This window comes from Flavobacterium aquidurense (assembly GCF_001404985.1).
GTDB lineage: Bacteria > Bacteroidota > Bacteroidia > Flavobacteriales > Flavobacteriaceae > Flavobacterium > Flavobacterium aquidurense_B.
The window spans coordinates 403,700-461,370 of sequence record NZ_JRLF01000009.1 but is presented as its reverse complement, the minus strand read 5'-3'; the positions used below and the strand labels follow the sequence as shown (position 1 = coordinate 461,370).

Annotated in this window: 60 protein-coding genes (2 of these 60 running past the window's edge); 25 read left to right on the top strand and 35 right to left on the bottom strand. The window is 33.6% G+C overall.

All coding sequences use genetic code 11. The features are described 5' to 3' along the window. Both dinB and RC62_RS08025 read left to right on the top strand, forming a co-directional pair. Positions 1–452, top strand: the final stretch of a protein-coding gene (dinB, locus tag RC62_RS08030; RefSeq protein ID WP_055094310.1) for a DNA polymerase IV. It extends 631 nt beyond the left edge of the window; only the last 452 of its 1,083 coding nucleotides appear in the window; the start codon falls outside the window, past its left edge; it ends in the stop codon at positions 450–452. Positions 453–552: 100 nt separating this feature from the next. Then, positions 553–1,047 carry a PAS domain-containing protein gene (locus tag RC62_RS08025; RefSeq protein ID WP_055094308.1) on the top strand — a complete coding sequence of 165 codons (495 nt, stop codon included), beginning with the start codon at positions 553–555 and terminating at the stop codon, positions 1,045–1,047. Between the two features lie 133 nt (positions 1,048–1,180). Here the strand turns inward: RC62_RS08025 and RC62_RS08020 are convergent, their stop codons facing one another. The 10 genes from RC62_RS08020 to RC62_RS07975 form a co-directional block, all read right to left on the bottom strand. Then, positions 1,181–2,785: a fumarate hydratase gene (locus tag RC62_RS08020; RefSeq protein ID WP_055094306.1), complete on the bottom strand. Its 1,605-nt coding sequence runs from the start codon at positions 2,783–2,785 to the stop codon at positions 1,181–1,183. 72 nt (positions 2,786–2,857) lie between these two features. Next, positions 2,858–3,586, bottom strand: a complete 729-nt coding sequence (locus tag RC62_RS08015; protein ID WP_055094304.1) for a hypothetical protein — start codon at positions 3,584–3,586, stop codon at positions 2,858–2,860. A gap of 19 nt (positions 3,587–3,605) precedes the next feature. Then, the gene (locus tag RC62_RS08010) at positions 3,606–4,322 is read right to left on the bottom strand and encodes a hypothetical protein (RefSeq protein WP_055094303.1); all 717 of its coding nucleotides are present in this window, start codon (positions 4,320–4,322) and stop codon (positions 3,606–3,608) included. Between the two features lie 49 nt (positions 4,323–4,371). Further along, positions 4,372–5,811: a nucleoside recognition domain-containing protein gene (locus tag RC62_RS08005; RefSeq protein ID WP_055094301.1), complete on the bottom strand. Its 1,440-nt coding sequence runs from the start codon at positions 5,809–5,811 to the stop codon at positions 4,372–4,374. A 290-nt stretch (positions 5,812–6,101) separates the two neighbouring features. Further along, complete coding sequence (locus RC62_RS08000) at positions 6,102–7,175, bottom strand: winged helix DNA-binding domain-containing protein (protein WP_055094298.1); 1,074 nt, start codon at positions 7,173–7,175, stop codon at positions 6,102–6,104. 86 nt (positions 7,176–7,261) lie between these two features. After that, positions 7,262–7,975: a 3'-5' exonuclease gene (locus RC62_RS07995; protein WP_055094296.1), complete on the bottom strand. Its 714-nt coding sequence runs from the start codon at positions 7,973–7,975 to the stop codon at positions 7,262–7,264. Between the two features lie 122 nt (positions 7,976–8,097). Beyond that, positions 8,098–8,574, bottom strand: a complete 477-nt coding sequence (locus tag RC62_RS07990; protein ID WP_055094294.1) for a methylated-DNA--[protein]-cysteine S-methyltransferase — start codon at positions 8,572–8,574, stop codon at positions 8,098–8,100. A 144-nt stretch (positions 8,575–8,718) separates the two neighbouring features. Continuing rightward, on the bottom strand, positions 8,719–9,543 hold the full coding sequence (locus RC62_RS07985; RefSeq protein WP_055094292.1) for an SDR family oxidoreductase: 825 nt from the start codon (positions 9,541–9,543) through the stop codon (positions 8,719–8,721). Positions 9,544–9,750: 207 nt separating this feature from the next. After that, on the bottom strand, positions 9,751–10,200 hold the full coding sequence (locus tag RC62_RS07980; RefSeq protein ID WP_055094289.1) for a GNAT family N-acetyltransferase: 450 nt from the start codon (positions 10,198–10,200) through the stop codon (positions 9,751–9,753). Then, on the bottom strand, positions 10,185–11,087 hold the full coding sequence (locus RC62_RS07975; protein ID WP_055094288.1) for a LysR family transcriptional regulator: 903 nt from the start codon (positions 11,085–11,087) through the stop codon (positions 10,185–10,187). Before RC62_RS07975 ends, RC62_RS07980 begins: the two co-directional genes overlap by 16 nt. Positions 11,088–11,231: 144 nt before the next feature. On the opposite strand from RC62_RS07975, the gene RC62_RS07970 reads away from it, so the two are divergent. Further along, positions 11,232–11,627: a rhodanese-like domain-containing protein gene (locus RC62_RS07970; RefSeq protein ID WP_055094286.1), complete on the top strand. Its 396-nt coding sequence runs from the start codon at positions 11,232–11,234 to the stop codon at positions 11,625–11,627. A gap of 135 nt (positions 11,628–11,762) precedes the next feature. Here the strand turns inward: RC62_RS07970 and RC62_RS07965 are convergent, their stop codons facing one another. From RC62_RS07965 to RC62_RS07950, 4 genes are read right to left on the bottom strand one after another with little or no spacing between them, the layout of a single operon-like run. Next, positions 11,763–12,182 carry an SRPBCC family protein gene (locus tag RC62_RS07965; protein WP_055094284.1) on the bottom strand — a complete coding sequence of 140 codons (420 nt, stop codon included), beginning with the start codon at positions 12,180–12,182 and terminating at the stop codon, positions 11,763–11,765. A 9-nt stretch (positions 12,183–12,191) separates the two neighbouring features. Beyond that, positions 12,192–14,585 carry a M28 family peptidase gene (locus tag RC62_RS07960; protein ID WP_082421241.1) on the bottom strand — a complete coding sequence of 798 codons (2,394 nt, stop codon included), beginning with the start codon at positions 14,583–14,585 and terminating at the stop codon, positions 12,192–12,194. Between the two features lie 6 nt (positions 14,586–14,591). Next, positions 14,592–14,939, bottom strand: a complete 348-nt coding sequence (locus RC62_RS07955) for a hypothetical protein (RefSeq protein WP_055094280.1) — start codon at positions 14,937–14,939, stop codon at positions 14,592–14,594. Then, entirely contained in the window at positions 14,936–16,465 is a 1,530-nt protein-coding gene (locus tag RC62_RS07950; RefSeq protein ID WP_055094542.1) for a carbon-nitrogen hydrolase family protein, read from the bottom strand. The genes RC62_RS07955 and RC62_RS07950 overlap by 4 nt, the downstream gene beginning before the upstream one ends. Positions 16,466–16,641: 176 nt before the next feature. On the opposite strand from RC62_RS07950, the gene RC62_RS07945 reads away from it, so the two are divergent. Further along, complete coding sequence (locus tag RC62_RS07945) at positions 16,642–16,974, top strand: single-stranded DNA-binding protein (protein WP_055094278.1); 333 nt, start codon at positions 16,642–16,644, stop codon at positions 16,972–16,974. Positions 16,975–17,062: 88 nt separating this feature from the next. On the opposite strand, the gene RC62_RS07940 is transcribed toward RC62_RS07945, so the two are convergent. The 12 genes from RC62_RS07940 to metG all read right to left on the bottom strand — a co-directional run bounded on the left by RC62_RS07940 (position 17,063) and on the right by metG (position 27,693). Further along, entirely contained in the window at positions 17,063–17,755 is a 693-nt protein-coding gene (locus RC62_RS07940; protein WP_055094276.1) for a DUF2461 domain-containing protein, read from the bottom strand. A gap of 84 nt (positions 17,756–17,839) precedes the next feature. Further along, positions 17,840–18,025, bottom strand: coding sequence for a hypothetical protein (locus tag RC62_RS07935; RefSeq protein WP_055094275.1), 186 nt, complete (start codon positions 18,023–18,025; stop codon positions 17,840–17,842). A gap of 81 nt (positions 18,026–18,106) precedes the next feature. After that, positions 18,107–18,625, bottom strand: a complete 519-nt coding sequence (locus RC62_RS07930) for a ferritin (protein WP_055094273.1) — start codon at positions 18,623–18,625, stop codon at positions 18,107–18,109. 92 nt (positions 18,626–18,717) lie between these two features. Further along, positions 18,718–20,193 (bottom strand): hypothetical protein, encoded by a 1,476-nt coding sequence (locus RC62_RS07925; RefSeq protein ID WP_055094272.1) that lies wholly within the window; start codon positions 20,191–20,193, stop codon positions 18,718–18,720. A 221-nt stretch (positions 20,194–20,414) separates the two neighbouring features. Further along, positions 20,415–21,551, bottom strand: coding sequence for an OmpA family protein (locus tag RC62_RS07920; RefSeq protein ID WP_055094270.1), 1,137 nt, complete (start codon positions 21,549–21,551; stop codon positions 20,415–20,417). 100 nt (positions 21,552–21,651) lie between these two features. Beyond that, on the bottom strand, positions 21,652–22,281 hold the full coding sequence (locus tag RC62_RS07915; RefSeq protein WP_055094268.1) for a chloramphenicol acetyltransferase: 630 nt from the start codon (positions 22,279–22,281) through the stop codon (positions 21,652–21,654). Further along, the gene (locus RC62_RS07910; RefSeq protein ID WP_055094266.1) at positions 22,281–22,988 is read right to left on the bottom strand and encodes an HAD family hydrolase; all 708 of its coding nucleotides are present in this window, start codon (positions 22,986–22,988) and stop codon (positions 22,281–22,283) included. Before RC62_RS07910 ends, RC62_RS07915 begins: the two co-directional genes overlap by 1 nt. A 262-nt stretch (positions 22,989–23,250) precedes the next feature. Further along, entirely contained in the window at positions 23,251–24,138 is an 888-nt protein-coding gene (locus RC62_RS07905) for a DMT family transporter (RefSeq protein ID WP_055094264.1), read from the bottom strand. Positions 24,139–24,435: 297 nt separating this feature from the next. Next, complete coding sequence (locus RC62_RS07900; protein ID WP_055094262.1) at positions 24,436–24,711, bottom strand: hypothetical protein; 276 nt, start codon at positions 24,709–24,711, stop codon at positions 24,436–24,438. Positions 24,712–24,964: 253 nt separating this feature from the next. Continuing rightward, entirely contained in the window at positions 24,965–25,264 is a 300-nt protein-coding gene (locus RC62_RS07895) for a type II toxin-antitoxin system RelE/ParE family toxin (RefSeq protein ID WP_055094261.1), read from the bottom strand. After that, the gene (locus RC62_RS07890) at positions 25,246–25,482 is read right to left on the bottom strand and encodes a hypothetical protein (RefSeq protein ID WP_055094259.1); all 237 of its coding nucleotides are present in this window, start codon (positions 25,480–25,482) and stop codon (positions 25,246–25,248) included. The genes RC62_RS07895 and RC62_RS07890 overlap by 19 nt, the downstream gene beginning before the upstream one ends. Before the next feature lie 153 nt (positions 25,483–25,635). Then, entirely contained in the window at positions 25,636–27,693 is a 2,058-nt protein-coding gene (gene metG, locus RC62_RS07885; RefSeq protein ID WP_055094257.1) for a methionine--tRNA ligase, read from the bottom strand. A gap of 545 nt (positions 27,694–28,238) precedes the next feature. Here metG and RC62_RS07880 point away from each other — a divergent pair. Together RC62_RS07880 and RC62_RS07875 are read left to right on the top strand one after the other, a co-directional pair. After that, the gene (locus tag RC62_RS07880) at positions 28,239–28,466 is read left to right on the top strand and encodes a CDGSH iron-sulfur domain-containing protein (protein WP_055094255.1); all 228 of its coding nucleotides are present in this window, start codon (positions 28,239–28,241) and stop codon (positions 28,464–28,466) included. Positions 28,467–28,608: 142 nt separating this feature from the next. Beyond that, on the top strand, positions 28,609–29,739 hold the full coding sequence (locus RC62_RS07875) for a DUF664 domain-containing protein (RefSeq protein ID WP_055094253.1): 1,131 nt from the start codon (positions 28,609–28,611) through the stop codon (positions 29,737–29,739). Positions 29,740–29,857: 118 nt separating this feature from the next. Here the strand turns inward: RC62_RS07875 and RC62_RS07870 are convergent, their stop codons facing one another. Together RC62_RS07870 and RC62_RS07865 are read right to left on the bottom strand one after the other, a co-directional pair. Further along, a complete protein-coding gene (locus RC62_RS07870; protein WP_055094251.1) occupies positions 29,858–30,760 on the bottom strand; it encodes a PhzF family phenazine biosynthesis protein in 903 nt (300 codons plus the stop codon). 89 nt (positions 30,761–30,849) lie between these two features. After that, positions 30,850–31,407: a YdeI/OmpD-associated family protein gene (locus tag RC62_RS07865; RefSeq protein WP_055094249.1), complete on the bottom strand. Its 558-nt coding sequence runs from the start codon at positions 31,405–31,407 to the stop codon at positions 30,850–30,852. Positions 31,408–31,806: 399 nt separating this feature from the next. Here RC62_RS07865 and RC62_RS22985 point away from each other — a divergent pair, with 399 nt between their 5' ends. Then, positions 31,807–31,977 (top strand): hypothetical protein, encoded by a 171-nt coding sequence (locus tag RC62_RS22985; RefSeq protein WP_165689764.1) that lies wholly within the window; start codon positions 31,807–31,809, stop codon positions 31,975–31,977. Positions 31,978–31,986: 9 nt separating this feature from the next. Here the strand turns inward: RC62_RS22985 and RC62_RS07860 are convergent, their stop codons facing one another. Together RC62_RS07860 and RC62_RS07855 are read right to left on the bottom strand one after the other, a co-directional pair. Further along, positions 31,987–32,457 (bottom strand): hypothetical protein, encoded by a 471-nt coding sequence (locus RC62_RS07860; protein ID WP_055094247.1) that lies wholly within the window; start codon positions 32,455–32,457, stop codon positions 31,987–31,989. Positions 32,458–32,567: 110 nt separating this feature from the next. Then, positions 32,568–32,969 (bottom strand): helix-turn-helix domain-containing protein, encoded by a 402-nt coding sequence (locus tag RC62_RS07855; RefSeq protein WP_055094245.1) that lies wholly within the window; start codon positions 32,967–32,969, stop codon positions 32,568–32,570. Positions 32,970–33,143: 174 nt separating this feature from the next. On the opposite strand from RC62_RS07855, the gene RC62_RS07850 reads away from it, so the two are divergent. Continuing rightward, positions 33,144–33,485: a hypothetical protein gene (locus RC62_RS07850; RefSeq protein ID WP_055094243.1), complete on the top strand. Its 342-nt coding sequence runs from the start codon at positions 33,144–33,146 to the stop codon at positions 33,483–33,485. Positions 33,486–33,544: 59 nt separating this feature from the next. Here the strand turns inward: RC62_RS07850 and RC62_RS07845 are convergent, their stop codons facing one another. Beyond that, complete coding sequence (locus RC62_RS07845; protein WP_055094241.1) at positions 33,545–34,264, bottom strand: hypothetical protein; 720 nt, start codon at positions 34,262–34,264, stop codon at positions 33,545–33,547. Positions 34,265–34,503: 239 nt separating this feature from the next. Between RC62_RS07845 and RC62_RS07840 the strand changes: the two genes are divergently transcribed. The 3 genes from RC62_RS07840 (at position 34,504) to RC62_RS07830 (ending at position 38,303) form a co-directional block, all read left to right on the top strand. Further along, the gene (locus RC62_RS07840; RefSeq protein WP_055094239.1) at positions 34,504–35,046 is read left to right on the top strand and encodes a DUF4375 domain-containing protein; all 543 of its coding nucleotides are present in this window, start codon (positions 34,504–34,506) and stop codon (positions 35,044–35,046) included. Positions 35,047–35,308: 262 nt separating this feature from the next. Further along, the gene (locus tag RC62_RS07835; RefSeq protein ID WP_055094237.1) at positions 35,309–36,847 is read left to right on the top strand and encodes a patatin-like phospholipase family protein; all 1,539 of its coding nucleotides are present in this window, start codon (positions 35,309–35,311) and stop codon (positions 36,845–36,847) included. A gap of 40 nt (positions 36,848–36,887) precedes the next feature. Then, complete coding sequence (locus RC62_RS07830) at positions 36,888–38,303, top strand: tetratricopeptide repeat protein (RefSeq protein ID WP_055094540.1); 1,416 nt, start codon at positions 36,888–36,890, stop codon at positions 38,301–38,303. 240 nt (positions 38,304–38,543) lie between these two features. On the opposite strand, the gene RC62_RS07825 is transcribed toward RC62_RS07830, so the two are convergent. Beyond that, positions 38,544–39,152 carry a DapH/DapD/GlmU-related protein gene (locus RC62_RS07825; protein ID WP_055094236.1) on the bottom strand — a complete coding sequence of 203 codons (609 nt, stop codon included), beginning with the start codon at positions 39,150–39,152 and terminating at the stop codon, positions 38,544–38,546. 356 nt (positions 39,153–39,508) lie between these two features. Here RC62_RS07825 and serS point away from each other — a divergent pair, with 356 nt between their 5' ends. The 7 genes from serS to proC all read left to right on the top strand — a co-directional run bounded on the left by serS (position 39,509) and on the right by proC (position 47,167). Further along, positions 39,509–40,780, top strand: coding sequence for a serine--tRNA ligase (gene serS, locus RC62_RS07820; RefSeq protein WP_055094234.1), 1,272 nt, complete (start codon positions 39,509–39,511; stop codon positions 40,778–40,780). Positions 40,781–40,923: 143 nt separating this feature from the next. Continuing rightward, positions 40,924–41,748, top strand: coding sequence for a prolipoprotein diacylglyceryl transferase (gene lgt / locus RC62_RS07815; protein ID WP_055094232.1), 825 nt, complete (start codon positions 40,924–40,926; stop codon positions 41,746–41,748). A 144-nt stretch (positions 41,749–41,892) separates the two neighbouring features. Next, the gene (locus RC62_RS07810) at positions 41,893–43,674 is read left to right on the top strand and encodes a tetratricopeptide repeat protein (RefSeq protein WP_055094230.1); all 1,782 of its coding nucleotides are present in this window, start codon (positions 41,893–41,895) and stop codon (positions 43,672–43,674) included. Between the two features lie 86 nt (positions 43,675–43,760). Then, positions 43,761–44,072, top strand: coding sequence for a DUF4286 family protein (locus RC62_RS07805; RefSeq protein WP_055094228.1), 312 nt, complete (start codon positions 43,761–43,763; stop codon positions 44,070–44,072). 98 nt (positions 44,073–44,170) lie between these two features. Then, a complete protein-coding gene (rsmA, locus tag RC62_RS07800; RefSeq protein ID WP_055094225.1) occupies positions 44,171–44,956 on the top strand; it encodes a 16S rRNA (adenine(1518)-N(6)/adenine(1519)-N(6))-dimethyltransferase RsmA in 786 nt (261 codons plus the stop codon). Then, positions 44,940–46,289, top strand: a complete 1,350-nt coding sequence (gene mgtE / locus RC62_RS07795; protein ID WP_055094223.1) for a magnesium transporter — start codon at positions 44,940–44,942, stop codon at positions 46,287–46,289. The genes rsmA and mgtE overlap by 17 nt, the downstream gene beginning before the upstream one ends. Positions 46,290–46,390: 101 nt before the next feature. After that, entirely contained in the window at positions 46,391–47,167 is a 777-nt protein-coding gene (gene proC, locus RC62_RS07790) for a pyrroline-5-carboxylate reductase (RefSeq protein WP_055094222.1), read from the top strand. Positions 47,168–47,293: 126 nt separating this feature from the next. Here proC and RC62_RS07785 read toward each other — a convergent pair whose 3' ends face one another. Together RC62_RS07785 and nhaA are read right to left on the bottom strand one after the other, a co-directional pair. Continuing rightward, a complete protein-coding gene (locus RC62_RS07785; protein WP_055094220.1) occupies positions 47,294–47,836 on the bottom strand; it encodes a hypothetical protein in 543 nt (180 codons plus the stop codon). Between the two features lie 5 nt (positions 47,837–47,841). Further along, positions 47,842–48,987: a Na+/H+ antiporter NhaA gene (nhaA, locus tag RC62_RS07780; protein ID WP_055094218.1), complete on the bottom strand. Its 1,146-nt coding sequence runs from the start codon at positions 48,985–48,987 to the stop codon at positions 47,842–47,844. Positions 48,988–49,251: 264 nt separating this feature from the next. Here nhaA and RC62_RS07775 point away from each other — a divergent pair, with 264 nt between their 5' ends. The 4 genes from RC62_RS07775 to RC62_RS07760 all read left to right on the top strand — a co-directional run bounded on the left by RC62_RS07775 (position 49,252) and on the right by RC62_RS07760 (position 52,171). Next, complete coding sequence (locus RC62_RS07775; protein ID WP_055094216.1) at positions 49,252–50,199, top strand: 2-hydroxyacid dehydrogenase; 948 nt, start codon at positions 49,252–49,254, stop codon at positions 50,197–50,199. A 197-nt stretch (positions 50,200–50,396) separates the two neighbouring features. Beyond that, on the top strand, positions 50,397–51,044 hold the full coding sequence (locus tag RC62_RS07770; RefSeq protein ID WP_055094214.1) for an RDD family protein: 648 nt from the start codon (positions 50,397–50,399) through the stop codon (positions 51,042–51,044). Between the two features lie 304 nt (positions 51,045–51,348). Next, complete coding sequence (locus RC62_RS07765; protein ID WP_055094212.1) at positions 51,349–51,732, top strand: DUF4234 domain-containing protein; 384 nt, start codon at positions 51,349–51,351, stop codon at positions 51,730–51,732. Continuing rightward, positions 51,707–52,171 (top strand): DUF2752 domain-containing protein, encoded by a 465-nt coding sequence (locus tag RC62_RS07760; protein WP_055094210.1) that lies wholly within the window; start codon positions 51,707–51,709, stop codon positions 52,169–52,171. Before RC62_RS07765 ends, RC62_RS07760 begins: the two co-directional genes overlap by 26 nt. Positions 52,172–52,426: 255 nt before the next feature. Here the strand turns inward: RC62_RS07760 and RC62_RS07755 are convergent, their stop codons facing one another. Further along, positions 52,427–54,229, bottom strand: coding sequence for a GNAT family N-acyltransferase (locus RC62_RS07755; RefSeq protein WP_055094208.1), 1,803 nt, complete (start codon positions 54,227–54,229; stop codon positions 52,427–52,429). Positions 54,230–54,346: 117 nt separating this feature from the next. Between RC62_RS07755 and RC62_RS07750 the strand changes: the two genes are divergently transcribed. From RC62_RS07750 to RC62_RS07740, 3 genes are all read left to right on the top strand, one after another. Then, on the top strand, positions 54,347–55,108 hold the full coding sequence (locus tag RC62_RS07750; RefSeq protein ID WP_055094206.1) for an exodeoxyribonuclease III: 762 nt from the start codon (positions 54,347–54,349) through the stop codon (positions 55,106–55,108). Positions 55,109–55,322: 214 nt separating this feature from the next. Then, a complete protein-coding gene (locus RC62_RS07745; RefSeq protein ID WP_055094204.1) occupies positions 55,323–56,267 on the top strand; it encodes an OmpA family protein in 945 nt (314 codons plus the stop codon). Between the two features lie 532 nt (positions 56,268–56,799). Beyond that, on the top strand, positions 56,800–57,671 hold the 5' portion of the coding sequence (locus RC62_RS07740) for an aldo/keto reductase (protein ID WP_055094202.1). 166 nt of this gene lie beyond the right edge of the window; only the first 872 of its 1,038 coding nucleotides appear in the window; it begins with the start codon at positions 56,800–56,802; its stop codon lies beyond the right edge, outside the window.

Here is a 57,671-nt window from a genome sequence, read left to right as displayed (position 1 = left end):
AATCAGTTGAATTTCTGGAGAAACATTTCGGAAAATCGGGCGCTTTCTATTATAATGTAGTCCGCGGAATTCATAACAGTGAAGTAAAGCCACATCGCATAACCAAATCAGTTGCGGCAGAACATACTTTTGATGTAAATCTGTCATCTGAAATTTTCATGTTAGAACAACTTGATAAAATTGCTACATCTCTTGAAAGACGATTGCAAAAGCATAAAATTTCAGGAAAAACGGTTACCCTTAAAATTAAATACAGTGATTTTTCGCAACAAACCCGTAGTAAAACACTGCCTTATTTTATATCAGATAAAAGTCTGATTCTCGAAACAGTAGAAGAATTATTATATCAGGAGCGCATGAAAGATTCTGTTCGATTACTTGGGATTTCTCTTAATAATCTAAATACAGAAGAAAAAAAAGCAGTAGTTGTACAATTAAAATTTTCTTTCTAATTGCGATTAAACAATCGTTAAATACCTGAAAAATTGATTTTATGATGAATTTTCGTTCTACCTTTGAGTAAAGCATTCTATTATCCTTAAATTATTTCAAATGAAAAAAGCTAATTCTGATGATGTTTTACATCGCAATTCAGTTCCTATCCTCGCATGGGATTTTCATTATGAATATTTAAATGAACTGAAAGCCATTTTCGCCGATTTAAAGCGAGTAAATAAGATTTCGAATCAATATACCTGGAATGAAAAAAATCTTGAAATAGAAGAACGTATTAAAGACGAAGTCATTTTGGTTACAGATCTTGAGTTGAAAATTGTTTTCGCCTCAAACGGAATAAAAAGAATGACCGGTTACTCTGAATGTGAAATATTAGGCAAAACACCAAAAATGTTTCAAGGACCTAAAACCTCGAAAACTGTTTTAAAAGAGATTAGAGAAGCGATCAAGCTGCAAGTTCCTTTTGAAAAAACTATCCAAAATTATAGAAAAGACGGTCGGGCATATAAATGCAAAATTAATGGTTCTCCCGTTTTCAACTTAAAAGGGCAATTAACACATTTTATTGCTTTCGAAAAAGAAGTCGCTTAAGGTTTAACCGCAAAGTTTAATGATTTGCCACGAGACACTAACACACAAAGTTTTTATTATCACACTTACTTTAATATAAAAAGGCGCAAAGATTATTTTCTTTGCGCCTTTTTGCCTTTGTGGCTATAGCTTTTTATAAGTTTTCGAAGAAATCATTTCCTTTATCATCCGTAATGATAAAAGCAGGAAAATCTTTAACGGTGATTTTACGAACCGCTTCCATTCCTAATTCTTCAAAATCAACAACTTCAACTTTTAGGATATTGTCCTGAGCTAAAATTGCTGCCGGACCTCCAATAGAACCTAAATAGAATCCGCCATATTTATTACAAGCATCCGTTACTTGTTTGGTACGATTTCCTTTTGCCAGCATAATCATACTTCCGCCATGTTTTTGAAATTCATCCACATAAACATCCATACGTCCCGCAGTTGTTGGTCCAAAACTTCCTGAAGCCATTCCTTCCGGAGTTTTTGCCGGACCTGCATAATATACGGGGTGATTTTTAAAATATTCCGGCATTGGTTTACCAGCTTCAAGTAATTCCATGATTTTTGCATGTGCAATATCTCGCGCTACAATCACAGTTCCGTTCAATTTCAAACGGGTCTTAATTGGGTATTGTGTCAACTTAGCTAATATATCAGCCATTGGCATATTCAGGTCAATTTCTACAGGTGCTTCTAAATGTGGAGCTGTTTCAGGTAAAAATTGTTTTGGATTTACTTCTAATTGTTCGACAAAAATTCCGTCTTTATTAATTTTTCCTTTTATATTTCTATCAGCAGAACATGAAACTCCTAATCCAACCGGACAAGATGCAGCATGACGAGGTAAACGAATTACACGAACGTCATGTGTAAAGTATTTTCCGCCAAACTGAGCGCCAATAGCACTTTCCTGGCAAATTTGCTGCACTTTAGCTTCCCATTCTATATCACGAAATGCCTGACCAGACATATTACCTGAAGTAGGCAGGTGATCATAATATCCGGCAGATGCTTTTTTGACAGCACTCAAATTCGCTTCTGCAGAAGTTCCTCCAATTACTAGAGCCAGGTGATAAGGAGGACAAGCCGAAGTTCCTAAATCTTTTATTTTTGCTCGAATGAAAGCATCCATGGATTTTTCATTCAATAATGATTTTGTTTGTTGGTATAAGTATGTTTTATTCGCAGATCCTCCACCTTTTGCCATAAATAAAAACTCATAAGAAGTTCCTTTTTTAGCATAAATGTCAATTTGGGCCGGAAGATTCGATCCCGAATTTTTTTCTTCAAACATCGAAATCGGAACAATTTGAGAATAACGTAAATTACGTTTTTGATAGGTATTAAAAATTCCTCTGCTCAACCATTCCGCATCATCAACACCAGTAAAAATACTCTCCCCTTTTTTTGCCATTACAATTGCTGTTCCGGTATCCTGGCAGCTTGGTAACTGACCTTCGGCAGCAACAGAAGCATTTTGTAATAAATTATAAGCCACAAAACGATCATTATCTGTAGCTTCAGGATCATCAAGAATTTTACGAAGTTTTTGTAAATGTGTCGTTCTTAACATAAAAGAAACATCTGTAAGTGCTTCTTCAGCCAATAATTCTAAACCTTTTGGGTCAACGGTTAAAACTTCACGATCTCCAAATTGTTCCACTTTTACATAATCAGAAGTAATTTTGCGGTACTGCGTATCATCCTTTAAAATAGGATAAGGGTCTTGGTATATAAAATCAATCATTGTTTTGTTTTTGACAAAGTTAGAAATTATTTACCTAAGAAAGAATTTGAATAAGCGATGTTTCTGGTGTTTTTATTCTTGTTTATGAAACTCATCAAAACTCATTTTTTTCTCAAAGTAAGTCTTGTCTTTTGCAGAAAGTAATTGACTTTTCCAGCGATTTCCGCTTAAGCGAAAGACCATCGAATCTGAGTGTTTTACCGTACCCATATTTTCATCATTATCATCAGGTTCAAAAGCAACTGTTTTGCAATAAAATGATTCAGGATTGGCTTTCGCCGAAGGATTTTCGAATTCGACCCAACTTCCCCAGCCACTATCAGACATGGTGTACCAATCGTAAACCAGTTGTATATCGTTGTTTTTTAAATGATACAAATAATGGCTTTGATTATAACCGCAAGCCGGATATCCAAAACTAACCTGAATAAAAGGCGAGCTTTTGGCACTTTCTGTCCCTAATCCGTAGATAGCAGACCATTCAGATCCTTTGTCAACTCCTTTAATGGTAATTTTTGAAGTCGTAGTTTTATTTTTATTCTGATAAAAGTCAAGTTGATATTTTGCCGTTACAATACTGTCTTTATCGGCTTTTTGCTCTAAAAGATACGCCAGAATATAATTGTCTTTTGAGGTTTCTCCATAATTAGCAATAGAAATAGTATCTGTTTTCAGGAAATTATCTTTTGCCTCAACTGCCTCCGTTTTAGTTTCAGGAAGTTTATCAACTATTTGATTTACAGGTTTTGGTTTTTGACAACCAATTACAAGGCATAGAATAAAAAGGTATTGTGGTTTCATAATTAGCAATTGGTATTATTTATTCTACAGCTAGAACGATTAGTTTCTTTTTTTGATAGAGTTCGGCTAACGAAATTTTTTCTCCATTTAAATAAAAAAGCTGATTTTGGTATTGAACTTCATTAGGATTGAACAGAAAAGCATAATTGTCGCGATCGTTCAAAATTCCCAGATTGTCATAATTTAATTCTACGATTTTGACATAATTTATGATGTTCAGCTTATGGGCTTCTTCTATTGTTATTGGAGTTTCATCGTATCGAAGACAGAATTTGTCTCCTTCTCCGGGCATTCCAAACCACGGAATTGCTTTTGCAGATACCAACGAAATATAATCCGGAACTTCATTAAAAACAAATAGCTTCTTTTCGTAGTTTTCAAAAAACTCAGGCAAAGACTTTCTCTCAAATGGTTCATTATTATTCCAGAAAAAGACACCTTGATTTTGCCACGAAGGATCCTGCAGATTTTTTTCAGTAGCGCTATCCCAATAATGCATGTACAATTCACGAGGAATAAAAGTTAGAATAGAATCGTTTATTAACCAATCAATTTTATTAGGTTCGAATTTCGTTTCTTCAGTCTCTAATTCTTTATTTTCAACTGCTTCAGTTTCTGTTGCTTCAGTTTCAACTTTTTCAATGATAACTTCTTCAACAGGTTGGTTTTTTTCCTGAGATTTGATTTCTTCCGGAATTTCAACTTCTTTTCTTTTACTAAAAAATCTCTTAAACATAGTAGGTTTTTTGATTCATTATATTATAAATCTAATCGTAATGTTTGGCTTAAAAAAACCACGTCGCCACGAAAATTGCCGTAATCACACAAATTAAATCCACCAAAAGCATTGTACCTAACGCATAACGGGTATTTTTGATATTAACAGAACCAAAATAAACTGCAATTACATAAAAAGTACTTTCGGCGCTACACTGAAAAATGCTGCTTAATCTTGCTGTCAAAGAATCTGCACCAAAAGTATTCATAGAATCAATTAAAAAACCACGAGATCCTGCAGAACTAAAAGGGCGAAGCATAGCTACAGGCAATGCATTTGTTATTTCCTTACTTACTCCCATATTTGAGAAAACAAAAGCGATTCCGTTACTGATAATTTCAAATAACCCACTATTTCTAAATAAAGAAATTGCTACTAACATTCCCAATACATAAGGAAAAATAGTAACACCAGTTTTAAGTCCATTATTGGCTCCAACTACAAATGTGTCAAAAGGCGTAGTATTAGCGTCAATAAATTTCTTTTCATTTTTAAAGGCAAAAATCAATGTAAAAGCAATAATTCCAATCAGTATTAATCCTGAAAGGTTAGAGGTAAAGTAATTTTTACCAATCAAATCCAAATGATTTACATACATCAGTAAGCCAACAATCGCAGCAATTAATCCCATTAAGACGATAAGAAGAGAAGCACTTTTAAAATTGATTTTTTGTTTGATCCCCACAATCAAAAATGCTGCAATAGTACCAATGAATGATGTAATGATACATGGCAGCATCACATCTGCAGGATTACTGGCATTTGCCGCAGCGCGATATCCAATAATCGAAGTGGCAATTAAGGTCAGACCTGAAGCATGAAGACACATAAACATGATCTGGGCATCGCTGGCTTTATCTTTATCAGGGTTTATTTCCTGTAAACTTTCCATGGCTTTAAGCCCAAATGGAGTTGCAGCGGAATCCAACCCAAGGAAATTAGCGGCAAAGTTTAACGTCATGTAGGATATTGAAGGATGATTTTCAGGAATACTAGGAAATACTTTTACAAATACCGGACTCAATACCTTAGCTAATTTGCCAGATGCCCCAGAAATGATTAAAAGCTCCATTAATCCACAGAAAAAAGCTAAATATGCAATAAGCGGTAAGATCAAGTCGACCAAAGTACTTTTACAAGTTGGCAATAAACCATCAGATTTTTGAAGACCGCTGAAAATTTTTACAGTTTTATTTTTATAAACATAAGTAGTATCGGCATTCAGAGTGTCACGATTAATAATCATGCTTTGATCCGGTGCTTTTTTAATACTGTCTTTGATGTAAGCAGGAAGTTCGTCGATGTATTTTTCAGAGACTAAAATAGGATCGTCTTTCTTCCCATTTATAACGGAGTCAATGGTATAAGTATTGGCTGTAAATAAACTTACAACAATAAAAAGAATTGAAGAAATAAAAATCGTTAACCAAAATCTACTTAATACCATAATGCTAATTTTTTTGTAAATGTAATTATTTAGGGATAAAATGCATAACGATTTTATTGTTGAAACAAGAAGTGTTTTTTAGAATCGAAATTTTGTAAAGATCAAAACTGTTCTTTGAATTAAGATGCCACCCCGATGGGCTACAAAGGTGAGATCTAATTTGTTGCTATAAACATGACACTCCTAACAGAGTTTTCTCAAGCTTTTGAAGGGCGATATATTTATAGAAATGTTTGTACGCACGTTTTTATAGCTCCATTGGAGCGACATACAAAAATTCGCAAATCAATTTAATCAATAACAATTTTGGTTTCCAGATAGTTTTCAAAAGCTTTAATTCCTTTAAACAGAATTTCTTTTTTTGAGGTTTCTGTATCGCTAAAAAAGTGTGTTTCTATTTTTGCATGATCCTTTTTAATTGTCCGTTTCCAGGTTCCTATAACTTTTGAATTTTCGAGAATTATCGGTTTAAAGATTCCATTATTGGTAAAAGCTTTAGATTGATGTTCAGTTAAAATAGATGCTTCACGAGTTTTATACGAAATTAAAATCTCATCAAAAGCGGGAAGAAAATGTACGCTTTCGCGGAAGTGGGTTTCATCAGCAAAATCTTTTTTAAACCAGTAAATTTGGTTCTCAATTTCTGCAGAACCCAGTTGCAACTCAATTGCGATAATAGCCAATTTGCAGGTAGTTGGTGGAAAACCAGACCACCACGAAAAGTCAAGTAGCGTTGCAGGACCATGACTTGTGAAATATCGAAGCGCTAATTTTGCTAAAGCCTCTTCTTTTGTAAGTTTGGTTTTTGGTTTAGAAACCCTTTCTTCGAGTAAAGAATAAGTGATTTGTTTGCCTTTCATTTTACCATTACAAACCAAACCGTCCAATTCTGCATTCATCATAATGGCGGCACTCAAAAAATCATCGCTCGAAGTTTTCTTTATGTTAAGTTCCTGCATGATTTCATCGCGGGTCAAATGATTATTTCCGCTTAACATTTTTTCGATCTCAGCATTGGTTTGATCTAATTTTTTAGCATCATAACCATATTTCTTTAATGCCGAAATTGTAAAACGTTTAACTTGCGGTGCAGAAAGATCCAACATCCAGTAAATATCATCGGCAGCAACAAAATGCCAGGTTGGTCTAAGAATATGGCTTCTTATTATTTGCGCTGAATTTATAGCCTCTTCAATTTCTTTTTCAGTCGAATCGCAACGTGAACCAATCGCCCATTTTGCCATTGCATAATCCTGAGCCTGCATTGCACCTAGATGGTGTACAATTTCTTGTGGAGAATTGGGACTTGTTTCATATAGTTTCTGCGAAACAAGACGATAATGCGATATTTCCTGATGAGTCATTCTTTAAAATATTTAAACCATATAAAGTTATATAAGTTCATTTAATTCTTTGTACCTGTGAGCCTTTGCAACTTTGTACCTTCCTCTTAAACATGAATAATCTCATCATCTATCAATAAATCTTCACGACGTAAACGCAGGAAAATCTGAGCTACAGCAATTGTATCTTTTTCGCAATACGTTACGATTCGATCAATGTCTTTTTCGACATAATAAACATGTCCAACCTGACTTCCGTCGATATCGCCTTTTGGAGAAGGGATTCCAAGGATTTTGGTTAATAGTTTTAGCGACGTAAAATGTTTATAATCACCAAACTTCCATAACTCTAAAGTATCCAAATGCGGAATTTCCCAAGGTTTTTTGCCAAATAAATTTAGTTTGTCCGGAATCGCAATTTGATTGATAATCATTCTTCTGGCAATAAACGGAATATCAAATTCTTTAGCATTATGTCCGCACAAAAGATGTTGTGGCTGATTGTAATGATTATTTAATAAATTATTGAAGTCTTTTAAAATCTTTTTTTCATCTCCAAAGAAAGATGTCACACGAAAATTTCGAATATCTCCTTTGATAGTAAAATATCCAACAGAAATACAAACGATTTTACCAAACTCTGCCCAAATTCCGGCGCGATCATAAAACTCTTCCGGCGTAAAATCATCTTTTCGCTGATATTGGGTTTTATGATCCCAAAGAGATTGCATTTCAGCATCAAGCGAATTAAAGTTTTCTTCTTCAGGAACTGTTTCTATATCGAGAAACAAAATGTTATTAAGATTTATTTTTTCAATCATTATTTTAGACGTCTTAAACTTTAGACATTAAGATTGTTAGAGTTATAAATGTACATAAATGAATTTTAAAACAAGAAAAAACTTACTTTTTTAATTCGTTAATTTGTGATCCTTTTTTTATTTTAAAACAAACTCTGCTGAGTTGTTGGGTTTTCATGATCGATTAACCATTTTTTACGGGATAATCCTCCTGCATAACCTGTTAACGAACCATTTGTGCCAATAACCCTATGACATGGAACTACAATCCATAACGGATTTTTACCATTTGCAGATGCAACGGCACGAATCGCTTTTATGTCGCCCAGTTTTTTGGTTTGATCCATGTAGGTTATCGTTTTTCCATATGGAATTTCTAATAATGATTTCCAGACTTTTTGCTGAAATTCAGTACCTTTTGGGTTTAGTTTAAAATCAAAATGGGTTCTTTTTTTGTCGAAGTATTCCTGAAGTTGTAAAACAGCAGTTTTTAAAACTTCCGGAATTTCAGCAGAAATTTCATTTGTACCAACATCAGAAACTGAAATTACAGCAACGCCATTTTCATCTCCAACAATTTTGGTGATTCCTAAAGGCGAATTGATGTAAACTGTTTCCATATATTTTACTGTAAAGTTCGTAAAGTTTTTTAAACCATATAAGCGATATAAGTAATTTAAATTTTTACCTGATTGTCACCCTCAGCGAAGTTGAAGGCTTATAAAACATGAGCTTCGACTTCTCTCAGCCTAGAATGTGGACTTTTAGTAATTTTCTAGCCTAAATTCATAGCCTAGACTATTTGTAATTTTTTCGTTTGAGATAACCTTTTTAATATTCGATTTTTCAAGGCTGAATTTCGGTAAAACCAGATTTTGTTCTTTTGCTTTTTGCGTGTAGTATTCCTCTCTTGTGGGATGAAAAGGTGCAACGGCATTAAAAACTTCATTCCATTTTGATCGATTGATGATTTCTTCAATGATTTTGATACAATCTTCCTGATGAATTAAGTTCACTGGAGCATCCGGATTTTCTAGATTTTCTTTTCCTGCTAAGAACGTAACGGGATGACGATCTATGCCAATTAATCCTCCAAAGCGTAAAATTGTAGTTTCGAAGTTTTGATTTTTTTGTAAAAGAGTTTCCGCCAAACGCAATTGTTTGCCGCTTTCTGTTTCCGGATTAGGGATTGTTTCTTCGGTAATAATTCCGTTTTCATCTCCATAAACAGAAGTTGAACTCACAAAAAGAATATTCTTTATTGTTGATTTTTCTACAAATGGAATCAGATTTTGTATTTTTTCAACAAAGATTTTTCTGGAAAGATATGAAGAATCAGCATTACTTCCTCGTAATTTAGGCGGAATATCAATTATTAAGATTTCAGATTTCGCTAAAAAATCATTGATACTTTCTGAAACACTTTCGCTTTCAAGCGCGACCAAAAACGGATTTATTCCGGCTTCTTCTAAAACAGAAAGTTTATTTTCAGAAGTTGTAGATCCGTTTACCGAAAATCCTTTTTTGATTAGTTTTTTTGCTAACGGCAAACCCAGCCATCCGCAGCCTAATATGCTTATTTGTGTCATTTTTTTGAGGTTCAGAAGAGCAAAGTTACAAAGGTTCAAAGTATTTTTGAATATCCTCCAGCTTTAGCTGGAGAAATATGATTTAAAGAGAAAAAGGGCTTTAGTCAAATTAATCTTAAAGCCTTTTTCCGTAACTATATTTTGCATCCAGCTAAAGCTGGACACTATTCAATTTATAGTATTAAATAACTTTAGCTTTCAATTACATTACAAATCTAATGTAAATCGAACTTTATCTTTTCCTTTTCCGTGAATTCTGTTGTAGAATTTTATTGCTCTTTCGTTAAATTGTGGTGTTTGCCATTGTATGTGGATACAGTTTTTTTCAATTGCGATTTGTTTTAGTTTGTCTATTAAAACTTCTCCAATGCCAAAACTTCTGGCTTCTGGCTCGAGAAATAAACAATCCATATACATAAAAGTTGCAGCATCCCAAGTCGAAAAATCAAAAGTGTAGGAAACATAACCAACAATAGTTTCTTTTGTAGCTACAACTAAACAGAATAATTTTGGATTCTCATGAAACAAAGCTTCTTTTAGTTTTTCCTCTTTTCCGTTTGAAGAAAAATCAGCTTTCTCAAATTCAGCATGTTTTTGACATAAAACAATCAGTTTTGGGATATCTGATAATTCGCAATTTCTTATTGAATATTCCATTGCAGATTTATTTCGTTTTGTAAAAAGGTGATAAAGTGATAAAAATAGTCGGGATATTGCTGGTTTTCACGAATCGCGATAAAGTGTTTTCTTTTCAAACCATTCTTCCCAATTTTAATGGCTTTTATCGGGCTGTTTTTTAAATGGGGTAATAATGCCCATTTTGCCATCGACATAACGCCCATATCGGCTTTAACCATCTCCAGAGAAGCTTCTGTTAATGGGAGCGGTGTAATCTTTTTGGGAGTTACTTTGGCTGGAGCCAGAAAAAATTGATGAATCGTAACGGTTTCCATAGGAAGGGAATGAATCAGTAAATGTTCGTTGACAAAATCTTCAGGAAGAACATACTTTTTATTTGCCCACGCATGATTTTCAGAAACAGCCATAACGACTTCATCCTGGAAAAGTTCGATATATTTAATATTATTGTCTTTGATCTGATCGCTGATAATTGCAATATCAATTACATTTTCAAGTAATTTTTGTAACGGAATATGAGTCGCTTCGGTTACAATTTTTAAATCTACATTGGGATATAAAAGGTGAAATTGTTTTAAAACCTGAGGCAACCAGTGATAACTCGAAAAACATTCAGTACTAATCCTGATTTCGCCATATTCGCCATAAACCATTTGCTTGATTTGGGATTGGGTTTGCGAGAGTTTTTCCAGAATTTCATTAGCGAGTTCATAGATTTTTTCTCCCGCATTGGTCAAAACCAGTTTTTTATTGGTTCTTAAAAATATGGCAGTTCCCAATTGATATTCAGCTTCCTTAAGTTGATGGCTCAAGGCTGATTGTGTCAAATGCAATTTGTCTATCGCTTTAGTGATGCTTCCTTCTTCAACAATTGCTTTTATTAATCGTAAATGACGTATTTCCATCTTTTGAGAGTTAGTATACAAAGGAACAAAATTTTAGAATGGGTTTTCTATGAAATAAAGTAATCAACTTGATGAATTCTTTTCGTTTTTATAAAGAATTTGCTTCGATTACTTTTGAAAAAACAAAATATAAAAGCACTAAAGATGGAAGATCAAATTAAACATTATGAAAACAAACTGGCATTCGAAATAGATCCTTCTGATTTGTTTGATGCCCTGAATAACGGAGAAAAAGTAATCGCGTTGGATGCAAGAAAAGCTTTTGGTTACGAAGCAGAGCATATTCCCGGAGCAATAAATATTCCGCATCGCGAAATGACGGTTGAAAGCACCAAACATTTAGATACAGAAGTTTTGTATGTTACATATTGCGACGGAATTGGCTGCAATGCGTCGACAAAAGGAGCCTTGAATATGGCAAAACTAGGATTTAAGGTCAAAGAATTAATAGGAGGAATCGAGTGGTGGAAGTTTGACGGATATGCCACAGCAGGTACAAAAGGAAAACAATCAGGTTTAAAAATCGAATGTGCTTGTTAATTTTCTAGGTACAAAGGCTCAAAGTTGAAAAGGTTCAAAGGTTTCTAAGGTATTCTAAAAAACTAAAAGGACTATGAAAAATAGCGCTTTTTTAAACCTTTGTGCCTCTGTGCCTTTAATTCTTTGAACCTAATTTTAAGATTCGATTAAAGCTTTTAGACCTTGAAGAATTGGATTTTCTTCGCCTTGCGGTTCTTCCTGAACTGCACCTGGACGATTGTCTTCCTGAATGATTTCAAGTTTTATTTTCTCATTTTCTTCAGATAAAATATAACTCATTATAAAGTAATTCTCCGGTTTATCTTCTAGTTCCGGTCTTGGGAAAAATAGAGAGTATTTGATTTTCTTATTCGTAACAACATCCAAAATAGTTCCCCATTGTTCAAAAACCTGACCTTCCCATTCGTTTTTAAATCTGATTTTGTTACCAATTTTCCAATCTGTAATTAAATCACTTCCATATTGCCATTGTTTGACTAATTCTGGCTTTGTCAATGTGTTCCAAACTTTTTCTATTGTTGCATCAAGATAGATTGTTGAAATATTTGTTGCCATAACAAGCGTTTATTGTGGTTTTACAATAGGTTTTAAACTGTCTTTTGCAACAACAGTGCTGTCTTTTACCGCTGTTGCAGGTGCAAGAGTAGCTGCCGGAGCCGTATATCTTTGAATTTTTTGCTGAATTAAAACCGCATCATTTAAGACAAAAGGAGTTGGCATCATCCAGTCGCTTCTTGGTTTTATCTGGAACAGCGGATTTGTCATTAAATCAAAAGAACTTTCTATTAGATCCATGTCAAAAATAGACGATTTGTTAATGTAAAAATCCATTACTAGAGGTTCGTTGCCCACTACATAATAACATATAATTTTACTTCCGTCACGATCTAACCTATTTCCTTTTTGGTCTGAAGTTGCAACTCCATTGGCTTTAAAATTATAGAAGGTCATTTTTGGGTTGGCATAAATATCATAACGGTTCACCTTTCTATTAGGCGTGATTTTAATCTTTAGATATCGGTTATTGCCTACAACGCTGTCTTTTAAGAAAGCAATTGTTGGTTTTGGAACCTCTACAACAGGTGCAATGGCACTGTATGTAAAACCAGAATTATATTTACTTGCCAGCGGAAGAGCATTTAAACCCACTGCTTTTTGATTTTTTTCTCCTAAATAAGTTTTAGTCCATTCGTCTAAATTTACGTCGTAAGTTGCCCAAACAGCAGATTTCGTGTTTGCATTATAAATATATAACAAACTGTTTGATTTTGCTTTTCCGTGTTCGTAACCGGAATGATACCCTGCGTAGATAAAAAATCCTATAGATACAGCAAAGAAAAGCATGGTCCAGACTCCTTTTTTAAAGAAAGCCCCAAAAATTGGCAACAATAATCCAAAAAGAAGAACAGTGAGAATGGCACTGCCATAAAGAATTTTAAGTCCCAAACCTATCGGGAACATTACAATAAACGGCGCTACAATGGCCAAAGCGGGTATGCTAAATAACAAATTAATACCTAAACTGTAATGTTGGGTAAGAACAAAAATTCCGAATAACAGAATTCCAAAATAAACCGGAATAATAAGGAAACCTGCTCCGGTTAAGCTATTTGCTAAAAATGCATTTATAATTATCCAGAGTAACAAAGGCGCTACAAAGTGATTCATTGTAATTTTTGCTTCTGAAAAATGATGATAAAAAGCAAAAGAGATAGCAATACTCAGCGTTACAAAAGCACCAATATAACCATGTCCGTTATAAGTAAACCCATTAAGAAGATCTGAGTATTGGGGATATATTTCTAATATAATTTTCCAGCCTAAAAAAGTAACTAATCCAGAAATTGCAATTGAACCCAAAAGCGGAACAAATCCTCTGAAAATTTCCCTGAAAGTAATGACACGTTTGGCTTTTCCTATAAAGATAAAAAGAATCAATAACCCCAAAGCTATAATGGTCATTGGAAAAACCCAGCTAAACGGGTAACTTATAAACGAGAAAGGAGCACTAAAATAAACATCGTCTTCAGTTGAATTGGTGGCATTTAAGTCTACATTCGAAAAATATTTTAACAATGGCATCAGATAAGTTCCCTGATGTGCAAGAGTTGTTTTGCTTAAATGCTGAACATCGTCTTGTTGTGTGTGGTAATTGTAGTGCCCGTCGATAAAGGCAAAATTAAATCCTTGTATATTTCCTTGTTGTCTAAAAACGGTTAGATCAGTATCATTGGGCAGCATTTTGTAGATGCTGTACATCAACGAGTTTGAAACCGGATATTTAGTTTTTGCATTAGAAAATTCTTTTACCAGTGCTTCATTGCCTTTGTTGGTTTCCATCAGCATGTAACTTGGTCCTGAAGAACCTCTTGCTTCAAAATTAATGACCAGACCAACTTCTTTTGCCCAGGGATGTTTGTTTACAAAAAGCGCAGCTCCATTTAAACCCAATTCTTCGGCATCAGAAAAAAGTATAATGATGTCATTTTTATGTGGTTGCTTCGCGTATAAAAAAGCACGAATTCCTTCTAATATTGTTGCTACTCCTGAGGCATCGTCGCTTGCGCCTTTAGAAAATGAATGCGGGGCACTGTCATAATGTGATAATAATAATAGCGCTTTTGAATTGTTTGTTCCCTTTATTCGGGCCAGTATGTTTTTAGATTTTACTAAAAGACCTTTGTCGTTAAGAGTAAAACCTTCCTGAACAGAAGTTTCTAATCCAATTCTGTTAAGTTCAAGCTTTAGATAATTTGCAACCAGTTCGTGATTGGTTGAACCAACATAGTGTGGTTTTTGAGCAATAATTTCGACTTGATTCAGCGCTCTTTCGGTAGAAAATTCAGCGAGAGCTTCTTCATCTTTCGAAATCCATTGTGGCATCATCGAGGCGTAAATGATACCAAGAATTGCTAAAACGCAGACTATGGCCAGAATTGAGGTGGGGTTTTTCTTCATTACGTACTATATTTCTTTTTTAACAAGCATAAAATAATCATTGTCCAAAGAGCGATATCCTTGATCATACAAGAAATAGTAGGTATTTCCTGTTTTGGTTTGCAAGATATTGGTAAAGAAATCGAAATCAAAACCTTTATTGATCATTTTATCTCTTGTTGCTCTAGATTTTCCATCAGTATTTAATTCAGACAAAATACGGTAATTTTTTCGTAATTTGTTGTTTACATTCCTCATGAAATTGTTACTATCTTTATTTATTTTATTGTTGTAAGCGTTTCTACAACTATCTGAACAGAATTTTTTGTCTTCACGGCCAACTATTTTTTCAGAACATTCAAGACAGGCTTTCATGGCTCGATCTTTTTGATCTCATACAAATCAGTACGACGATCTTTTAAGATTCTGACACTTCCGTGTTCGTGAAGCTGTTTAAGTAAGTTCAAATCGACATCGACTATCAAAGTCATCTCTGTATTTGGAGTTGCTTCGGCTTTTATGCCATTACTAGGAAAAGCAAAATCTGATGGAGTAAATACAGATGCCTGAGCATATTGAATATCCATATTGTTTACTTTTGGCAAGTTACCAACACAACCGGCAATAGCAACATAACATTCGTTTTCTATCGCACGCGCCTGTGAACAGTGTTTTACTCTTGTATACGCATTTTGAGTATCTGTTAAAAACGGAACAAATAAAATATTCATTCCTTCATTAGCCAAAATTCGGGAAAGTTCCGGAAACTCAACATCGTAACAAATCAGGATTCCAATTTTTCCGCAATCCGTATCAAAGGTTTTAAATTGTGATCCGCCTTTCATTCCCCAATGCTGTACTTCGTTTGGTGTAACGTGAATTTTGGTATACATTTCTGATGTTCCGTCTCTCTTGCATAAAAAGCCTACATTGTATAAGTTACCATTTTCTAAAAGCGGCATACTTCCGGTAATGATATTAATGTTGTAAGAGATTGCAAATTCCTGGAAACGTTTCCTGATTGGGTCAGAATATCTGGCAAGTTCACGAATGGCTTCGGCTTCAGATAAATGATTGTAATCTGCCATTAACGGCGCAATAAATAATTCCGGAAATAATGCGAAATCAGAACCATAGCCAGAAACTACATCGATAAAAAATTCTGATTGCTCAAAAAACTCTTCCAGATTATTCAACTGACGCATTTGCCATTGCACCAATCCTAAACGAATAACACTTTTTTCAAGATTGATTAGTTTAGGGCTTTCGTCGTAATAAACATTATTCCATTCTAAAAGCACGGCGAATTCCTTTGATTCTTCGTCACCTTCCAGGTAGTTTTTGATGATTCGTAATACGTGAAAATCATTGCTTAACTGAAATGAAAGTACAGGATCATGTAGTTCTTTATGTTTTACTTTATCGATATAAACTTTTGGAGTCATCTTTTTTGCATGTTGAGAATAATTTGGAATTCTTCCTGCAAAAACAATTGCCTTTAGATTTAGTTGCTCGCAAAGTTCTTTACGTGTATCATATAAACGACGGCCTAAACGTAAGCCACGATAATTAGGGTGGATAAAAACGTCTATACCGTACAATATTTCCCCGTCTGGGTTATGAGTTGAGAAAGTATAATCGCCAATAATTTGTCTGTAGTTGTGTCTTTTATCTACTAATTTTTCATCGACAATTAGTGATAATGCTGATCCTACTACTACACCGTCAACTAATATAACAAGCTGACCTTCAGGAAATATTGATAGTAATTTTTTTATGTCATTAGATCTCCAGTATGAATTGGCCATTTCAGGATACGATTCAACCATTGAATTTTTTAACTGCTGATAGTCGTCGAATTCTAAATTTCTTAATTCAACTTTATTGATTTTTGTTTGCATTGTAGTATGATTTCTGTTAAATATACAAAAAAAAGTTTCCATTTACAAACGCTTACAAATAGTTACAACCGAAAGTAATTAGTTTACAACCGATTAATTTTTAGAACCTGTCGCATCTTTGTCCTGTTGAATTTGATAAACGAATTCTTTACACGAACATTTAAATATTATATGCCATGAATGCAATGAAAAACAGAGTACAATTAATTGGTAACGCAGGAAATGATCCAGAAATTAAAACATTAGAAAACGGAACAAAACTGGCACATTTAACTATTGCCACAAACGAGAAATACACCAATGATAAAGGTGAAAAAGTTGAGCAAACACAGTGGCATCGTGTTACTGCATGGGGTAAAACTGCCGAAATTATCGAAAAATATGTAGTAAAAGGAAAAGAAGTTGCGATCGAAGGAAAATTAACCCACAGAAGTTACGATGACAAAAACGGAGAAAAAAAATATATGACCGAAGTTGTTGTCAATGAAATTTTGTTGCTTAGTAAATAACGTTTAACCAAATTCGATAGTCAAACCCGACAGATTTTTAATCCCGAGACTTCGGGACTGTCGGGTTTATTTTTGTGTTGAAATGTAATTATAAAATAGAAGCACCATTTATATCAGTAGTAAGAACTTCACTCATATAATCTAAAAAAGGCCGCATGTTTTTACACGTTTCTAAAGCCTTTTCTAAAAAAATCGGACTCAATACTTCTTCATCAGTAAAACGTTTCATAATCAAGAACTGTTTGTAGCGCAGCAAATCGATCGCTTTATGGTTTACATCATAACCTTTTGGTGCTGTTTTAAGCTGTTCGCCCTGCAGAGTTCCAAAAGTTTCGATAAAAGATTTTGATTTGAGTATTTTCTGCATTGGTTCAGGATCGTGTGCAAATTCGCTTCTAAGGCGTTTTAAATCTGCAGCATTTGGTCCCCAGAAAGCAGCAGCAACAAAACTATTTCCTTGTTCGAAATGAAAATAATATCCACCGCGTCTTTCCTTTGTTGCTCGTGTAAAGCTCCCGCCCCAATAGTTTTTAAAAGGAGTTTTATCTTTAGAAAAACGAATATCACGATAAATTCTATAGACACTTTTTTTACCTGAAACCGTTTCTAAAACATCAGTTTTAGACAATTCCTGAAGCAAAGCATCTGCAAAAGTTTCAATATGGTTTAATTCTTTCAGGTAGTTTGGCTTATTCGACTCAAACCAGGGTTTGTTATTGTTCTCTTTGAGTTGGGTCAAAAAATCAAGACTGGATTTGGGTATAAGAATTTTATTTTTCATAGAAATTACTCTTTTTAGTCTGAAGGCGATTATGATTAAACTAAAAACCCACCAAATTTCTTGGTGGGTTTTGTATATATTTTGTTAAGCAGTTTTTTTAAATAAATCAAACATAGGACAACGTGAGCAGCGTTTCTTTTCACTTTTTTTGTATTTCTCACAACAAGAAGATTTACAGTTTTCCAACTTCTTAATGTTCTCAAGGATAACTTTATTCTTCTTTTTCTTTTTATCCTTTTTCTTGTCCTTGTCTTTTTCTTTCTTGCCCAATTTTCCTTCGTATTTAAAAACAGAAGCAAATATAAAAGAAAAATGTTATTTGTATATATTCTAAATAAACTTTAACTTTTTTTATTTTGGGTTAATTGCAATAGAGCTTGTAACAGTTAATTGCTGAATATCACGGTCGAACAAATAAAGTCCGCCTTTATCATCCCCAATTAAGTTAATTTTGTCTAAGATAGATTTTGCTGTTGCTTCTTCTTCGATTTGTTCAGCTACGTACCATTGTAAGAAATTATGAGTTGCATAATCTTTTTCTGAAAAAGTAATGTGTACCAGTTCATTAATAGATTCTGAAACAAAAATCTCATGGTTATAAAGAGCTTCAAACATTTCTTTGAATGTAGAATATGATGTCTTTGGCGCTTTAAGATCGGTAATATGAGCATGACCTCCGCGTTCGTTGATGTACTTAACCAGTTTAAGCATATGGGCGCGCTCTTCATCTGATTGTGTGTACATAAATTGCGCAATTCCTTCTAATCCGTGTACTTCAGCCCAACAAGCCATAGAAAGGTAGGTTTGCGAAGATTCTGCCTCTATGCGTATTTGCTTATTTAATGCCGCTTCTATATTTTTCGATAACATAATGATGACTTTTTTGTAAAGTTAGAAAAATAATCCATTCCGTTTTTTGGAAATCCATAAACACAAGACATTTGGATTAATTCTAATAAAAATTAATGTGATTTAATGGTGCCAAAAGAGGCCTGTTTTGAAAATTGTGACTTGTTCATAATCGGATTTCCGTTATCTTCCCGTATTAAGCCATCCGTAAATTTACGCATTAGATACTGTTTAGATTCGGTGTCATAATAGCTCAGAATAGAGTAATCTTTTAATTTAAGAAAGTTTTGCAACGATACATTTTTAGTAATGCTTAAAAAATATATAATATTATCAATTGCCAGTGGTTCCTGTTGGTTATTGTTTACAAATTCGTAATTGGAATTTAGTGTTGAATCAAAGAAAACCATTCTGCTTCTTGAATATTCCCGGATCGAAGGATTGTCAAAATCCTGGAAAGTCATGTAATCTCGTGGTGCATAAAAGGCATCAGTATAAATATGTTCTACAAAACCTCCCAAAGTCACATAACTATTATTATTGTTTTCTAAAACAGAAACAGCTCCACTTAATGAAGATAAATTTTTTAGGAATTTAGAAACCGTTTTTAATTTTTGAGGCTTCTCGTTGTCTATTTGAAGAAACATTGGAGAGTTTGTAAAAGGGATCGTATCATTTTTTGAAATTGAATTACTTTTAATTGTCTTTCCGGAATCGAAATCTTTTATATCAAATGCTAGTTCTTCCTGATTCGCATTGATTTGAAACAGTTTGTTTTTAAGATAAAAAGAATTTGAGGTCTTAGAGGTATTTTTTAAAACCGGCTGGTCAAAATTTTTCTCTGTTACAGTTGTAGTTTCTAAGTTAAGATTGAAGACCTGTGTTTTTTTTGCATTATAGTCGAAAGTTAAGATGATATCATTTTCGAGTACATACATTTTAATCATTTTGGCGCTTTTATCTAAAGTATTAAACTCATTAGAATCTATGTTCTGGATTGGAAAATATCGAATAAGCGCACTAAAACTAAGGTTTTGTCCTTTTTCATTTTGAAAAGAAAAGGCTGAAAAATCGAACATTTTTATTTCGCATTTTCCATTACTAAATTCATAAAGAAGCAGATGTTGTTGGTTTTTTTCTTTTCCAATAATGTAAAAAACATTATCTTTTTGAAAGGTAGTAATCAAATATTCGATATCACTTGGGAAATCAAAATTTAAAGGTTTAGAAATTTTTGTTCCCAGATAATATTTTATAATACGCAGGTTTCGTAAGTTTTTTGAACTCCAGTAAAGTGTAGGATTTCCATCTTCGCTAATACTGTAGCCGGCCAGAGTTCTTTTTTCGACATATTTTATAGAATCAGTAAACTGATTGTTCAGAAAAAAGGATTTGTTGTATTTTAAAATATTGATGTTGTTATCATCTGCAGCAAAAACATAAATATCATGGGTTTTTACATCCTCAACATTTAAAGCCTGACCATTTTCTAAAGGATTATGCAGGTTTAAGGGATATGAATTCAATACCGTTTGACCCAACAGTACTGATTTATAGATCAGAAGAAAGAAGAGTAATGATTTTTTCATGTTTTTTTACCAACAATAATTATTCCAAATTCAGGCTCTTTTATTTTTGAATTATTAACATTCAGCTTATAAAACAATTAGATTAAGGATTGATAATCAAATTATTGCTTTGTTTTGCTAAAGAAAGAGTTCTCTATATTTGATTATGATTTACCTTAAAGGTATAAAAAAAGTCCTGAAGAATAATTTCTTCAGGACTTGATTTTTTAATAATGCTTAGATTATTTTACTCTAAAAGTAACTCTTCTTGCCAATCTTCTAGCTTCTTCTGAGTCTTTTTGAATAGATGTATCAGCTCCACCGGCTACAACATTTAATCTTGAAGATGCAATACCTGCTTTTTCAAAAATTGTTTTAACATTGTTGGCTCTTGTGTTTGATAATTTCTCGTTATACTCTGAACTACCAACCTGATCAGCGTAACCAATAATATCAATAGATGCTGAAGGAGTTTTTCTTAAATAAGTTAAAACTACGTCAATTGCAGCAGTAGAATTTTCGATTGGAGTCGATTTATTAAAGTCAAAATAAACGCTGTAATATTTGTCGTTAATCATTTCTTTAATAACATCTTTGTCACTTACTACAGGAGCACTAATTTGTTTTTCGATAACTACTTGTTTTTCTGGTGCTTTTCTAACTAAAGCTTCAAGATCTGCCATTTTGCTTTCTAAAGCTGATGAATCAAAATCATGTGATACAACAACCCAGTCAGCATGTTTAGTATTTTTTCCTAAATACACATTCAGACCAACAGTACCGTTAAAAAGGATACCTGTAAAACCTCTTGTGTCTCCAAAAGTTGCACCATCAAAAGTAGAATTTTGAGAAGCATTCAAAATAGTAGTAAAATCACCGGTTAAGGCAAGTCTGTCAGTTAATCTGATTTGACCTGTAACACCCGCAATAAAATTACCCATTCTGTCTTTAACATGTAAGTCTTTGTTTTCTAACTGAGCTAAACCAAAACCGGCATGCCCTAATAAACCAATTGTTTTAGTCCATGTTTCAAAATTCATGATTCTGCCTAAGTTTGCAACAGCTTGCAAATCTGCTCTGTAATATTTTGAATCAAAATCTACAGAGTTGTTTTTTCCTGTAAAACTATTGTATCCAAAATCAGCTTTTAAACCAAACTTGTTGTTAAGCATGTACCTAACTCCCAGGTCTCCAACATAAAAACTTGGAGTTGAAGTAAAATAACCTTCCGTCATTGGACGTTGAGGTTTGTTAACTCCGCCAGCTACTTCGATCGACCATCTGTTATAGTCATTTCCAGTATTTTTTTCTGTTTCTGTTTGCGCGTGAATGTTCGTTAAACCAAGCGAAAACGCTAGAACAATTACAATTTTTTTCATTGTTATTTGAGATTTTAAATTTTCATCAAACAAACAATTTATTGTAGGAATTATTCTCCAGAATAAGCCATAAGAACAACAGAATAAGGTTAAATGTTTTTTAAGTATTCATTAATTCCTGAAAATAATCTACAAATTGCCCCATATGCAAACCATCCATTAGGCCATGATGAACGTGCACTGACATTGCGATTGTTCTGGTTCCGGTTTCAGAAGTGATCATTTTGCCAAAAGAAATTTTAGGACAACTATCTGGAAACGTGTAACTGCGGGCATGAGAAAGTGAACTAAAATTAAGCCACGGAATTGCAGAGAAATGAATTACATTATCATCATCAAAAGATCTTGTAAAAAGACCTGTTGTGTTTTGAATACGTTCAATTTCTGTTAAAGCATTTTGCTCGAAAATTTTAAAATCAGGATTATATTCTATTAATGAAAATCCAAAAGTTCCGTCTTCGCGTCCAATTGTTGCTGATACATCAATACGGTCATTGATATAAATATTGTCATCAGCAATTCTATATTTGAAATTTTCAATAGAATTCACTGCAACTAACGTTTTATGCAAATAATAAATAAAGAAAGAAGCTTTAAGGTTTTTTGCAGCCTGATATGCTTTTGTACAATCAATTTGTACGGTTGCACCAAAAAAAGGTTCCTCCATTTGTCTGAAATGTTGAAAATGTTCTTTCCTGTTCCAGTTTTCTAAATCTAAAAGTGTTTTCATTATGATAAGTTCTCAAGTACTTGAGTAATTTTTTCGAATGAACTAAAGTGTTCGTGTTCTACTTTATGGCTAATTTTTTCGTGTTCCCAAGTGGTGTGAAACGGAATGTGTACGGCATAACCTCCAAGTCCTAAAACCGGCAAAACATCTGATTTTAATGAATTTCCAATCATTAGAAATTCGTTTGCCTGAATCTCTAAACGACCTAATAGTTTTTCATAATCAATTTCTTGTTTGTCTGACATTACTTCGATATGATGAAAATAATGTCCTAAACCTGAACGGTGCAATTTGCTGTGCTGGTCTTTCAAGTCGCCTTTTGTGGCGACAACCAATTTGTATTTGCCGTGTAAAGCTTGTAAAGTTTCTTCGACTCCGTCCAGAAGCTCAATTGGTTTCTCAAGTAATTCTTTTCCGTACTGAATAATTTTTGCGATAACCTCAATTGGGATTGTATTGTTCGAAATGTTCATCGCCGCTTCAATCATCGAAAGGATATAACCTTTAATTCCGTAACCATATAAAGGTAAATTTGCAATTTCGATTTTAAACAATTCCTGCGAGATTCCCTGATGCGAAAGATAATCCTCCATCAAAGCGCAAAATTTATGCTCCGTTTCTTCAAAGTAAGGTTCGTTTACAAATAAAGTATCATCGGCATCGAATGCTATTACTTTTAAATTTGGTATTTTGTTTTTATGTAACATAGAAAAAGTTGTTTCAAGTTTGTTTTGTTTCAGGTTTCAGGTTTTTTTGCCACGAATTACACCAATTGTCACGAATTTTTTTTTGCCACAGATTAAGATGATTATATAGATTTAAAAAGAATCTGCTCAATCTGCCAAATCTGCGAGAGAACTTTTTAGCCAAGAATTACACTAATTTACACTATTTTTTTACCACAGATTAAAAAGATTTTCAAAAACCAATCCGTCTAAACCCGTATTATCCGTGTGCCAATTCTAAATCCTAATTCTTAGAAAACAATCCCTTAAAAGAAATAGCTTTATCGTAAAACGTAATCCTGATTCCGAATAGCAAAATGATTCCGCCAAAAACCATTTGTAAAGTTATTTGTTCTTCTAAAAACAACCAAGCTAATACAGAAGTAATTACAGCCTGACTTAATAAACTTAGCGAAACCCTTGTTGCACGCATATGTTGTGTCGCATAACTAATAGAAAGCCAAGCGCACAATTGGCAAATAACGGCTTGAAGTACTAACACAAACCAACCCGTATCCGAAAATCCTGTAAAAGGCTGATCTAAGCAATAACATAGTATTCCCAAATAAATGCTCGATGCGAATAAACTAATGGTCATAAACGAAAGAACATCAACATCTGAAAGGACATTTTTGCTCACCAAAAGATATATCGAATATAAGATTCCGGATAAAACTGCGAATAGAAAAGCCTGATCAAAATTGAGGTCCAGAAAAAAGCTAAAACCAACCAAAGTGATCATCCCAAATAAGGAAACAACAGTCCCGATCCAGAAATTTGTAGCAGGTTTTATTTTCAAAAAAAAGAAAGAACCAATCCCAACCCAAAGCGGAGATAAATTCGTCAGCAACGAAGCCTGAGTCGCGCTTGAATCCTGAATGGCGATATTCCAGACGGCAACATCTGATGAGAATAAAATGCCGCAAAGCATTGCCAACAGAATAAATTTTGTTTTTGGAAGCTTAAAGTTTTTGGTCAAAAAAACATAAGGCAAAAGCAAAGTAAAGGCAAAAGCCATGCGATAAAAAGCCGAGATTAATCCGGGAGCTAATTTAAGTTTTACCAATATTGGGAATATAGAAATACAAAGTATTCCGCAGATTAAGGCTAATCTTGGTTTGGTGATTTTCATAGGATAACAAATATCTTATTTTTTCTCTTATTTGAAAAGAAATATAGGACAACAATAGATAAAATGTGCCGTCAGGCACTAGATATTGGTAGAAAATTAGGTTTAAAATTCGTTAGCGTGCCGTAGGTACGCAATAGATTTCGTTTGTTGCGTACCTACGGCACGCCAAATCTATTTAAATTCATGTTTTTTCTACCAATATCTAGTGCCTGACGGCACAATAAAGTCAAAGATTTAATTTTTAATCTTCGATTTTTTTATCAATAAGTTTAGGATTAAACTTGTTTTTGTGTGGTATTAGGCATTCATGATTTTCTGGCAGGCATTGTTAATTTCACTATCAGAAAAAGAGCCAAGCGCATTTGCCAGCAATTTGCTGATTCTGATAGAACTTACCATTTTGACTCTGAGATCCTGGTCATCACCCATTTCATTTAAGAGAATTGTCTCGAAAATTTCGGACAAATATTCCGGTTGATCCCTAAAATCCTCTTCATACCAAATGTCTGATAAAAATTTTGCCATTGCCGTTATTACATCTGGCTCCGATGTTTTTTCATTTTCTTTTGTCATAATCGAAAATATTAAACGCACGAAACCCTCGCTTTAGGTGTGACAAAATATCCAAAGGATAGATTAAGGGCAGTTTCCTGCTCCAGCACCATTGAGAGGGTTCGCTTATGTTAACTTTGAATAAGTTTCTATTTAAAGTCTCCAGATATTTTGTCGAGACAAACGTACGACTATAAACTCAGATAAAAAGAAAAAATATGAGAAATTTCTCATGTTTTAATATTTCACATCTAACCTTTCACTAAAAAAAGGTTTATTTTACTTTTCTGTTTTTAACATCCTGACGATTATCCCAAAAAGACACTATTTCGATTTGATTTTCGTTTATTTCGTAGAATACTAGATAGACTTTCATAGAAACAACACGAGTGATTTTATTTGAAGTAAGTCTTCCAATCAATTCTGACTTTGAAAGTGTATCTAATAAATCTTCGACTTCGTTTAACAGTTTTAAGCTGTAAGTCGGAGATTCATTTCTAATAAAATAATATTCAAGAACATTTTGTAGTTGAAGTTTAGCCAAAGAAGACCAGACTATTTCTTTTTTAGCCATTCTCTCATTTCAGAAATTACTTCTTCATTTTTATGAAAATTTCCTTTTTCAATTTCCATACGACTATTCTCAATTGCCATCTTTTGGTCATTTGACAATTCATAAAGTTCTTGCTCAGAGGCATCAAAAATAGTTTGAAGTGCATTAAGAAAATTCAAATCCTTAGAATCTTTGATTCTGGATATTAAATTCTTTTTTATTTGTGCAGTCAAGTTCATGATATTCTTTTATTTACTCAAAATTAAAGATTTATTCTCAGATTGTGTAAGTTGAGTATGATTATTTATATAAACGTATTTAAATAAAGAAAGTTATCTGCCAGATGTTTTAGGCGGATAACTTTCTCTTATTTATTATTTCACTAAAAAAAGTTAGTTTATCGTTTCACCATTTGGTGCATCAGTATCAGGATTTACGAATACCAGTTTTCCTTCGGTGTTTGTTGTCATTAAGATCATACCTTGACTTTCAACTCCGCGTAAAGCTCTTGGCGCTAAATTTGCCAAAACTGTAACACGTTTACCAATGATTTCTTCTGGCGAAAAGCTTTCGGCAATTCCAGAAACAATCGTGCGAACATCAATTCCGGTATCGATTTTAAGAACTAGAAGTTTGTTTGCTTTCGGCATTTTTTCCGCTTCAATAATAGTTCCTACGCGTAAATCCATTTTAGCGAAATCCTCATACTGAATCAAATCTTTTTGAGGTTCCGGTTGTTTGCTTTCCGCAAGATTAGCAGTTTTTGTAGCTTCCAATTTATCTATTTGTTTTTGTATTTCTTCGTCTTCGATTTTTGCGAATAATAATTCGGCTTCACCAATTTGGTGCCCTTCCGGTATCAATTCTGAATTTTCGGCAACATCATTCCAATTCAATTTACCTTCGTTTTTCAGGATTCTCGACAATTTAGCAGCAGTAAAAGGCAAGAAAGGTTCAGCCAAAATGCTCAACGCAGCAGCAATTTGCAAGGCAACATACATTTGAGTTTTTACGCGCTCCGGATTGTCTTTCATTACTTTCCAAGGCTCTTCATCGGCAAGATATTTATTTCCTAAACGTGCCACATTCATCAATTCGCCAAGAGCTTCACGGAATCTGTAACGCTCAACCGAACTTGAAATCACGGCTGGATACGCTTTTAATTCTGCCAAAGTATTCTCGTCAACTTCAGATAATTCATTCGGAGTTGGGATAAATCCGTCGTAATATTTATTGGTTAAAACCACAACACGATTAATAAAATTCCCAAAAATGGCAACCAATTCGTTGTTATTTCTCGCCTGGAAATCTTTCCAGGTAAAATCGTTATCCTTAGTTTCTGGAGCGTTTGATGTCAATGCATAACGCAAAACATCTTGTTTCTCCGGAAATTCTTCTAAATATTCATGCAGCCAAACCGCCCAGTTTTTAGAAGTCGAAAGTTTGTTTCCTTCCAAATTCAAAAACTCATTTGCAGGAACATTGTCCGGTAAAATATAGCTTCCTTCGGCTTTAAGCATCGCTGGGAAAATAATACAGTGAAAAACAATATTGTCTTTCCCAATAAAATGAACCAACTTCGTGTCTTCATCTTTCCAGTATGGTTCCCAATCTTTTCCTTCGCGTAAAGCCCATTCTTTTGTTGATGAAATGTACCCGATAGGCGCATCAAACCAAACATATAATTTTTTTCCTTCAGCACCTTCAACCGGAACATCAATTCCCCAATCAAGGTCACGCGTTACTGCACGAGGTTCCAATCCACCGTCAACCCATGATTTAACTTGTCCGTAAACATTAGGTTTCCAATCGTTTTTATGTCCAACCAAAACCCATTCAGTCAGGAATTCAGTATATAGGTCAAGTGGTAAAAACCAGTGCTTTGTTGCTTTCAAAACAGGAGTTTCTCCAGTAATTGTCGATTTTGGGTTTATTAAATCTGTAGCATTTAGAGTCGATCCGCAATTTTCGCATTGATCACCATAAGCTCCGTCATTGCCACATTTTGGGCAAGTACCAACTACGAAACGATCTGCAAGAAACTGATTCGCTTTTGCATCGTATAATTGTTCTGTTATTTCTTCAATAAAATCGCCATTATCATACAATGTTCTAAAGAATTCCTGAGCCGTATCATGATGAATTTTAGCCGAAGTTCTCGAATAATTATCAAACGAAATCCCGAAATCAGCAAATGATTTTCTAATAATTCCGTCATATTTATCAATAACTTCTTGTGGTGTAATTCCTTCTTTTTTGGCTTTCATCGAAATTGCAACCCCGTGTTCATCACTTCCGCAAATAAACGCAACGTCTTTTCCTTGCAAACGTAAATATCTCGAATAAATATCTGCAGGCACGTAAACCCCCGCCAAATGCCCAATATGTATAGGTCCGTTGGTGTAAGGCAAAGCCGCCGTAATAGTATATCTCTTTGGATTTTGTATCATAACTCAATTTTATTGAGTGCAAAAATAAGCAATAGAATTGAGATTTTGTTGTTCCGCAGAGATTCGCTGGGTCTTTTTAATCTCGCAAAGGCGCAAAGGCGCAAAGTTTTAAATTAAAATCTGCTCAATCTGCATAATCTGCGGGAAACAAAATTCTTCTGAGATTAATTGAGATGATATGTTTTTTTAGGAGCTAATCCCGCACCCGAGCCTGAAAGAGCGAACTGGCGAAGCAATCCGTTACAATCTTTTACTTTTTAAAGAAAAAAGTAAAAGGATTTCCACTTCTATCGGGGCTAGAACCAGCATTAAGAACATTTTGTGAAATAATGATTTATAAGATTTCAAACCCCTAATTGTCAGGCTGAGCATAGAGTTTCAAATAAATAAAATCTGTGCCAATCCATTTAAATCCGCGTCATCCGCGTGCCATTAAACCTAAAAGATAAAACACATAAAATAGAACCAGTTTAAACTAGCTTCCCTATAAAAATCTTCAAAATTTATTTTGCAATCTTTGCCCTGAAAAAAAACAAAAACAAGTTATGAGCAAGACAAAATTAATCATCAATAAAAATGGATCTATCAAAATCGAAGGTGATTTTGAAATCATGGATTCAGAAGGAACAATTTACGGATTACAAGGAAGAGCTGCATTAGGACTTTGTCGTTGCGGATTATCTGCAAACAAACCTTTTTGCGACGGAGGACACCGCAATAACTTCGAACACGATTCTATCGCATTCGATTTACCACCAATGAAAACAAACTAAGAAACTATTTCTGGTTATGATATAAAAGCTGCATCTGTGATGCAGCTTTTTTTATTTACTTTTTTAGAATAATTTCATATTATGATAAGTTATTTCCTTAAAAAACTATATTATATTTACGAAAATTTTAAAAATACAGAGAATGAAAAAAATAACGTTACTATTATTGTTTTTAACCTTATTGTCGGCAAAAGCGCAAACACAAAAAGTTATTTCCGGTCAATGGATGGCTTTTCGTCAAACAATAGATATTCAGACTCCGGTAAAGAAAAAATTTAAAGTAATTGCATCAGCAAAAGTAGAATCTAATGACCCAAAAGCGTGGGCAGGAGTATTTGCACGCGTTTTTAATAAAGATGATGAGGCAGGCTTTGCTGATAATATGCACGACCGACCAATAAAATCAAAAGAATGGCAATCTTATACTGTCGAAGGAACAATTGATGAGAATAGTAAAATACTAGTTTTTGGAGGAGTTTGCGAGTTAAACGGAAAGTTTTATTTTGATAAATTTCAATTATTTATCGAGAACGCAAAAGGTGTTTTTGAACCTGTAACCATTTTAAATTCAAGTTTTGAAACACTTGCAACCAATACAGATATTCCAAAATGGAATTTGGGCAATGCGAAACAAAAAAATGTTAAGGTTAAGGAATTTAAGATTTCTTCGGATAAATCAAGTGTAGACGGAAAATATTCATTATTACTGGAAGGAAGTGGTATACTAGTAAAAGAAACCGGAAAAATAGGAAATGTTGAAGGCGCTTCACCAAAAATTGCCGACATGATTTCGATGCTGGAAGACCTTAAAGATCGTGTTGAAGAAACGGTCAAAAATATGGATCAGTATGAAATTGATTATTTGCATGATCAAGAAGCAAATAGAATTGGTTCACTTGTAATGCATTTGGCTGCAGCCGAAAAGTATTATCAGGTTCTTACTTTTGAAAACAGAGAATTTAACGAAGAAGAAAAGAAAAAATGGGAGACGGCTTTGAATCTCGATCAAGGCGCGCGCAATGAATTTAAAGGTCACGATATTCAATATTATCTTGATATTTATAATGAAGTAAGAGCTAAAACTATTTCAGAATTAAAGAAAAGAGATGATGCATGGTTTGTTCAAATTCAAACGAAATATGACATGAGCAATCAATATTGCTGGTTTCATGTTATGGAACATCAATCCAGTCATTTAGGACAAATTTTGTTTTTAAAGAAACGCATTCCACCAGAACAAATGAAAACATTACCACAGGAAATAAAGAAATAAAGAATACTAAAAAAGCTGCATGATGCAGCTTTTTTTTGTTTGATATACTAATCAAAAATTGAAGATCTGTAGGTTCTTCATTTACTTCCTAAAGACACATTTCAATTCTTGATTCGCATTATATATAAAGTTCTCCCTTCATGGTAATAACGGCAGAACCGCCAACCAAAATATCATGGTCTCTGGACATTACTTCAATTAAAGAAGGCTGATTTAGTTTTACGCCTTGCAGGATTTTATATTCGGTATTGGGTTTTGTGTATTTGTTTTTTGTCAAAAAGCCAATTAAAGGTCCGGCGGCAGTTCCGGTTGCGGCATCTTCATCAATACCAATTAATGGATTAAAGAATCTGGCTTCGACTATATTTTCATGTTTTTCGTTGAAAATGGTGTAACAATAAAAACCTTCGAACTTGTATTCTTTAGAGATTTCTATAAGTCTTTTATTGTCTGGAATGCAATCGTGTAAAAAGCGTCTGTTTTTTATAGGAACCATTATATGCGCAACTTCTGTTTGAACAATGGTTGGCAGAAGTTCGCCAACAGTCAGATCATCAATCGCCAAACCCAGTGCTTTTGCTATTACCGAAGCTGGAACTTCCTGCCCAATAATAACTGATTTTTGATGCATTTGTACCACAGGATATTGCGTAACAGGGTCAAAACTCGTTGATAATGGTATTGGATTATCTTTCATGATTACAAAATGATTGGTTTCATTTTGTTCCTCAAAAATGGATATTTTTTTGAATAATGCTGCACAAACTGCACCTAGCAAATTGTGTCCCGCGCCATCAACCTCAAAACCTGTGGGGGTAAAAGAACGAACATTCAGCGCTTTTTGTGCTGCCGAATAATAAACAAATGAAGTCTCAGAATAACCAAATTCCTTGGCGATATTATGATAAACTCCTAAATCCAGATTACCATCAGTAAAAACCACAGACAACGGATTTCCTTTGTAACTTTTATTAGAGAATACATCTAAAACGTAGTATTCTAATGCGATTCTATCTTCCATTATTATTCTTAATTATTAGATGAAATTTTTTCGATAGAATAAAGTTACTGTTTGTTCTTTGATCTAAGTTATAATCATTGCATTTTCTTTTACAACATCCTTTTTTGTTCTGCACTGATATTTATTGTTTTTTCGAGTCTCGAAATTCTGGTTTTTTCTTGTTTGGCTGTCATTATCCAATGAATCATGACTTTTTTGTATGATGGCGCTTGCGAGTTAAAATATTCCCACGCTACTTTATTAGCTTTAAATTGTTTTTCGAAAGCCGGATCAAGAACTGATGGTTCTTTTTCGTGTGAATAAATTCCGGATCTTTCCTCAGATCTTAATTCAAATGCTTTTTGACCTTCGGGCATCATAAGTCCGGCTTTTGTGAGATCTTCTATTTTCTTGATGTTGATCGCACTCCAAATGCTGGATTTCTTTCTGGGTGTAAACCTGATTGAGTAACTTTCGTCGTCAATGGATCTTCGAACGCCATCGATCCAGCCAAAACAAAGCGCCTGATCTACAGATTGTGACCAGGACATTGATGGTTTTTTGCTGTTCACTTTATAAAAACCTACTAAAAGTTCGGTTTCGGTTTTGTGATGCTTTTCTAACCATTCTCTGAATTTTTCCTGGGTAGGGAAGAAGGTTGGGTTCATTTTGGATTAAGTTAGTATGTCAAGTGAAGATATAAAAAATCTTATTCTAACACATAGAAACATAGATTTTGAATACCTCTTTAGATAGTTTCAAAAAATCTAGATTTTCTCACATACGATTACGACTTAAAAAGATAATAGGACAAATCAAGGGTTGAAATGTGCCGTTAGGCACTAAATGTTGGTAGAAAAGAGGAATGAAAATAAATTTAGCGTGCCGTAGGTACGCAATAGTTAGCATTTTGTTGCGTACCTACGGCACGCCAAGGAATTTCTAACCATAATGACTACTACCAATATTTAGTGCCTAACGGCACATTTCAACCCTTGATTCGTATAAATAATCATTTTTATTAATACTTCTTTATCTTTGTAAACGTAATTAAACAAAATTATATTATGGCAAAAGGACCTGAAAAAAATACCAAAAACAAGGCTTTGCATACTAAATTGCTCAATAAGAAGAAGGCCAAACTTCAGGAAGAAAAGAGAGAACGTGCATTACGTCTCAAAGCTTTAGTGGCAAAAATGAACGAGAAAAAGAATAGTGACGAATCTGATGTGAAATAACATTGTATTCTATTCATCCAGTTCTTTCTGGCAAATGTCTATTTCTCGCTGAATCTCTTTTTCTAATTTATAAAGTTCATCTTCAACCCAAAACTGACTTTCGCGGGTTAAATAAAACTCATTTTCATTAAGTTTAAATTTCATTGCTTCTTTTATAATCAAGATCATTTCGTTGACTTGAGAAGTTCCGTTTGCGAAATTTGGACCTATTAAATATTTTAAAAGCTCTTTTACGTATTCAGGTTTATAATATAGAATATGACTAATTATCGGGAAATAGAAGTAAAAATAACTATTCGTATTCGAATGATATTGAATTTTATGGATTTCGGAAATTAAAAGATCACATTGCAAATCTGTAGTTTCCGAATTGAATTCTCTTAATAATTCGAAAGTGTTTTTTGCACTTTGAATTGTGTTTCCCATTCTTTTTAAAGCCGAAAATGTTTCGTCAAAATCTGAGTTTGTTTTTGTTTTCAATTTTAGTCTTTTATAATTTCAGAATATAAATTATCCAAAAGTATTATGGTTTAAAAAGTAAAAAGAGACTCGTAAGTCTCTTTTTGCAATCAATATATTTTTTATAAAGGTTATTTGCCTTTTAGTAATTTTTCTAAATATTCTACTTTTTCCTTTTCAGATTGAACCAAACGTTCAAACAACTCAACAACTTTATCAAGAGGATTAAAAGTTGGCTGAATACTAATTGAGTTGATTGTTGAACTATCGTGACTAGTATTTGTAAAAGTATTACTAATGATATTAAATACTGTTTCGTCACTATAATTTTTAATTGCTTCAACCGAAACTCCTAAAACTTCAGCAATTGCTTTCAATTTTTCTTCATCAACATTTTCGCTTCCTTCAATATTCGAAATAGTTTGCTGACTTATTCCAATTGCAAAAGCAAGGGCTTCTTGTTTCATTCCACGAAGCTCTCTGATTCGGCTAATATTTCTGCCAATATGTTTCGGTTTTATTGCTGTGCTCATAGTTCAAAGATATTTAAAATTCTTTTAATTATTCTTGTTTTTGTAAAATACAAGATGGCATTTGTAAAACACCATGCATAATGGTTTGGGACAATACCTACTATTACTTCCTTGCGTTGTATTAAGTAAAAGTAATATTTTTCGTATAGTAAAAATTAAAAAAGCCAAGTTATCATGGAGCCAAATGAAATTAAAAGTCTAAATAGTCTTAGAAAATTAACTGCCCGATATTGTACCACTTTAAATCCGTCTCCAGATAAAAAGGAATTTTATACCGCAAAAATTGAACTTTTAAATTACTATGAACTTGGCTGTATTATTACCAATATGCTAAAATTATGCATTTTGGCTCTGGAAAATGAGTCACATAAAATTTCAGAAACAGACAAAAAAGCGCCTATTAATGTTAGTCTCATTTTAGAAACCGTACTTGAGATGTTTCCTATGGATGAATTTGAAATGTTAAGTGAAATTAATGAAATACTTGTTGGCGATTTTCAGGGTGTTGATGAATGAATTTTTTTTGTGATTTCTCTTGGTGGGTATGAGGTGCAAATTTGCGTTATTAGAATTTTTTATTGAGCGTTTTCTTCTTTTTCTTCAGGTATACCTTCTCTTTTAAAATATTGTATGTGCAAAATAATTGCAAAAACAGTAATAATTATTGGCGAGGAAAAAAACATTATCTCTTGTGTATTGTTTAATCCATATTTATTAAATAATATTTTGGTTGTGAAATAAGTAAACCAATAAGGAAAAATAAAAATACCAAATCGTAGTAGAAACCAAGAAATAGTCAAAAGAAGTTTTAAAACTCTTGATTTCTCTGTGAAATGATAATATTGAGTAGACTCTAAAAACAAGTAAGGCGTAATAATGATGTTAGCTGTTGAATATTGACTATGATTAAATATTACTGAAGTTAAGCCTTTATAATATTTGCTTTGCATATTTAGATTTAGATTAACCTGAATTACTTTATAGTGACAAAAGGCAAAAATGGAAGGAATTATATATAAGGCAATTGAATTTTCTTGTAGTTTAAATGGGCCTACTGATATTTCACTAATTTTTGTATCTAAAATTAGTGGAAATGCAATAACTAAAAAAATCATTATCATTAATAAACTATTTAAAGATTTTTTATTTTCATCAATTCGCTGATTAAGTAAGTCTAAATATTTATTCCTTTGTTCATCTGATTTTAGTATTTCTTTGAAATAAACATTGATTAAGATATCTTTCTCAATGTAATCGTTTTGTTTGTTTTCGTCTTTTTGTTTAGACTTATTCATTAATCATTATTTTTGTTTCAGCTAAAATAATCTTTTTTCTTTCAAAATAATCTCACAAAACAAGATCTTCTTTTGAATTTCAGATTGCGTTAGGGATAGCAGCGAAAAGCCCACAGCCTGACAAAGGAAGTGCGAGGACTTGTAGCGAATAGCCCGCCCGAAGGAACGCCCAAAAAAATATTCGCATTCCTATTATTATTTCGCCGAAATTTGCAAATCAATCTCAAAACAAAAACAAAATGGAGGAATTTGGTAGAATAATAGTTTCTGAAACAGCAATGAATAGTGAAAATCTTCAGGATGTGATTCACTCTAATATTTCGGTAATTAATTTAATGCGCGAGGAAGGTGTCGATGACGAATTTATTCACGAAGATGCTTTGATGAGTTACTATCTTGATTATTACTATTCGCAATATGCCGAAGGTAATTTTGCTCAGTTTGTCTATAAATCAGGTTGGAATAAAGAATTGAACGAACTTATCGAAGAAGGTTTGGCATTAATTGGCGCCGAAAAACATCTTGAATTGTTTCAGCAACAAAGCAAAAAGGTGAAATTAATGAGCAGCGTAAAGCTGAATAAATTTGTAAGCGGAAAACTGGAAGGTGTAAACCCGACCAGAGATTTGCTAAACAACGATACTTTTTTTGAATTGGAAGAAAACCTGGTTACGCTAAATGCTAATTTCCTGAAAAACCATCCTGATTTCGAAGTGCTTTCTGTAGATGATATGTTTGCTACTTTAGAGGAATATGTTGGTCATGAGATAAAGAGGGCTTAAGATTTTGTTATGTTTAAAGGTGAAATTCGCAAAGTTTTTTGTTTCACGCAGATTTAAAAATATTTAAGCAGATTTAAAAAAAATCATTTTAATCATCATAATCTGTGGCTAAAAAACTTTGCGAACTTCTCCCGACCCCTCGGGACGTTAAGCCTGACAGCTAAAAAAACTTAGGGAATCTTTGTGAAGTGTTCGTATTACTTTCTAAAATAACTTTATTAATTTAGCTTTTAATGGTTTAGCGATTATAAAAAATCTAAAAATGAGATGTAAATACTTCCTGATATTGCTTTTTCTTCAAATAGGGTTTTCTCAAAACAAAATCAACCTTTTTTCAGAGATCAATTATAGTTCGATTCCTTCGGTTTCGTTAAACGATTATAAGTCGGTTCAGGAACGAGACAAGAAATTTCAGAATCCTAATATCGCTTTAGGAATTGGTATTTCGGGTGGAGGTTCGAGAGCGCAGTTTTTTAGTATGGGCGTACTTTTAGGATTAGAAGAAATTCAGGAAGACAATTCGCAGCGCAATTTCCTGAACGAAATTGATTATTTTTCAACCGTTTCCGGTGGTTGTTTTTCGGCAGGATATTATTTAACGATTCTTAAAAATAAATTGTTTCAGGATAATTGTTCTTTCAACGAATTCTACTTTTCTAAAGCCGATGCTTATAAAGATTATGTCGATAAGTCGGCGAATATTTTGTCTCTTTTAAATAATAGCCGAAACGAAAAAGGCGATAAAATATCGATGACACAACGAATAGATTCAGATATTTTGCAATATGATGCACTGAATCCCGACAATACGAATAAGTTTGGAACACAAATGATGATGTCGGATTTTTTTGTTCCAAAAAATAGTACTGCAACTCCATCTTTACCCATGTTTGTAGCCAACGGAACGGCTTTTAATAATGGAGAACGTATTCCGTTTATGCCACATATTATTCGAGGATTGAATCTTAATTCGTCTTTGGCACCCAATAAAGCACCAATTGCATTAAATGAAAATAATGTTAATGATGGTTACAATTTTCCTTTGACGTATGCGATTACTGCAAGTTCTGCTTTTCCTGGAGTATTGCCTAAAGTGAAATTTGGCGTAAAAAATCAGGATAAAATATTGTGTATTGTCGATGGCGGCGCATCAGATAATATGGGATACAGAACTTTGGTCGAATTGCTGTACAACGATACCAAAGTGAGTGATAAGAATAAAAAAGCGCTTTTTATCGATTGCCTCGGACAAGGTAAAAAAACACCTTACATAAACGATGCAAAAATCAGGTTGATTTCGTTGTTTGAAACCGCTTCTTTATACACGGTTCAAACCCGATATATGACTTTTGATAAAGATGTCGAGAATACTTTTGAACGATACAAAATACCAGTTTCAAATTACCAGATTATAGGTTTTACCACAATTAGGGATTATTTGATCAAGATGGAAAAAGATTATCCTTATGAAGATTTGGTGTTTGAATTGAAAAACACCAATGATGAATCGAGTAGTTGGGCAAAGCTATTTGGTAATTTTAAACAAGAACTGATCATGAAGTTTGGCGAAGATTCATTTAAAAAAGATAAAGATGGCGAAGTAATCATTGCGACTTTAAATAAGGAAAAATTTAAAGATTTATCTGCCAGACAAGTTTTGATGTTATATGAATATGCCTCGCACGTAGAAACCAAACTAAGAATAACTCCCGAAGAAAGAGAAATTTTATTACTTTCCGGTCGTTTTGCAGTGTATTTAAAAACCAATGAATTAAGAGAATTATTGGTTGAACGTAAGTAATTTTATCCGAAATTTGAATTTGTATTTAATCCTTACTGTTTTGACTCAACAACTTTTGACTTATAAAAAGATATTTTTTGCGGTATTATTTTTCCCTTTTTTAGTATTTGCTCAGCAAAAAAACGATGAAAAAAAGGAAGATGTTTCACGCTATTTTTATAATGATCATGCCGTTTCTGTAGAAATCTGGTACGGGCCAGATAAAAAACCGGACAGTACCAAAACCTTTTACCCGAACGGAAAACTGAATGAGATTTTTTATTATGATAAAGGTCTAAAAAATGGAGATTCTTTTCAGTACAACAAACAAGGTGAAAAACTGGTTACCTGGAATTATTCTCACGGAAAATTAGTAAGCAGAACCGATCATAAATTGCCGTTTGGTAAAGAGAGGGAAGAATCGATTAAAAAAGCACTTCAATTATTGACGGATATTAATACAAGAACGAATTACAATCCGGTTAAAGTGAATGATTTGTATAATCGCGGCGTTTTAAGTATTAGTTTAGGAAATACAACATTGGCGCTCGAAGATTTAAAAAAGGTTGAATATTCAATAGATAAAGATCCTAAAAACAAAGCACTCTCAGATTCTTTGGCAGAAAAGAAAGATGCATTTAGAAGCAAACTTTACGACAGATTGGCGAGTATTTATGCCTCGCTCGATATGGATAGTTTTGCTTTTAATTATTATTTTAAAGCCACAAAAAATGCTCCTGATGATCTGCATATTTTATACAATTTTGCGACTCTTTTGCAAGACCGAAAAGCGTATGAGTTGGCGCGTTATTATTTAGAAAAAATTGTAACCCAAAAACCTGAAATGGCCGATGCGAGATGGGCGCTTGCACGATTGTATAGTGATATCGGCGAATATCAAAAAGCAATGGATAATATTACAATTGCTTTTAAAAACGAAAAAGCCATCACAGAACGTAATGCATTTTACGAAGGCAGAAATCTAAAAACGACCCGAGGTTTACTTTATCATAAATTAGGAGAATCAGATAAAGGAATTGCAGATTTGAAAGACGCATTGAAAGTGGATAAAAACAATTCGTATGCGATGAAAAATCTCGGAATCATTTATCTCGATCAGCACAAATACAAAAAAGCGTGTGAGTTGTTCCGTAGCGCTAACGAACTGAAGTATTCTCTAGTTTATGATGAAACAGATTTACCTTTATTACTACAAAGTGCCTGCAATAATGTTCAGCCAGAAATTATAGCAAATAAAAAGGCGTATGTTTCTCCAAATCCCGCTCAAACAATAATTTCGGTTGAAAATTTTGATGCCAATTTTGACTATGAGTTTTTTAGTTTCGAGTCGGTTTCGGTTTTAAAAGGAACAAGCACTGATGGAAAAATCTATGTTTCGACATTAGCATCTGGTTTTTATGTACTAAAAGTTATTGGAGGAAATTCAACAGAAATTTTTAGAGTAATAAAAGAGTAAAAGCGACAAATAATCAACAAAGCTCCAGAGGAGCGACATATTTATAGAAAATTGTAATGGTTTTGTGTTCAAGCTCCATCGGAGTGACATATTAATGCGCCAAGGATTTCACCCCGCTGGAGCTCTGAATTCGTTTGGATTTTTTATTGCTATAAATATATTACCCCTCTGGGGTTAATTCTATTCTGAAATATCTTTGTGCTTTTCTTTGTAATCTTCGTGCACTTTTTCGGAATGTTTTTATTCCGGAATCACTTGTTCAACTAATTCTAATCTTTTTACAATAGAATTTTTAATCAATATAGTTCCAGGCGACAATACGGCATTGGCTCCAACTCTGGAATTATCACCTACCAAAGAACCGAATTTATCCGAGTTTGTTTCGATAATCTTGCCATCATAAAGCACGGATATTTTTTTATTACTTCTTTCGTTATAATGATTTGCGGCAATTGAACCTGCTTCAAAATTGATGTTTCTGCCAATGATACTATTTCCGATATAATTAAAATGTGCAATCGCCGTGCCCGAACAAATAATGCTGTTTTTTATTTCGCAACCCGGGCCAATTTTTACCGATTGATCTAAATAAACGCCTTCTCTAAAATAAGCATTTGCCCCAATGTAGCAGTTTTCGCCAATAATTGCGGGTTTTTTTATCGTGATATTATTTTCGATCGTGGCCGATTTATGAATGGCAATATTGTCCTGAATGATGTAATCGTCACCCAGATTAAGGATCATTTTTTCGATTGTGTTTTTAAGGTCATTCGTAATATTCCATGGTTCTGAAGTAGAAAGATCGCTGAAAGTCTTAGAGAAATCTTCGATAAAATGGTCGATAAGCATAAGGATAATTTTTAATGGCAATTTACGGAATTTTTATTTTTGGAGATGTTAAGTTTTACGAAGCTTCACGAAGGATTAATAAAATATAAAGCTCCAGAGGAGCGAAATATTTATAAAAGATAGTATTGGTTTTGTGTTGAAGCTCCATCGGAGCGACATATTAATGCGTTAAGAATTTCAATTCGGTGGACTTAATTTTATTAAAAAAGCTTTGTGCCTCTCTGTGTAATCTTCGTGCCTCTCTGCTTAATAACCCGCGAAATAACTTTAGAATCAACTTTGTCGTGATCTTATAAAACATTTCCTTAAATTTGCTTCCATTATAAAAAAAATACAATAGTTATAAAAATCAAGCTATGTTACAAATCGCATTTATTAGAGAAAATCAAGAGAAAGTAATCAAGGCTTTAGCAAAACGAAATATCGATGCTAAAAGCGTTGTTGAAGAAGTCGTGCAATTAGACGAAAACCGTCGTGCTACACAAGTAGAATTAGACAACACTTTATCTGAATCTAATAAATTGTCCAAAGATATTGGAGAATTAATGAAAGCGGGAGAGAAGTCTAAAGCGGCAATCTTAAAAGAAAAAACGGTTTCATTAAAAGAAAAAAGTAAAGAACTAGGCGAAAAAGCAGAAGCTTTGGCAACCGAATTGACTGATAAATTATATACATTACCAAATCTTCCGGCTGATATTGTTCCTGAAGGAAAAACTCCGGATGACAATTTGAATGTTTTTGAAGAAGGTGATATTCCGGTTCTTCATGAAGGTGCACAACCTCACTGGGAATTGGTAAAAAAATACGATATCATCGATTTTGAATTGGGTGTAAAAATTGCTGGTGCAGGATTTCCGGTTTATAAAGGAAAAGGGGCTCGTTTGCAACGTGCCTTGATCAATTACTTTTTAGATAAAAATACTGCTGCAGGATATAACGAAGTTCAGGTGCCACATTTGGTAAACGAAGCTTCAGGTTACGGAACAGGACAATTACCGGACAAAGAAGGACAAATGTATCACTCAACCATTGATGATTTATATTTGATTCCAACGGCTGAGGTTCCTGTTACGAATTTATTCCGCGATGTACTTTTAACTGAAACTGAATTACCGGTTTTGTATACGGCTTACACACCATGTTTCCGTCGTGAAGCAGGTTCTTACGGAGCGCACGTACGCGGATTAAACCGTTTGCACCAATTTGATAAAGTAGAAATCGTGCGTGTTGAACATCCTGATAAGTCTTATGAAGCACTTGACGGAATGGTAGAACACGTAAAAGATATTTTGAAAGAACTGAAATTGCCGTACCGTGTTTTACGTTTATGTGGCGGCGATATGGGTTTCACATCTGCTTTAACATATGATTTTGAAGTGTTTTCTACAGCGCAGGATCGTTGGTTAGAGATTAGTTCAGTTTCTAACTTCGAGACTTTTCAGGCAAATCGCTTGAAATTACGTTTCAAAGATAAAGACGGAAAAAATCAATTGGCACATACATTAAACGGAAGTTCATTGGCTTTGCCAAGGGTTTTGGCAGGGATTTTAGAAAACTACCAAACTCCGGAAGGAATCGTAATTCCAGAAGTTTTACGTCCTTACTGTGGATTTGATATTATAAATTAAGAATAAAATAAAGTTTACAGTCGCAATATTCAGTTAGCGGTCTAAGTTTTCGGTTTTAGTTTACACATTTTTGTGGAACTGAAAACTGCGACTGAAAACCGGGACTAAACATTGCGACTGAATACTTTTAAAAAGTACCCTATATGAATGGAATTTTAAACTGGAATGTAGATCCCGTTATTTTTATGATAACAGATAGTTTTCCTTTAAAATATTATGGAGCTCTTTTTGCCACCGGACTTTTACTAGGGTATTATATCGTAAGAAGTGTTTATAAAAAAGAGCATCTTTCGCTGGATAATCTGGATAGTTTACTCGTATATGTAATTGTGGGCACAATTTTAGGCGCACGATTAGGACATTGTTTTTTTTATGAACCTTCCTATTTTTTACAGCATCCAATAGAGATTCTTTTACCAATTCAGAAAGTAGCAGGAGTTTATAAATTTGTTGGTTATCAAGGTTTAGCAAGTCACGGAGGGTCAATTGGAGTTTTGATCGCAATGATTTTATACTGCAGAAAATACAAAGTTAAGTTCTTGTGGATTTTAGATAAAATGGCCATTGGAGTTCCGGTTACAGGAGCTTTTATCAGATTTGGAAATTTTATGAATTCTGAAATCTACGGAAAACCAACCAACGGAAACTGGGGCGTTGTTTTTCAAAGAGATGATATGATCCCAAGGCATCCAACACAATTATATGAAGCATTTGCCTATTTATTGATTTTTGGAATTGTTCTTTATCTTTATAAATCAAAAACAATCAAAAGAGAAGACGGATTTATTTTTGGATGGTTCCTGACCTTGATGTTTGTTGCGAGATTTATAATCGAATTTTTTAAAGAAAATCAGGAAACTTTTGAAAATGATATGGTCATTAATATGGGGCAAATACTTAGTATTCCGTTTATATTAATTGGCGTAGCTTTGATAATCTGGAAATCTAAGAAGAACGTTGAGGTTTAGTTTGCAGTCGCATTTTTCAGTCACAGTCACAGTCGCAGTTTACAGTGAATTGCGCTGAATACCGAGACTGAAAACTGATAACCGAGACTGATACTGAATACTGATAACCGAGACTGAATACTGAGAACTGAAAAAGACTGAAATATGAAAAACATCTTTATTTACATCGTTTTATTATGGTCTACTTTTGCTTTAGGACAAAATGAGCAACTCGCTCAATATTACTTCGATAAAGGTGATTTCGAGAAAGCTAAAATCAGTTATGAGGAGCTTTTAAAATTTTCGCCGTCCAACACCCAATATTTTTTAAGAACAATTGATTGTTATCAGCAATTACAACAGTTTGATCTGGCTCAAAAAGTGATTCAGGATCGCTATAACAGATACAAACAAGGTGTTTTTTTAGTAGAATTGGGATATAACTTTCAATTACAGAAAAACGAGGCTAAAGCCAAAAACTACTACGAACAGGCAATAGAAAAAATCAAAACAAGTCCCAATGATGTTTACGGAATAGGGAATTCTTTCGAGAAAAAAGTATTGCTTGAATATGCATTGAAATCCTATCAAACGGCAATGCAGGTTCAGCCTAATTATAATTTCAATTTCCAAATCGGAATGTTGTACGGACAATTAGGGAAAACAGATCAAATGATTGATCTTTTATTGACAGAATCATACAATAACCAACAGAATGCTAATTTAATCCAGACACAATTATCGCGTTTCATGAATGGTGAAACTGATAATACGGCTTTTAAAGACGCAATGCGCAAAGCTTTAATCCTGAGAACTCAAAAAGATCAGGACGTTTTCTGGAACCATTATTTGAGTTGGTTTTATGTGCAGCAAAAAGAATTTGGAAAAGCATTTATTCAGGAAAAAGCCATTTATAAACGAGATCCTGAATCACTTTCGAGTATTGTCAATTTAAGTCAGTTTGCTTTGAACGAAGACGATACGGATACTGCTGCAGAAATTTTGAATTTTATATTGCTTAATACTAAAGATTTAGATTTACTGGTACAAACCAATTCGTATTTAATGCAGATTAAAATCGATAAAGCGCAGGAAAAAGATTATCCCGCTATCAATACTGAGTTACAACAATTACTTGCAACCTATGATATAACTCCTTTTACCTTATCTTTGCAAATAATTCAGGCGCATTTCCTGGCTTTTAATCTTAAAAAGACTGAAGAAGGGAAAGCAATCGTTAAAAAAGCGCTGGATTTAAATCTGAATGATTATCAAAAAGCAGATGCAAAGATGGAATTGGCTGATATCTTGCTTTTAGAAGAAAAGTTCAATCAGGCATTGATTTATTATTCACAGATTCAATTGGATTTAAAGAATGATGTCATGGCGCACGAAGCAAGTTTAAAAGCAGCAAAAACAAGTTATTACAAAGGCGATTTTGAGTGGGCTTTAAAACAATTTAAAGAGTTAAAAGCAGCAAATACGCAATTGATTGCCAATGATGCCCTTGAATATTTTTTATTGATTAATGATAATACGGTTGCAGATTCGACACAAACAGCATTGAAGCAATTTGCAAAAGGTGATTTTTTGATTTATCAGAATAAGAAGCAGGAAGCAATCGCCCAGTTTCAAAGTATTCTAAAGACGTTTAAAGGACAAGAAATAGAAGCGGTAACATTGTTGCGTTTAGGAAAAATATACGAAAGTCAAAGAGATTTTAATTCGGCTTTAAGCCAATACCAGCAAATCATTGACAATCATAGTGACGGAATATATGTAGATGAAGCGCTGTTTTTTTCGGCAGAAATATATAACGACGAATTAAAAGATACAGAAAAGGCAAAGCCTTTATATGAAAAGGTAATTTTTAACCATCAGGATAGTATTTACTTTGTTGATGCGAGAAAAAAATACCGCGAACTGAGAGGAGATAAGAATTTATAATTCAGATTAATGGATTTTTAAATTGTTGGATTATTCGAAAATTCTAACAATCTAAAGGGTCTGATAATCTAACAATCTAAAAGAAAATGATAATTTACAACGTTACCACAAATATACACGAGAGCGTTCACGACCAGTGGTTAAAATGGATGCAGGAAAAACACATACCGGAAATTCTGGCTACCAATAAGTTTTCTTCTGCAAGAATCGTAAGGGTTTTGATTGAAGAAGAAATGGGCGGAATTACATATTCGGTTCAATATGTTACTGACAGCAAAGAAACTTTAGACCAATATTATATTGAAGATGAACCAAAATTTCATCAGGAAGCTTTGGGGTTATTTGCAGATAAAATGCTTTCTTTCAGAACAGAGTTAGAAGTGATTTCAGAACATTAAAGGAGATTTTAGATTAATTAGACTTCTTAGATTTTTAGACTTACTAAAAAATCTAACAATCTAAGAAGTCTAAAGGTCTAAGAATCTAAAAAAAGAAAATGGAAAAAGTAAAAGCTAAAAAACATTTAGGACAACATTTCCTGAAAGATGAAAGCATCGCAAAAGCAATTGCAGATACTTTAAGCTTAAAAGGATACGATGAGGTTTTAGAAATAGGACCGGGAATGGGTGTGTTGACTAAGTATTTGCTTGACAAACCAATTAATACACACGTAATCGAGATTGATGGAGAGTCTGTGGTGTATTTGGGCGAAAATTATCCAAAACTAAAAGATAAAATTATCTCTCAGGATTTCCTGAAATACAATATAAACGAGGTTTACGAAAATAAACAATTCGCCATTATTGGAAATTTCCCTTATAATATTTCGACGCAAATCGTTTTCAGGACTTTAGAATTCAAACATCAGATTCCGGAATTTTCGGGGATGTTTCAAAAAGAAGTTGCTGAAAGAATATGCGAGAAAAAAGGCTCAAAAGCTTACGGAATCTTATCCGTATTGGCTCAGGCTTTCTATGATACAGAGTATCTGTTTACAGTAGATGAAAACGTCTTTATTCCTCCGCCCAAAGTCAAGTCGGGTGTGATGAAAATGACCCGAAAGGAAGATTATAGCCTTCCATGTGGGGAAAAGTTGTTTTTTACAGTAGTAAAAACGGCTTTTCAACAAAGACGAAAAACATTACGTAACAGTTTGAAAACATTAAATTTATCTGATGAATTGCGATTAGACACTATCTTTGATAAACGTCCTGAGCAGCTTAGCGTAGACGAATTTATTGTTCTGACTCAAAAAATAGAAGCCGATGGAGTTCAAAGTTAGCAAAGAATTAATCCACCAGTTAGAGGAACATATCGTTAGCAAAAACGACAAAGAACTTGAAGTTTTACTTAATGACCTGCACCACGCTGATATCGCCGAAATCCTGGATGAGCTGGATTTCGACGAGGCAACTTATATTTTCAAGGTTTTAGATAGTGATAAAACGGCAGAAATTCTTCTGGAACTGGAGGATGACTTACGTGAAAATATCTTAAGCCGACTTTCGCCTAAAGAAATTGCAGAAGAGCTTGATGAGCTTGAAACAAATGATGCGGCCGATATTATTGGTGAACTTTCGCAGGAAATAAAAGCAGAAGTAATCTCTGAACTTAATGACGTTGAACACGCAAAAGACATTGTCGATTTGTTGCGTTACGACGAAAATTCTGCAGGTGGTTTGATGGGTAAAGAGTTGGTGAAAGTCAACGAAAACTGGAATGTATTAACTTGTGTAAAAGAAATGCGTATTCAGGCGGAAAACGTTTCCAGAGTACATTCTATTTATGTGGTAGATGATGAAAACAGATTAAAAGGAAGATTGTCATTAAAAGATTTACTTACCACTTCGACCAAAACCCAGATTTCTGATATTTATATTCGAAAATTAAACTTTGTAAACGTAGATACCGAAGATGTTGAGGTAGCACGTATTATGCAAAAATACGATTTAGAGGCCATTCCGGTTGTAGACGAATTAGGAAGATTGGTAGGAAGAATTACCATCGATGATATCGTAGACGTAATCAAGGACGAAGCAGATAAAGATTACCAATTAGCGGCGGGTATTACACAAGACGTAGAATCAAACGATAGTGTTCTTGAACTTACAAAAGCACGTTTGCCATGGCTTTTAATAGGAATGGTAATCGAAATTGTAGCATCATTTGTTCTAAAAGGAAACGAAGCTACGTTTCAAAAGTATTCAACCTTAATTATTTTCGTTCCGCTACTTTCTGCAACGGCAGGAAATATTGGAGTTCAGGCATCGGCAATTGTTGTTCAGGGTTTGGCAAACGGAACATTAAAAGAATTTAGCAGAGGTTATTTTAGTAAAGAGATAAGCGTTTCGATGATTTCAGGAACTATTATTTCGTTGCTTTTATTGGCGTATCATTCTGTTATGTACCAACAATATTTAGTGGGAATCGCGATTTCTATTTCGATGATAGTAGTAATTTTATTTGCTGCGACATTGGGAACTTTGGTACCGCTATTTTTACATAAAAATAAAATTGACCCCGCAATTGCAACCGGTCCGTTTATTACCACAACCAATGATGTATTTGGAATTATGCTCTACTTTGGAGTAGCTAAATTGATTCTTGGTTTCTAAGTTTTTTGCAACAAATTAATAGAATACAGTGATTTAAGATCTGTAAAATCTGTGTAATTTGTGGCTGAAAAATTCGCTATTAACCAGCCAATAAATAAGCAATGAAAGTACATATCATAGGAGGAGGAAATCTTGGGGTTTCTATAGCCTTGGGAATTGCTAAATTCTCAAAAAATAATCAAGTCACAGTTACCAGAAGAAACATCGCCAGTATTCAATATTTAACAGAATATGGAATTACGGTTTCATCAGATAATAAACATAATATTCAAGAGGCCGATGTGGTGATTTTAACCATAAAGCCCTATCAGGTTGATACTGTTTTTGCTGAGATTTTACCTGTAATTCAAGGAAAAACTATTGCTTCGGCAGTAAGTGGTTTATCTTTGGATGTGCTTCAGGAAAAAACAAACAGCGCTTTTCCGGTAATTCGTATTATGCCTAATATCGCAGCACAGTTTGGCGAATCGGCAACTTGTATTTCTTTTCCTGAAAAAGACAGAGAAAAAGCATTGCCAATTGTTGATTTGTTTCAGGATTTAGGAACCGCTCCTGTAATCGACGAAAAGTTAATGGATGCAGCAACAGTTCTTGGAGCATGCGGAACAGCTTATGCTTTAAGATATATTCGCGCCTCCATGCAAGCCGGAATCGAAATAGGTTTTGATTCTCAAACTGCATTAGCCATCGCAGCACAAACCGTAAAAGGAGCGGCTAAAATGTTACTAGAGGAGAAAGTGCATCCGGAACAATTAATCGATCGTGTAACGACGCCTCAGGGCTGTACAATTGTTGGTTTGAACGAAATGGAACATAATGGTTTCAGCTCATCTTTAATAAAAGGTATTAAGACTTCTTTGAAGCAAATTAAAGGTTAGTTTTAAAGAAATTCCAATATAAAAATCCCAAATTCCAACTTTGTTGGGGTCTGGGATTTTTTTGTTTGGATACTGTTCGTTGTAATATCTTGTCACTTCGACGGAAGGAGAAGTCACACTAAAATTTTATCTTTTAATAAGCTGTATATATTTCCTCCCACATTCTGAAATCTTAGTATAAGAATTCATTGCATTACCATAATTCTGAATTGTAAGTGTATCTGTTGCATAACTGGCGCCAATTCCTACGGGAATTTCTAATTGTTTAGAATCTGTTTCAGACTCAGCGATAGAATCATTGCCTTCTTCACGACTGATATCGCCTTCGTATTCATCCCATTCTATACCTTTTAAAACTATAATTTTTTCTCCCGATTCATTGGTACTAAAAGTTGCTTTTCCTTTTAACTTGCGAAGTTTCGTTTTTAGAAAATAAGTATATCCATTTTTTGTTTTGATGATTTCAACAGAAATTTTACAGTCGCTGGAACTACCCGGTTCTGATTGTGTTTCATATACACCTTCAACAGATTCTTCGTTTTTATTGTTTGTTTGAAGCGAAATATTAGTTTTCGAAACCTCTTTTTCGACTACAGGCTTTGGTTTATTGTTGCAGGAAATTAGTATTCCGATTAATAGTGCAGCGGTAATTTTAAATATGGAATTCATAAAATTTAAGAGTTTTTATTTTTTGCCAGAATATATTTTAAATATAAAAACCCTAAAATTCCCGAAAGAATGGAAGCAATTAAAATAGCAATTTTAGAAAAAATGATAGTTTCAGGATCTTTAAAAGCTAAAATGGTAATGAAGATTGACATTGTAAAACCAATTCCTCCTAACATTCCGGCGCCTAAAATATGCGCCCATTTTAGATTTTTGGGCAATGAACACAAACCTGCACTAACCCCAATTGATGAAAAAAGTAAGATCCCTAATGGTTTTCCAATTACTAAACCTAAGATAATACCAAATGTATTGGGATGATTTAATCCTTCGTGCCAGTCAGATTCTATAGCAATACAAGTGTTTGCGATAGCAAATAGCGGTAAAATCACAAAAGCAACCGGCTTATGAAGAAAATGTTGTAATTTATAAGAAGTAGAGTTTTCTCCGCCATCCCCAAACGGAATCACAAAAGCTAAAATAACGCCAGTAATTGTAGCATGAACGCCGGAGTTTAGCATGAAATACCACATGGCTACTCCTCCAATTAAATAAGGAATCAGATTGTAAATTTTCATTCGGTTCAAAATAAACAAGAAAATCCAAATTCCTAAAGCAATAGCAAGATTTACAAAGGCAATTGTGGTGGTATAAAAAATGGCAATTACGATAATAGCACCCAAATCATCGATTACAGCCAAAGCAGTTAGAAAGACTTTTAATGATGAAGGAACTTTTTTACCTAAAAGAGATAAAATTCCAATTGCAAAAGCAATATCTGTTGCCATTGGTATTCCTGCGCCGTTTTGTGTCGCGGTACCAAAATTTAAGGCCAGAAAAATTGCTGCCGGAACAAGCATTCCACCAAATGCAGCCATGATAGGCAAAGAGGCATTTTTTATACTGGATAATTCACCGTGATAAATTTCGCGTTCTAACTCTAAACCAATCAATAAAAAGAATATTGCCATTAGACCATCATTTATCCAATGTGTAATAGAATGTCCGCCTAAGTCTTTTTCCCAAAAAGCAATATATTCTGTCTGAAAAGAAGAATTGGCAAGATATAACGATACAATAGTCACAAAGAGCAAGAGTAGTCCTCCTGATTTTTCGTTGTTAAAAAAGGATTTAAAAGTCTTTGTTAATTTCATTTTAGAGAGGTTTCTGTAGATTTTGAAAGAAAGATATTCATCAAAATGTGATAAATCTTATATTTTCAAAGTTAAAGAAAATCTGGTCAATAAAAAATTTTGAATTGTCTCGCAAAGTTACAATCCTTATGTCTGATGATTAAAATTTGTTTCTTTAGTTGTTTTTATTGTGAATTCATCAGATTAATTAATAAAAACCGCAAGGTTAAGGAATCGTTTATATAAAAGAATTAAATGTATTTTTGTTTTATAAAAGAACATATAATGAGCATAAAAATTCTACATATCGATAGCAATAACCCAATTCTTTGGCAACAGTTAGAAGATGCCGGTTTTGAAAATCACGCCGATTTTAAATCTTCTAAAGAAGAAATTGAAGCCAAAATTCAGGATTATAACGGAATCGTAATTCGAAGCCGTTTTAAAATCGATAAAACTTTTCTCGACAAAGCCACCAATTTACAGTTTATTGCCAGAGTTGGCGCGGGTTTAGAAAGTATTGATTGTGATTATGCCGAGTCTAAAGGAATTCATTTGATTGCTGCGCCGGAAGGTAATCGCAACGCTGTTGCAGAACACTCGCTGGGTGTAATTTTATCTTTGTTTAATAATCTTAATCAGGCTGACGCTGAGATTAAATCCGGACAATGGAATCGCGAAAGCAATCGTGGTCACGAACTTGATGGAAAAACAGTTGGAATTATTGGTTATGGAAACATGGGAAAAGCTTTTGCTAAAAAACTTCGTGGTTTTGAGACAGAGGTGCTTTTTTATGATATTTTAGAAAATATTGGCGACGAAAATGCCACACAAGTTTCATTGCAGGAATTACAGCAAAAAGCTGATGTGCTGAGTTTACATCTTCCGTGGACTCCTGAAACAGATAAAATGGTAAATGCAGACTTTATAAATGCATTTGCAAAGCCTTTTTGGATCATAAATACTTCTCGTGGTAAAAATATAGTTACAGATGATTTAGTGGCAGCAATGAAGTCTAAAAAGATTTTGGGAGCTGGTTTGGATGTTTTAGAATATGAGAAGCTGTCTTTTGAAACACTTTTTCAGGATAAAAATACTCCGGAAGCTTTTCAATATCTTTTAGAAGCTAAAAATGCTTTGTTAACTCCTCATATTGCCGGTTGGACTTTTGAAAGTCACGAACGATTGGCCCAAGTCATTGTAGATAAAATAAAAGCAGTTTATTCCGGATAAATTCAAAGCATTTAAGAATTTTTATAATCTTAAATTTTTAGATTTTTATAACGAGTTATTTCTGTATATTTCTACAGTCATAATTAGTTTTTAATGTTAATTTTTAATAATATTGTTTCCGATTTGGCTAAATATCTTAAAAATATTATGTTTAAAATCTTAAAAATAAGCTTTAACTAACTAATTTGCTGTAGTCTATGATTATCTTCGGGAGTAAAACTGTTGGGAGTACTGTGAAATCAGGAAAATTTGATTGTCCAAATTGCAGAAGAGAAGAAAGCTACAAGTTGAAAAACTACAAAAAGTACTTTCATATCTTTTTTATTCCGTTGTTTAAAATTCAGGACCTTGGCGATGAGTTAAACTGTTTTTTTTGTAATACAGCCTATATTCCCGGATCTATTTTGTCTCAGGAACAATATGATACAAGAAATAAATTAGGGACACTTTCTTATGAAGAAAATAATCGATTAGGCCTGGAGCCTTGCGATTTTGGAAAAAGAGTTGGGGCTTATGCAATTGATCTTGCAATTATGTATGCTGTAAGTCTGACTATAGTTTTACTTGTGCCGTCTATTTCCATGTTTTTTATGTTTATTGGATTTGTTTATTTTACGGCTTGTGATTTTGTTCTAAAAGGTTCTTCTTTAGGAAAATTAGCCTTGTCTATAAAAACAGTTGATTTTGATGAAAACCAGGAAATTCTTGTATACAATATAATTTTAAGAAATCTTGTAAAAGGGATTTGTGTCTATTTTCCTCCTTTATTTATGACTTCATTATTGAATCAGGATAAAAGGGCTATTCATGATTTAGCAGCAAAAACCATGGTTATAGATAAATAGTCTGTAGCTGTTTTGTCTCAGAATTTGGAAGAGATTTTATATTTACTAAAAACCGATGAAGAATTTTATCAAAACTATCAAGTGGGTATAAAGGCTGGTTTTAGTGTGAAAGGATAATAAAAAGTTTTAACAATATGGCGAAAAACCAGTTTGCAGACTTTTTTTAATATAATGATAACGTATAAAGGGCGATTGTTGATTAGTAGTAATTTATTTTCGCATCCTTTTAAAATAATTTTCAAAAAAAAGCTCATCTAATGCTTCTAAATTAGAAATAAACTAACCCTTAATTAAATAATAAAAAATGGAAAACAATTTTCAAGAAACGTCTAATAATTTTAATGAGCAGATTCCGGTATTCAAAGTAGATCCAATAATGGTATTGGTTTTTGGAATTTTATCTTGTGGTTTGTATTTAATTTATTGGAATATTAAAGTATCTGAAGTTTTTAATGCCGTTGCAGGAAAAGAAGTTATTTCGCAGCCAATTGCAATTTTTGCAGGATGTTGTATGCCGGTAAATATTTATTTTTATTACCTGGCTGGTAAAGAGGCATTGCCAAAAGTTTATGAGAAAACTGGTGAACTTCAAAAAGATCAATCTACTTTATTAATTGTTTTGGGACTTTTCTTTCCAGTAGCAGCAGCAATGATTGTACAAGGTGATATCAACAGATTATACAAATAATAGCAGAGTAAAGCGTAAAGTTTACGGGATTATAGGTGCAGCAATTACACTTATAATTCCGTTTTTACTAATGCTTAACAATCATAATGATCATTTAGAAACGGATCAGTCATTTTGTCCCTTTAAGATGATTACAGGATTTCCTTGCCCGGGTTGTGGCATAACAAAGTCCTTAGTTTATTTTTATCAGGGAGATATCTATAAAAGTTTGAGTTATCATATTCTGGGACCTTTTGTTATTATATTTTGCTGGTTAACCATCATTATATTAACGACAGAAATTATTACCAAAAAAGAATACTTTACAGCACTTTTATACAATAGAAAACTGGCTTATAATATGGCTTATTTTTTAGCCTTTTATCATTTAATACGATTGGTTCTTTTTGTGAGAAATAATTCTTTTGATGATATATTACATCAGTCTATTTGGTTTTAAAATATTAAAAACCCATTTGTTTTAGCAAATGGGTTTTTTTTATGGGGTAAAATGTCTTTTATGATATAATAAATTTTTTAGTAGCCTAAATCTCTTTGTTAACCAGGTAATCTTATACTTTACAAAAAAGTAATGGAATAACTGAAAATCCGTAAGAGTAGGGGTGTAAAAAGAGTAATTCAGTTCATTTTTAAATAAAAAAATCCCATTTAGCGTTATGCTGAATGGGATTTTCTAATTTATATCGATTTGTAATTAATCTTCTTTCTCAGATAATTTACGCTCTAATTCTATTTGAAATTCTTCAATAACAGGTTTCATAGTGCTTTCAGGAATATCTGCGATTCTAATGTACATTAAGCCATCTACAGCATTATTGAACAAAGGATCGACGTTGAAAGCGACAACACGTGCATTTTGCTTGATGTATTTTTTAATTAAAACCGGCAAACGTAAATTTCCAGGTTCTAATTCGTCAATGATTTTATCGAACTTGTTTAAGTCAGATTCAGCTTCATCAAAGATAAAATCTTTATCAGCATCTTTTAGTTTTACTTTATATGCTTTTTTAGGGTGAATGTATTGAGCAATATAGGGATCATAATAATTAGACTTCATGAACTCGATCATCAATGATTTCGAAAAATCAGAGAATTGATTGCTGATACTTACTCCGCCCAATAAATATTTATGTTCAGGATAGCGTAATGTAGTATGAATAATACCTTTCCATAATAAGAACAAAGGCATTGGTTTTTGCTGATATTCTTTAATGATAAAAGCTCGGCCCATTTCGATTGATTTATGCATCATATCATGCAATTCCGGCTCGAATCTAAATAAGTCGTTCAAATAAAAACCTTCAATTCCGTATTTAGGGTAAATTTCAGAACCTAGTCCCATACGATATGCACCGGCGATTTTTTTTGTATCATCATCCCATAAAAACATATGGTGATAATATTGGTCAAATTTATCCAGGTCAATAGATTCATTCGTTCCTTCTCCTACTTCGCGGAAAGTGATTTCTCGTAAACGGCCAATTTCGTGCAGGATATTAGGGATGGATTTTGCTCTTGCAAAAAACACTTCGTAGTTTTTACTTTGCAATAAACGGCAATCACTATTTCGTAACGCATTAACTTCGTCAAGCATTTTTGACTCGTTTGCTGGCGTTACTATTTTTTTAGGTGCTTTAGGAATTTTTAAGCTTGCTGTATCCAGTAATTTACTGTCCTTTTCAAAAGGATTTGCCAGCATATAGGTTTTCTTTCTTAAAAATTCTGAGTAATCTTCAAACGATTCAAACTCATTTTGCTCATTTACAGAAATTGGTTTTCCAATACGAACCTTAATTACACGATCTTTTTGCGTTAGCAATTCTGATGGTAATTTTGCAGTTCTTAAAGTATCGTCGATTTTAGAAAGCCAATAGAATAATCGGCTGTTTTTAGCATGAAAATAAATAGGAACAACTGGAACTTTAGCTTTTCTGATTAGTTTTAGCGCGCCTTCTTCCCAAGGTTTGTCTACAACTAATTTGCCGTCTTTATAAGTCGATACTTCTCCGGCAGGAAAAATACCTAACGGTTTTCCGTCACTTAAATGACGCAAAGTTTCTTTTATTCCAACTACGCTGGATTTAGCATCCTTATGATTTTCAAAAGGATTGACCGGCATGATGTATTTTTTTAGCGGAACAATTCGGTGTAATAAGAAATTAGCAATAATCTTGAAATTAGGTTCTCTTTCGAGCATCAATTTCAATAGCAAAATACCATCAATTCCTCCAAGCGGATGATTTGAAATGGTAATGTAAGCGCCATCTTTAGGCAAACGTTTTAAATCTTCTTCAGGAATTTCGAACTTAATCTGTAATTCATCTAATACTCCGTTTAAAAACGCAACGTCTTCTAAATGTTTATTATGATCGTAAATTTTATTAAGGGTAGAGATCTTAAGAACCTTCATAAGAATCCAGCCTGAAAAAGTACCTAAAACTCCGTACTTGTCAACATTTATTGCCTTTGCAACTTCTTTCGCGGTAACTAAACCCATGTACTATTTTTAATTTATTAGAGCAGCGAACAAAGATAACAAAAAAGTCTACTTTTCGTTGATTCAAACACAAACTTTCCACATTTTTATTACATTTGGAATCCTAAAAAAACGCTGATGAAAATTATTTCTTATAATGTAAACGGAATACGTGCCGCAATAGCTAAAGGCTTTATCGAATGGCTGCAACAAGCTAATCCTGATGTTATTTGTCTTCAGGAAATAAAAGCCACAGAGGAACAAATTCCGGTAAATGATATTACCGCTGCGGGTTATCCGTATCAATATTATTATCCTGCCACCAAAAAAGGATATAGTGGCGTGGCTATCTTATCAAAAATAAAACCCAATAATGTCTTTTACGGAACCGGAATTCAGCACATGGATTTTGAAGGTCGTAACCTTCGTGCTGATTTCGACGATTGTTCTGTAATGAGTTTATACCTTCCGTCAGGAACCAATATCGAAAGGTTAGATCATAAATTTATGTTTATGGATGACTTTCAAACCTATGTAAATGAGTTAAAACTAACGATTCCTAATCTGATTATTTGTGGAGATTATAACATTTGCCATGAAGCAATCGACATTCATGATCCGGTTCGTAATAAAACTGTTTCAGGATTTTTACCTGCTGAACGTGCCTGGCTGGATGGTTTTATGAAATCAGGTTTTATCGACAGTTTCCGTCATTTCAACAAAGATCCGCATCATTATTCATGGTGGAGCTACCGCGCCGGAGCCAGAGGAAATAACAAAGGCTGGCGTATCGATTATAATCTGGTAAGCGATTCTTTGCAGCACAAACTCAAACGCGCTGTTATCCTTCCGGATGCCGTACATTCAGATCATTGTCCTGTTTTAGTCGAAATCGAGTAAAGTTTGGTATTGTTCTTGTTGAAGGAATAGCTGTTTAAAAGTGGCGTTACAGTTAGAGTTTTAATTCTCCGGAGCTATTTCCTGCTGTTCACTATATCTTTTGTGGTGAACCCCATCACAAAAGGATGCCGTTCCCATCAGGGCTAGAGCTCTTCTTTAAACAAGAAATTTTTGAATTATTAATGTTCCCCAAAAATAAAAACCAAAAAGTAATATGATTAAAAAGGCCTCCATCGGATTACTAGTTTTAGCCTTGTCTATGACTTCATGCGTATCCAAGAAAATTTACAACGATCTTGAAACAAAATATTCAGATCTTAAAAAAGAAAACCGTTCTATTGCAGATCAAAATGCCGATTTGCAAAAATCAAAAAATCAACTGGAATTAGATCGCGATGCATTAACAAAAGATTTAAATGCAACAAAATCTGATCTCGAAAAACAAAAAGCAGATCTTGCTGCTCAGCAAAAAAAATATAAGGTATTGCAGGATTCTTATAATGCATTAGAGAAAAACAGCAACGATGCATTAGAAAGCAATATGGCTAAAAATCGCGAATTGCTCGCTCAACTAGAAGCAAAATCTAAAAAACTGGCCGATGAACAAGCACGCCTTGATAAAACAGCAAGTCGCCTAAATGAACTTGAAGCCATGATTGCAGCAAAAGAAGAAGCAATGCGCAAACTAAAAGAAACATTATCTAAAGCCTTAAACGGATTTGAAGGTAAAGGTCTGACAGTAGAACAGAAAAACGGAAAAGTATATGTTTCTATGGAAAACAAACTGCTTTTTAACTCAGGAAGCTGGGCCGTTGGTGTAGAAGGAAGAAAAGCTGTTGTAGAACTTGGAAAAGTATTAGGTGATAATCCGGATCTTTCAGTTCTTATCGAAGGTCATACAGATGATGATCCTTATGCAGGTTCAGGACCAATTGCAAACAACTGGGATTTATCAACTAAAAGAGCTACAGCAATTGTAAATATCTTAAGTGAGAATGCTAAAATCAACAAACAAAAACTAACAGCAGCAGGTCGCAGCGAATTTTCTCCGCTTGCAAGCAATGCAACTCCTGAAGGAAAAGCAAAAAACCGTAGAATCGAAATCATCTTAACACCAAGATTAGATGAAATCGCCGAAATGCTTAATAGTATAAACTAAGGGACTGAGGTTCAAAGGCTCAGAGTTTTTTAAAGATCAAAAGGTTTAAAGTTTTACTTTGGACCTTTTTTTTGTAAAACCAAATTGAATTCAATTTAAGTCCCGGCGGGACGATATATTTATAGAAAATACCATTTTTTCAGCAAAGCCCCGGCGGGGTGACATGTATATTAGATAAATATGCCGCTCCGCTGGAGCTTTAGTGCCGGACTTTTAATGATTACTATCAATATATCGCTCCTCTGGAGCTATATTAGAAATTAGTTACGATTTTAAAATCTAAATTGAATTCAATTTAAGTCCCAACGGGACTACATATTTATAGAAAAACCATTTTTTAGAGAAGTCCCCAACGGGGTGACATTTGTATTAGAGAAACATACCACTTCGCTTGAAATTTAATATAAATTCTTATCCTTTTTTTAACTTTTGTACAATTTTCATTTGAAAAATCCCGTCGTATCTTTGAGTTTTATAATTAAAAGCTGTTATCTTAGTAACTCAGCACAGGAACTTAGCAACTCAAAAAGAAATGAAATACACGACACTACCCAACACGGATATAAAAGTTAGTAAAATAAATCTCGGAACAATGACTTTCGGGCAACAAAATACCGAAGCCGAAGGACATCAACAAATGGATTATGCACTTGAGAGAGGTATCAATTTTTTTGATACTGCCGAGATGTATTCTGTTCCGGCAAAAGAAGCAACTTACGGAAGCACCGAGAAAATTATAGGAAGCTGGTTTAAGAAATCAGGAAATCGGGACAAAGTCGTTTTAGCTTCTAAAATCGCAGGTCCAAACCCAAATTTTACTTATATGCGTGAGAAAGTAGATTTTTCTCCGGAAAGTATTAAATATGCCCTTGAAAATAGCTTAAAGCGTCTTCAGACAGATTATATCGATTTATATCAAATGCATTGGCCGGAAAGAGAAACAAATTATTTTGGTCAGCGCGGTTTTAAAGATTACGATTCTCAATGGGAAGATAATTTTAGGGAAGTCCTCGAAACTTTTGACGGGCTAATTAAAGAAGGTAAAATAAAACATATTGGCGTTTCTAACGAAAATGCCTGGGGAATGATGCGTTTTCTGGAAGAAAGTAAATACAACAATCTGCCAAGAATCAAGACCGTTCAAAATCCGTATAATTTATTAAATCGTCTTTTTGAAGTAGGTTCAGCCGAAGTGTCGAAATATGAAAATGTAGGTTTACTTGCTTATTCTCCTCTTGCTTTTGGTGTTTTAACCGGTAAGTTTTTAACAGGAGAAGCACACCCAAATGCGAGAATTAATCTTTTTCCACAATATACACGTTACAATAGTGATCAATGTACACAGGCAACAAGATTGTATCAAGAAATTGCTAAAAAACATGGTTTGACATTAACAGAGCTTGC

Excerpts from the sequence above, each read along its gene's own strand:
- RC62_RS08025 (WP_055094308.1), top strand. The coding sequence starts at position 553 with ATGAAAAAAGCTAATTCTGATGATGTTTTACATCGCAATTCAGTTCCT.
- RC62_RS08020 (WP_055094306.1), bottom strand. The coding sequence starts at position 2,785 with ATGATTGATTTTATATACCAAGACCCTTATCCTATTTTAAAGGATGAT.
- RC62_RS08015 (WP_055094304.1), bottom strand. The coding sequence starts at position 3,586 with ATGAAACCACAATACCTTTTTATTCTATGCCTTGTAATTGGTTGTCAA.
- RC62_RS08010 (WP_055094303.1), bottom strand. The coding sequence starts at position 4,322 with ATGTTTAAGAGATTTTTTAGTAAAAGAAAAGAAGTTGAAATTCCGGAA.
- RC62_RS08005 (WP_055094301.1), bottom strand. The coding sequence starts at position 5,811 with ATGGTATTAAGTAGATTTTGGTTAACGATTTTTATTTCTTCAATTCTT.
- RC62_RS08000 (WP_055094298.1), bottom strand. The coding sequence starts at position 7,175 with ATGACTCATCAGGAAATATCGCATTATCGTCTTGTTTCGCAGAAACTA.
- RC62_RS07995 (WP_055094296.1), bottom strand. The coding sequence starts at position 7,975 with ATGATTGAAAAAATAAATCTTAATAACATTTTGTTTCTCGATATAGAA.
- RC62_RS07990 (WP_055094294.1), bottom strand. The coding sequence starts at position 8,574 with ATGGAAACAGTTTACATCAATTCGCCTTTAGGAATCACCAAAATTGTT.
- RC62_RS07985 (WP_055094292.1), bottom strand. The coding sequence starts at position 9,543 with ATGACACAAATAAGCATATTAGGCTGCGGATGGCTGGGTTTGCCGTTA.
- RC62_RS07980 (WP_055094289.1), bottom strand. The coding sequence starts at position 10,200 with ATGGAATATTCAATAAGAAATTGCGAATTATCAGATATCCCAAAACTG.
- RC62_RS07975 (WP_055094288.1), bottom strand. The coding sequence starts at position 11,087 with ATGGAAATACGTCATTTACGATTAATAAAAGCAATTGTTGAAGAAGGA.
- RC62_RS07970 (WP_055094286.1), top strand. The coding sequence starts at position 11,232 with ATGGAAGATCAAATTAAACATTATGAAAACAAACTGGCATTCGAAATA.
- RC62_RS07965 (WP_055094284.1), bottom strand. The coding sequence starts at position 12,182 with ATGGCAACAAATATTTCAACAATCTATCTTGATGCAACAATAGAAAAA.
- RC62_RS07960 (WP_082421241.1), bottom strand. The coding sequence starts at position 14,585 with ATGAAGAAAAACCCCACCTCAATTCTGGCCATAGTCTGCGTTTTAGCA.
- RC62_RS07955 (WP_055094280.1), bottom strand. The coding sequence starts at position 14,939 with ATGAAAGCCTGTCTTGAATGTTCTGAAAAAATAGTTGGCCGTGAAGAC.
- RC62_RS07950 (WP_055094542.1), bottom strand. The coding sequence starts at position 16,465 with ATGCAAACAAAAATCAATAAAGTTGAATTAAGAAATTTAGAATTCGAC.
- RC62_RS07945 (WP_055094278.1), top strand. The coding sequence starts at position 16,642 with ATGAATGCAATGAAAAACAGAGTACAATTAATTGGTAACGCAGGAAAT.
- RC62_RS07940 (WP_055094276.1), bottom strand. The coding sequence starts at position 17,755 with ATGAAAAATAAAATTCTTATACCCAAATCCAGTCTTGATTTTTTGACC.
- RC62_RS07930 (WP_055094273.1), bottom strand. The coding sequence starts at position 18,625 with ATGTTATCGAAAAATATAGAAGCGGCATTAAATAAGCAAATACGCATA.
- RC62_RS07925 (WP_055094272.1), bottom strand. The coding sequence starts at position 20,193 with ATGAAAAAATCATTACTCTTCTTTCTTCTGATCTATAAATCAGTACTG.
- RC62_RS07920 (WP_055094270.1), bottom strand. The coding sequence starts at position 21,551 with ATGAAAAAAATTGTAATTGTTCTAGCGTTTTCGCTTGGTTTAACGAAC.
- RC62_RS07915 (WP_055094268.1), bottom strand. The coding sequence starts at position 22,281 with ATGAAAACACTTTTAGATTTAGAAAACTGGAACAGGAAAGAACATTTT.
- RC62_RS07910 (WP_055094266.1), bottom strand. The coding sequence starts at position 22,988 with ATGTTACATAAAAACAAAATACCAAATTTAAAAGTAATAGCATTCGAT.
- RC62_RS07905 (WP_055094264.1), bottom strand. The coding sequence starts at position 24,138 with ATGAAAATCACCAAACCAAGATTAGCCTTAATCTGCGGAATACTTTGT.
- RC62_RS07900 (WP_055094262.1), bottom strand. The coding sequence starts at position 24,711 with ATGACAAAAGAAAATGAAAAAACATCGGAGCCAGATGTAATAACGGCA.
- RC62_RS07895 (WP_055094261.1), bottom strand. The coding sequence starts at position 25,264 with ATGGCTAAAAAAGAAATAGTCTGGTCTTCTTTGGCTAAACTTCAACTA.
- RC62_RS07890 (WP_055094259.1), bottom strand. The coding sequence starts at position 25,482 with ATGAACTTGACTGCACAAATAAAAAAGAATTTAATATCCAGAATCAAA.
- metG (WP_055094257.1), bottom strand. The coding sequence starts at position 27,693 with ATGATACAAAATCCAAAGAGATATACTATTACGGCGGCTTTGCCTTAC.
- RC62_RS07880 (WP_055094255.1), top strand. The coding sequence starts at position 28,239 with ATGAGCAAGACAAAATTAATCATCAATAAAAATGGATCTATCAAAATC.
- RC62_RS07875 (WP_055094253.1), top strand. The coding sequence starts at position 28,609 with ATGAAAAAAATAACGTTACTATTATTGTTTTTAACCTTATTGTCGGCA.
- RC62_RS07870 (WP_055094251.1), bottom strand. The coding sequence starts at position 30,760 with ATGGAAGATAGAATCGCATTAGAATACTACGTTTTAGATGTATTCTCT.
- RC62_RS07865 (WP_055094249.1), bottom strand. The coding sequence starts at position 31,407 with ATGAACCCAACCTTCTTCCCTACCCAGGAAAAATTCAGAGAATGGTTA.
- RC62_RS22985 (WP_165689764.1), top strand. The coding sequence starts at position 31,807 with ATGGCAAAAGGACCTGAAAAAAATACCAAAAACAAGGCTTTGCATACT.
- RC62_RS07855 (WP_055094245.1), bottom strand. The coding sequence starts at position 32,969 with ATGAGCACAGCAATAAAACCGAAACATATTGGCAGAAATATTAGCCGA.
- RC62_RS07850 (WP_055094243.1), top strand. The coding sequence starts at position 33,144 with ATGGAGCCAAATGAAATTAAAAGTCTAAATAGTCTTAGAAAATTAACT.
- RC62_RS07845 (WP_055094241.1), bottom strand. The coding sequence starts at position 34,264 with ATGAATAAGTCTAAACAAAAAGACGAAAACAAACAAAACGATTACATT.
- RC62_RS07840 (WP_055094239.1), top strand. The coding sequence starts at position 34,504 with ATGGAGGAATTTGGTAGAATAATAGTTTCTGAAACAGCAATGAATAGT.
- RC62_RS07835 (WP_055094237.1), top strand. The coding sequence starts at position 35,309 with ATGAGATGTAAATACTTCCTGATATTGCTTTTTCTTCAAATAGGGTTT.
- RC62_RS07825 (WP_055094236.1), bottom strand. The coding sequence starts at position 39,152 with ATGCTTATCGACCATTTTATCGAAGATTTCTCTAAGACTTTCAGCGAT.
- serS (WP_055094234.1), top strand. The coding sequence starts at position 39,509 with ATGTTACAAATCGCATTTATTAGAGAAAATCAAGAGAAAGTAATCAAG.
- lgt (WP_055094232.1), top strand. The coding sequence starts at position 40,924 with ATGAATGGAATTTTAAACTGGAATGTAGATCCCGTTATTTTTATGATA.
- RC62_RS07810 (WP_055094230.1), top strand. The coding sequence starts at position 41,893 with ATGAAAAACATCTTTATTTACATCGTTTTATTATGGTCTACTTTTGCT.
- RC62_RS07805 (WP_055094228.1), top strand. The coding sequence starts at position 43,761 with ATGATAATTTACAACGTTACCACAAATATACACGAGAGCGTTCACGAC.
- rsmA (WP_055094225.1), top strand. The coding sequence starts at position 44,171 with ATGGAAAAAGTAAAAGCTAAAAAACATTTAGGACAACATTTCCTGAAA.
- mgtE (WP_055094223.1), top strand. The coding sequence starts at position 44,940 with ATGGAGTTCAAAGTTAGCAAAGAATTAATCCACCAGTTAGAGGAACAT.
- proC (WP_055094222.1), top strand. The coding sequence starts at position 46,391 with ATGAAAGTACATATCATAGGAGGAGGAAATCTTGGGGTTTCTATAGCC.
- RC62_RS07785 (WP_055094220.1), bottom strand. The coding sequence starts at position 47,836 with ATGAATTCCATATTTAAAATTACCGCTGCACTATTAATCGGAATACTA.
- nhaA (WP_055094218.1), bottom strand. The coding sequence starts at position 48,987 with ATGAAATTAACAAAGACTTTTAAATCCTTTTTTAACAACGAAAAATCA.
- RC62_RS07775 (WP_055094216.1), top strand. The coding sequence starts at position 49,252 with ATGAGCATAAAAATTCTACATATCGATAGCAATAACCCAATTCTTTGG.
- RC62_RS07770 (WP_055094214.1), top strand. The coding sequence starts at position 50,397 with ATGATTATCTTCGGGAGTAAAACTGTTGGGAGTACTGTGAAATCAGGA.
- RC62_RS07765 (WP_055094212.1), top strand. The coding sequence starts at position 51,349 with ATGGAAAACAATTTTCAAGAAACGTCTAATAATTTTAATGAGCAGATT.
- RC62_RS07755 (WP_055094208.1), bottom strand. The coding sequence starts at position 54,229 with ATGGGTTTAGTTACCGCGAAAGAAGTTGCAAAGGCAATAAATGTTGAC.
- RC62_RS07750 (WP_055094206.1), top strand. The coding sequence starts at position 54,347 with ATGAAAATTATTTCTTATAATGTAAACGGAATACGTGCCGCAATAGCT.
- RC62_RS07745 (WP_055094204.1), top strand. The coding sequence starts at position 55,323 with ATGATTAAAAAGGCCTCCATCGGATTACTAGTTTTAGCCTTGTCTATG.